The organism is Vibrio sp. Vb0598, assembly GCF_033338935.1.
Lineage (GTDB): Bacteria > Pseudomonadota > Gammaproteobacteria > Enterobacterales > Vibrionaceae > Vibrio > Vibrio alginolyticus.
Map to the genome: position 1 here is coordinate 230685 of NZ_JAWOTP010000005.1, position 41923 is coordinate 272607.

Annotated in this window: 35 protein-coding genes and 1 riboswitch (1 of these 36 running past the window's edge); of the genes, 20 read left to right on the forward strand and 15 right to left on the reverse strand. The window is 42.8% G+C overall.

Translation table 11 applies throughout. From position 1 onward, the window contains the following. The 4 genes from R7Q38_RS08010 to metA form a co-directional block, all read right to left on the reverse strand. On the reverse strand, positions 1-1609 hold the 5' portion of the coding sequence (locus R7Q38_RS08010; protein WP_239938555.1) for an EAL domain-containing protein. The gene continues 548 nt to the left of window position 1, outside the view; only the first 1609 of its 2157 coding nucleotides appear in the window; the start codon lies at positions 1607-1609; its stop codon lies beyond the left edge, outside the window. Beyond that, complete coding sequence (locus R7Q38_RS08015) at positions 1609-2538, reverse strand: phosphate/phosphite/phosphonate ABC transporter substrate-binding protein (RefSeq protein ID WP_213886336.1); 930 nt, start codon at positions 2536-2538, stop codon at positions 1609-1611. Before R7Q38_RS08015 ends, R7Q38_RS08010 begins: the two co-directional genes overlap by 1 nt. Positions 2539-2805: 267 nt before the next feature. Continuing rightward, complete coding sequence (gene pilW / locus R7Q38_RS08020; RefSeq protein ID WP_017820928.1) at positions 2806-3531, reverse strand: type IV pilus biogenesis/stability protein PilW; 726 nt, start codon at positions 3529-3531, stop codon at positions 2806-2808. A gap of 179 nt (positions 3532-3710) precedes the next feature. Then, on the reverse strand, positions 3711-4652 hold the full coding sequence (gene metA / locus R7Q38_RS08025) for a homoserine O-acetyltransferase MetA (RefSeq protein WP_005377792.1): 942 nt from the start codon (positions 4650-4652) through the stop codon (positions 3711-3713). A 340-nt stretch (positions 4653-4992) separates the two neighbouring features. Between metA and R7Q38_RS08030 the strand changes: the two genes are divergently transcribed. The 3 genes from R7Q38_RS08030 (at position 4993) to R7Q38_RS08040 (ending at position 7209) form a co-directional block, all read left to right on the forward strand. After that, positions 4993-5379 carry a DUF6559 family protein gene (locus tag R7Q38_RS08030; protein ID WP_005377791.1) on the forward strand — a complete coding sequence of 129 codons (387 nt, stop codon included), beginning with the start codon at positions 4993-4995 and terminating at the stop codon, positions 5377-5379. 123 nt (positions 5380-5502) lie between these two features. Continuing rightward, the gene (locus R7Q38_RS08035; RefSeq protein WP_169644527.1) at positions 5503-5838 is read left to right on the forward strand and encodes a DMT family transporter; all 336 of its coding nucleotides are present in this window, start codon (positions 5503-5505) and stop codon (positions 5836-5838) included. Between the two features lie 420 nt (positions 5839-6258). Then, on the forward strand, positions 6259-7209 hold the full coding sequence (locus R7Q38_RS08040) for an LpxL/LpxP family Kdo(2)-lipid IV(A) lauroyl/palmitoleoyl acyltransferase (RefSeq protein WP_085569628.1): 951 nt from the start codon (positions 6259-6261) through the stop codon (positions 7207-7209). Between the two features lie 70 nt (positions 7210-7279). Here the strand turns inward: R7Q38_RS08040 and R7Q38_RS08045 are convergent, their stop codons facing one another. After that, on the reverse strand, positions 7280-8752 hold the full coding sequence (locus R7Q38_RS08045) for a carboxypeptidase M32 (RefSeq protein ID WP_005377788.1): 1473 nt from the start codon (positions 8750-8752) through the stop codon (positions 7280-7282). Between the two features lie 223 nt (positions 8753-8975). Here R7Q38_RS08045 and R7Q38_RS08050 point away from each other — a divergent pair, with 223 nt between their 5' ends. Next, positions 8976-9611, forward strand: a complete 636-nt coding sequence (locus R7Q38_RS08050; protein ID WP_017820932.1) for a LysE family translocator — start codon at positions 8976-8978, stop codon at positions 9609-9611. Further along, positions 9611-10177: a hypothetical protein gene (locus R7Q38_RS08055; protein WP_005385713.1), complete on the forward strand. Its 567-nt coding sequence runs from the start codon at positions 9611-9613 to the stop codon at positions 10175-10177. Before R7Q38_RS08050 ends, R7Q38_RS08055 begins: the two co-directional genes overlap by 1 nt. 118 nt (positions 10178-10295) lie before the next feature. Here the strand turns inward: R7Q38_RS08055 and R7Q38_RS08060 are convergent, their stop codons facing one another. Next, positions 10296-11672: an alanine/glycine:cation symporter family protein gene (locus tag R7Q38_RS08060; protein ID WP_005377785.1), complete on the reverse strand. Its 1377-nt coding sequence runs from the start codon at positions 11670-11672 to the stop codon at positions 10296-10298. A gap of 122 nt (positions 11673-11794) precedes the next feature. Further along, positions 11795-11894: riboswitch (glycine riboswitch) on the reverse strand. Positions 11895-12421: 527 nt separating this feature from the next. Here R7Q38_RS08060 and R7Q38_RS08065 point away from each other — a divergent pair. Beyond that, on the forward strand, positions 12422-12580 hold the full coding sequence (locus tag R7Q38_RS08065) for a hypothetical protein (RefSeq protein WP_005377784.1): 159 nt from the start codon (positions 12422-12424) through the stop codon (positions 12578-12580). A 31-nt stretch (positions 12581-12611) separates the two neighbouring features. Continuing rightward, on the forward strand, positions 12612-13346 hold the full coding sequence (locus tag R7Q38_RS08070; protein ID WP_017820934.1) for a chromosome segregation ATPase: 735 nt from the start codon (positions 12612-12614) through the stop codon (positions 13344-13346). Between the two features lie 89 nt (positions 13347-13435). On the opposite strand, the gene R7Q38_RS08075 is transcribed toward R7Q38_RS08070, so the two are convergent. From R7Q38_RS08075 to proV, 6 genes are all read right to left on the reverse strand, one after another. Next, positions 13436-13819 (reverse strand): hypothetical protein, encoded by a 384-nt coding sequence (locus R7Q38_RS08075; protein WP_005377782.1) that lies wholly within the window; start codon positions 13817-13819, stop codon positions 13436-13438. Positions 13820-13918: 99 nt separating this feature from the next. After that, positions 13919-14284 (reverse strand): VOC family protein, encoded by a 366-nt coding sequence (locus R7Q38_RS08080; protein WP_017820936.1) that lies wholly within the window; start codon positions 14282-14284, stop codon positions 13919-13921. Positions 14285-14429: 145 nt separating this feature from the next. After that, positions 14430-16379, reverse strand: a complete 1950-nt coding sequence (locus tag R7Q38_RS08085; RefSeq protein WP_206959193.1) for an LTA synthase family protein — start codon at positions 16377-16379, stop codon at positions 14430-14432. A gap of 194 nt (positions 16380-16573) precedes the next feature. Next, positions 16574-17581, reverse strand: coding sequence for a glycine betaine/L-proline ABC transporter substrate-binding protein ProX (gene proX / locus R7Q38_RS08090; protein ID WP_005385703.1), 1008 nt, complete (start codon positions 17579-17581; stop codon positions 16574-16576). Further along, the gene (gene proW, locus R7Q38_RS08095) at positions 17574-18659 is read right to left on the reverse strand and encodes a glycine betaine/L-proline ABC transporter permease ProW (RefSeq protein ID WP_005377778.1); all 1086 of its coding nucleotides are present in this window, start codon (positions 18657-18659) and stop codon (positions 17574-17576) included. Before proW ends, proX begins: the two co-directional genes overlap by 8 nt. Before the next feature lie 4 nt (positions 18660-18663). Further along, positions 18664-19851 carry a glycine betaine/L-proline ABC transporter ATP-binding protein ProV gene (gene proV, locus R7Q38_RS08100; protein ID WP_005377777.1) on the reverse strand — a complete coding sequence of 396 codons (1188 nt, stop codon included), beginning with the start codon at positions 19849-19851 and terminating at the stop codon, positions 18664-18666. Positions 19852-20289: 438 nt separating this feature from the next. Here proV and R7Q38_RS08105 point away from each other — a divergent pair, with 438 nt between their 5' ends. The 7 genes from R7Q38_RS08105 (at position 20290) to R7Q38_RS08135 (ending at position 28825) form a co-directional block, all read left to right on the forward strand. Continuing rightward, positions 20290-22170 carry a DUF294 nucleotidyltransferase-like domain-containing protein gene (locus R7Q38_RS08105; protein WP_005377775.1) on the forward strand — a complete coding sequence of 627 codons (1881 nt, stop codon included), beginning with the start codon at positions 20290-20292 and terminating at the stop codon, positions 22168-22170. Next, positions 22170-22916 (forward strand): 3'-5' exonuclease, encoded by a 747-nt coding sequence (locus tag R7Q38_RS08110; RefSeq protein ID WP_139832011.1) that lies wholly within the window; start codon positions 22170-22172, stop codon positions 22914-22916. The genes R7Q38_RS08105 and R7Q38_RS08110 overlap by 1 nt, the downstream gene beginning before the upstream one ends. Positions 22917-23108: 192 nt before the next feature. Beyond that, positions 23109-24767: a BCCT family transporter gene (locus tag R7Q38_RS08115; RefSeq protein WP_005377772.1), complete on the forward strand. Its 1659-nt coding sequence runs from the start codon at positions 23109-23111 to the stop codon at positions 24765-24767. A 315-nt stretch (positions 24768-25082) separates the two neighbouring features. Next, positions 25083-25616 (forward strand): diaminobutyrate acetyltransferase, encoded by a 534-nt coding sequence (gene ectA / locus R7Q38_RS08120; protein ID WP_005393379.1) that lies wholly within the window; start codon positions 25083-25085, stop codon positions 25614-25616. A 34-nt stretch (positions 25617-25650) separates the two neighbouring features. Next, on the forward strand, positions 25651-26916 hold the full coding sequence (gene ectB / locus R7Q38_RS08125) for a diaminobutyrate--2-oxoglutarate transaminase (RefSeq protein WP_025766718.1): 1266 nt from the start codon (positions 25651-25653) through the stop codon (positions 26914-26916). A gap of 14 nt (positions 26917-26930) precedes the next feature. Continuing rightward, positions 26931-27317, forward strand: a complete 387-nt coding sequence (locus R7Q38_RS08130; protein WP_005377769.1) for an ectoine synthase — start codon at positions 26931-26933, stop codon at positions 27315-27317. A gap of 86 nt (positions 27318-27403) precedes the next feature. After that, positions 27404-28825 carry an aspartate kinase gene (locus R7Q38_RS08135; protein ID WP_005377768.1) on the forward strand — a complete coding sequence of 474 codons (1422 nt, stop codon included), beginning with the start codon at positions 27404-27406 and terminating at the stop codon, positions 28823-28825. A gap of 188 nt (positions 28826-29013) precedes the next feature. Here R7Q38_RS08135 and R7Q38_RS08140 read toward each other — a convergent pair whose 3' ends face one another. Continuing rightward, on the reverse strand, positions 29014-30579 hold the full coding sequence (locus R7Q38_RS08140; RefSeq protein WP_102970295.1) for an arylsulfatase: 1566 nt from the start codon (positions 30577-30579) through the stop codon (positions 29014-29016). Between the two features lie 389 nt (positions 30580-30968). Between R7Q38_RS08140 and R7Q38_RS08145 the strand changes: the two genes are divergently transcribed. After that, complete coding sequence (locus R7Q38_RS08145) at positions 30969-33299, forward strand: tetratricopeptide repeat protein (protein ID WP_318114180.1); 2331 nt, start codon at positions 30969-30971, stop codon at positions 33297-33299. A gap of 46 nt (positions 33300-33345) precedes the next feature. Here R7Q38_RS08145 and R7Q38_RS08150 read toward each other — a convergent pair whose 3' ends face one another. After that, positions 33346-34074 (reverse strand): formylglycine-generating enzyme family protein, encoded by a 729-nt coding sequence (locus R7Q38_RS08150; protein ID WP_372434443.1) that lies wholly within the window; start codon positions 34072-34074, stop codon positions 33346-33348. Between the two features lie 238 nt (positions 34075-34312). On the opposite strand from R7Q38_RS08150, the gene R7Q38_RS08155 reads away from it, so the two are divergent. The 3 genes from R7Q38_RS08155 to R7Q38_RS08165 all read left to right on the forward strand — a co-directional run bounded on the left by R7Q38_RS08155 (position 34313) and on the right by R7Q38_RS08165 (position 37950). After that, positions 34313-35638, forward strand: coding sequence for an anaerobic sulfatase maturase (locus tag R7Q38_RS08155; protein WP_017821945.1), 1326 nt, complete (start codon positions 34313-34315; stop codon positions 35636-35638). A gap of 53 nt (positions 35639-35691) precedes the next feature. Then, positions 35692-36789 carry a hypothetical protein gene (locus tag R7Q38_RS08160; protein ID WP_017821946.1) on the forward strand — a complete coding sequence of 366 codons (1098 nt, stop codon included), beginning with the start codon at positions 35692-35694 and terminating at the stop codon, positions 36787-36789. A gap of 162 nt (positions 36790-36951) precedes the next feature. Continuing rightward, complete coding sequence (locus R7Q38_RS08165; RefSeq protein ID WP_017821947.1) at positions 36952-37950, forward strand: HAD family hydrolase; 999 nt, start codon at positions 36952-36954, stop codon at positions 37948-37950. Between the two features lie 107 nt (positions 37951-38057). Here R7Q38_RS08165 and R7Q38_RS08170 read toward each other — a convergent pair whose 3' ends face one another. Then, positions 38058-39575 (reverse strand): arylsulfatase, encoded by a 1518-nt coding sequence (locus R7Q38_RS08170; protein WP_005377761.1) that lies wholly within the window; start codon positions 39573-39575, stop codon positions 38058-38060. A 247-nt stretch (positions 39576-39822) separates the two neighbouring features. Here R7Q38_RS08170 and R7Q38_RS08175 point away from each other — a divergent pair, with 247 nt between their 5' ends. Further along, the gene (locus R7Q38_RS08175) at positions 39823-41259 is read left to right on the forward strand and encodes an arylsulfatase (RefSeq protein ID WP_318114181.1); all 1437 of its coding nucleotides are present in this window, start codon (positions 39823-39825) and stop codon (positions 41257-41259) included. 152 nt (positions 41260-41411) lie between these two features. Then, on the forward strand, positions 41412-41923 hold a 512-nt coding region (locus R7Q38_RS08180), incomplete at its 3' end, for a hypothetical protein (protein WP_318114182.1).

Below are 41923 nucleotides of genomic sequence, written 5' to 3' on the forward strand. Positions count from 1 at the left end.
CTGCCCACATTGCCCGCTGAGCAACTGCCGTCTCAATGATATGTTCTCCAAGCTCCAATATTAAATCACTTTGTTCTGCGATCGGGATAAACGATTCTGGACTGATATAACCTTTCTCGGGATGATTCCACCTAACCAATGCTTCGACCCCAATTAGGCGATAGGTTTTTAGATCAAATTGTGGTTGATACCACAGCTCGAATTGAGACAAGTCACGTACTGAACGACGCAGTTCTCGTTCTATGTATAAACGTTGTTTAATCGTTTCATCAAACGTGGAATCGTATATCGTCATAATGTCTTTACCGCGTCTTTTGGATTCCTGCGCCGCAAGAGAAGAAAGCTGTAAAAGAGACTCAGCGTTTGAACCAAATTCTGGATACACAGCAACTCCGAGGCTTGCCGTAATTTGAATATCGTTCTCTTCCAAACTAAAGGGAGAGAGTAGTTGGCGATGAATAGCGTGCGCTTTTTCTCTAGCTTCATGATTGTCCGAGCACGGAAAGGCCAGTACAAATTCGTCCGCACCTACTCGACTTACGATGGTAGAAAGGCGGTAAAGCGGCTTAAAATAACTCGGCAAACGGCCTTGAAGCTCTGAAGCAAGATGGCCTAGCAATTTATCCCCAATGTTATGTCCGTAGTTATCGTTAATGTGCTTAAAGTCATCCAAGTCAATAAACACAACCGCAAGTGAGGGGGATTTGTGGTCAGTTATTTGCGTTTGAATATCAATGAGTAACTTTTCTCGGTTTGGCAGGGAAGTCAGAATATCGTGGTACGCCATGAACTCAACTCGGCTGGTGTATCGGTTCACTTTGTTTGACATTTTGTTGTACGCCGAAATAAGTTCTCCCACTTCATCTTTGCTTTGTATGTCGGTGACTGGCAGCGCTTGGGTATTTGACTCTGAAAATTGATCTTTTAGTTGCTTGAGTGGCTTAGTTAACGACCGCCCCAAAGCATAAGCGATGATGCTACCGAATAGAACGGATATCCCACTGATCGTTAGCAGCAAGTTAAACATCTTCTGTTTATCGTTTGAGGTAATCGCTTGGACTTGTTCAATGTTCTGTTCTTTCTCTTCCAGTAGATGTATCAAGTTAAGCTCAAGATATACCGCCCCAAGAGTAATGTTTGATTGCTGAATCGGCGCTGCGATCTCCAACTGATGCTTGGAAAAGGAAACGAGAGTTCTAGATTCTTCTATTGCTTTCAAAATAAAAGGAGAGCGGTCATGAGGTTGGGCAAACATCCTTAGCTGAGTAGTGCCGTCGTGAAAGATTAGCCCTTCATTGTCAACAACATGTATTTTCGAGACATCTGGCTGGCTCAATGTTGCCTTAATTTGCTCATACGCTTGACTGATATTGTCTGTATAGAGTGGATCAAAAAGCTGTTTTGATAATAGCTCTGCATAAACCAACCCTTTTTGCTTAACGTAAGATTCTGTTTTTTCTTGAGAGTTGTTCGTGATTTGTTGAGTTAAGCTATTTGAATACGCATCGTAACCGTGCATGTATAACGCAAGATTTATCACCACAACAAACAAGACAACGAACATTGTCGAGCAAATGTATTTGGTTTCGAGTGAGAGCTTTTGAAACATCAATCCACCTTCGGTAACAAGTGAACTGACTTGCGCACTGTACTTAAGGAGGCTCGCATTTCTGGAGTAAGCGCGCTGAATTTTTTGGTGTTCTGAAACTTTTTAAGTGCGAGAGAGCCTTCGTGAGTTGTATCCATATCAAGCAGTATTGACGTGATTTTACGCTGTTGCTCTAGGCTCATGCTTGGAGAAGCGAGAATTAAGTCCCTGGGTATTTCAACAGAACGAGAAAAAATCGCTAGTTTGTCTTTCATGTTCTCTGGCAAATCTTTGGGATTGTTCCAGTTGAAGTTACTGAATGCTCCTGCTGCAACTCTCTGTTTATATACCCATACAGATAGGTTGATTTCATTTGACTGAGCGAGTTGCTCATCAAGGAATAAATAACCAATACTGTCTTTGGCCGGTTTGTCATCAGGAGAGGGAAGGTATTGGAGTTTTTCTCCGTGATTCAGCAATGTAATCGCAGGTAGGTAATAGCTGCTGGTAGACGTGCGCTTTTCGAAAACAAGCGTTTTTCCTCGCAGGTCAGAAAATGACTCAATGCCACTCTCTTTATTAGTAAAGAACACCGTATGATATTTTTGCAGGCCTTTTTTCCATCGTATAGCAAGGACTTGGCTATTAGACTGCTTTTCTAAGGTCATCGCATTAAAGGGGGTCGCCGTTGCAATTTGAACGGTGCCATTTTCAAGCGCAACCGCGAGCTGACGATAATTTTTAAATACCTTTACCGCCCCTTTTGCGTAACCATATTCAGCCATATTTTCAGTTACATACTGAGTAAGGGGCGTCGCTTTTTTGATTTTGCTTTGGGCTTTATTGGACACAATGCCAAATGTGAATGTTTTCTCAATATTTTCTTGTGCACTGACGACAAAAGGTGAACTCAGCAAAGTGAGTAATAACAGAGTGCAGGCAGGTTTCATCCGGCTTCAACTTCCTTCTGGTGCATGTCAGTAATATTTAGTATTTATCAATGTGCCGAAATCAATCTTAAAAACAGTATGATGTACAAATTTCGTTGTGTGCGCACTTTTTATAATGTGACTTGGTCACTTATTCCGTTCAAATAGTACCGAATTTGACGTTTATGTACAGGATGAATGTATCACCGTGAGTCTGAATTCACTGGATTCTTGGTCAAGCGCTGTATTGGCTGTGAGCTAATGCGCCTTATGTATCGCTATTTTGTACTAAGAAAATTTTTCCAATTGTTTTTGATACTTTTTCTCGAGAGCTTCATTGCCTGCTGCACGTTCAAGTTGAATCATGAGTTGCAAAGAGGGCTTCTTCACGCCATACATTTGATTGAATCTCATTAATCGAATTCTAGCTTCAGTATAATCACCGCTATCAATTTCTATTTTAGCGAGTTGCAAAATCGATTTTGGTCTATGGGGATCATGATCGATGGCTCTAGTAAAGTAGTATCTCGCTTTGTCTTTATCTTGTGATTTTAGAGCACAAAAAGCTGCATTCTCATAGCTCGCTGGAATAAGGTAGTAATAAGGCTGCTCAATGGCTCGATTAAACATCTGATCGGCTTTTTCGAAGTCACCTCGCTTGCAAAGAAAAGTACCGTAGTTATTGAGCACATTTCCGTTTTTAGTGTGTTGGCGTAGAGAGCGTTTATACATCTGTTCGGCTTTAATATCTTCACCAACCGTTTCGTAGTAGTGAGCCATAGATAATTGCGCGCGATAGTATTGAGGTGCGTGGTTTAAGGCTTGTTGTAAGTTATCATGCGCGCGAATCATGTTACCGCCGTCTAAATAACCTAGGCCAAGTGCGATACGTGATTCTGCCATTGCCACAGGATCGGCTTTAACGACAGGGCTTCCATCTTCTTTCACCGTCACGCAACCCACGAGTGCAAACTGAGACAATAATATTAGTGCACCGAGCTTTGCTGTTTTCATTCTTTATCCCTACATCCCTGAATCTTTCTGCATGATATGAATTACTTAGCAAAAGCCTATTGAGGAAAAAACACTATGCGATCAGGTTTGCAAACTGTTATGAAAAAGCCGCCATATGGCGGCTTGGTTCACATATTACATTTCGGTAATGATGAGTGCTTTGTTTGCTTATTTTGAAGCTAATCGTCTTTAGTGAAAGCATCTTCACTGAAGTGATCGAGGTCGTACGGTGTTTGCTGATAAACACAGTAGTTCAGCCAGTTTAAAAAGAGGAGGTGTCCATGGCTTCTCCAGCTTGCAATTGGTGGGTTATCTGGGTTGTTGTTTGGGTAATAGTTGACAGGAATAGCGGGCTCCATACCTTCGCTTAAATCTCGGATGTATTCATTATGTAAAGTGTGAGAATCATACTCAGGGTGTCCTGTGACAAAGACATTTCGTTTGTCTTTTGTGGTGGCCAAGTACACACCTGCGACATCCGATGTCGCTAAAATGTCTAAGTCAGTATGCTCTTCTAGAAAGTGAGGCGAAAAATCTGCGTAACGCGAGTGAGGAGCCAAAAACGTGTCATCAAATCCGCGTAAGATAGGGTGAAACTGATGATGGATTTGATGATGATACACGCCTGAAAGTTTTTCTTTACGCGTTTTTTTAGGTAGATCGTAGAGTAGCTTTAACCCTGCTTGCGCAGCCCAGCAAACATAAAGAGTGGATGTCACATGATCTTTTGCCCACTCCATGATGGTTTTGAGATGATCCCAATAAATGACATCTTCAAATTGCACCAAACCTAATGGAGCCCCAGTAATGATCATGCCATCGAAGTTTTTATCTCGCACCATTTCAAATTGGCGATAAAACGTGTCTAAATGTTCAGTTGGCGTATTTTTACTCGGGCGGTTATCAATGCGCAGTAATTCGACGTTAACCTGTAGTGGGCTGTTTGAGAGTAGACGCAGAAACTGAGTTTCAGTCTCTATTTTTTTTGGCATCAGATTAAGGATCAGCACTCTTAAAGGACGTATTTCCTGACTCGCTGCACGCGTTTCACTCATCACGAAGATGTTTTCTGTCCTTAATACATCGGTAGCTGGTAATTGATCTGGAATTCTAATTGGCACGACTTTCTCTCCCTAAGCATAGTCAATCTAGACGTCTATACTTCTAAAGCTAACTTAATTAAGTTTAGATGTCGATACGAAATCCGACTTTTCAATCTACTCTTTACATTATGGTAAACCGTACTCGGGGTTGTCACACAATTGTGACTAAAGCAGAGTTTCTGATGAGATAGGTTTGAAACGCAGTGTGTACTATTTGCTGGTAATTATGCGATCACGTTAATATGTGAAGGTGACTTCGTAGTAAGGAAGTCTCAAATTAATGAGCCATACTAAAAACAATCAGCTCACCATTTTGCATTAATGTGCATGTTTGGAAACATCGTCAGTGGAGGACATTATGTTCGGTATTTTCAAGAGAAAGACAAAGATTCAGAGCATCGCTCAAGAAGTTCCTTGCGTGCTACTGCATTCGTTTGGTGATAAAGACATTTATACGCCGGAAGAGATTGATCAAGCTCTTCAAAAGCTGGGTTATGATAAGAGCAAGGATATCAGTCATTATCAGTATGCGTATGGAATGTTTGCCGATGAAGCCTCTTACGAGCTCCTAGAACTAACGGATGAGCTAGGTAATTATGGTCATTTCCAACGTGAAGTAGGTAAGATGCTACTCAATACACCTGAGCCGATTGATATGCATATCTACTTTGAAATTTCTCGTCAGCACCAAAACGTCAGCCTTTCACCTGGTCATCAAAAAGTAAGCGAAAGTGATGGTGTGTAAACATCGTTAGTGGTATTCCATCGTGAGATGAGTTGGGTATAATGCGCGGCCTAATTATCCGGACATGTTGTCGGTTACATTTCTGTTGAGCGTTAATGCCTTATGTTCAAAATGCTTGTCTCTATGCCACCAATGTTGGCGCTGTCGATAGCGATTGTATGTGAAGTGATTGCCACTTCTTATATTCCCAAAACAGAGCAATTTACGAAAGTAATGCCGAGCACAGTCGTTTTGATTGGTTACGGCATCGCTTTCTTCTTGCTTTCCGTCACAGTGCAAACAATGCCTGTCGGGGTTGTTTATGCCATATGGAGTGGTGCTGGGATCGTTTTGGTTGCGACGGTTGGTTACTTTGTTTACGGACAGCGTCTAGACTTACCAGCCCTAGTTGGTATTGGGTTTATCATCGCTGGTGTGTTGATCGTAAATTTATTATCCAAAACAGTAGGGTACGAATAACGCCACTCTACTTGTTAAGTGAATAAGAAGCCGCAGCGAGAAATTGCTGCGGCTTTTTAGTGCAAATTCAATCGCTAATGGCGAGTATTGATATGATGTCTTATTGTTGCATTCATCACGGTCGCATTATGTGATTGAAAAACAGGCATTATTTAGCGCATTGAAAATACAAAGTTATGTTTCTTCAAACTTTAGGAAAGGGCAGTAGATAAATCACTCCGATAGATGTTAACGTGGCGACTCATCTTCACTGCTTTTTCATTCCCTACATATTTCTGCAAAGTTCTTATTGTGTAGTGTGTCGAAGAACCATAGAATCCGCGCGCTTTAATTTATGTTATTAGCGTTATCAATGATAAAAGTGCAGTCCATTATCATTGTTTTTATCACTTATAGATGGGCACATCTGACAATACTTACATGAACAAATACAAAAAGCCTGCATTCAAGGCCGAATTTCTTTTGCCTCGTTACTGGGGAACGTTAATTATCATTAGCGTGATGTACTTACTTAGCCTCCTTCCTTTTAAAGTTCAACTAGCTTTGGGACGCAACATTGGTCGTTTAGCTATGCGACTCATGAGAAAACGTCAAGTTACGATCAGACGCAATCTTGAGCTTTGCTTCCCTCATATGGAAAAATGCCAACGCGAAGCAATTCTAAAAGACAACATCGACAATACTGGCATCGCACTTTTTGAGACCGCAATGGCATGGTTTTGGTCAGATAAACGGGTAAACAAACACGTCACGATAAAAGGCATGGAGCATCTAGAGGCTTTAGAGAAGTCAGGCAAAGGTGCATTAATGTTGGCCGTACACTCAATGAATCTAGAGTTAGGTGCTCGAGCTTTTGGCATTAAAAAGTCTGGAACCGGTGTTTATCGCCCAAACAATAATCCGTGCTTTGATTATTTTCAGTATAAGGGACGCTCTCGCTCTAATCGTACACTGATTGATCGTAAAAACGTCAAAGCCATGCTTGAAGCACTTAAAACGGGTGAGCGGGTTTGGTATGCACCGGACCACGATTATGGTAACCGACGCTCGACATTTGCACCGTTATTTGCCGTTAAAAATGCTTGTACTACGACAGGTACAAGTTTGTTGGTTGATTCTACAGATTGCGCCATTGTGCCTTTTACGATGGTAAGAGGAAAAGACGGACACTATACCCTAACCATTAGTGCGCCCGTCGAAGGTTTCCCGAAAGAGGATCATCAACGCGCCGCCGCATTCGTGAATCAAATAGTTGAAACATCAATCATGGCAAGTCCGAGTCAGTATATGTGGCTTCATCGTCGGTTTAAAACTAGACCAGAGGGTGAGGACTGTTTGTACAAGCCTAGGCTCATCCCTAGCTTGGCATAACACATAGAGAGCCTACAAAAAGCCCAAGGAACGTACGAACCTTGGGCTTTTACTTTCTATTCTTTTCGCTTTATAAGTAGCGATCTTTTAGGTGAGCTTGAAAGTGTTTAGCATTCAGTGTTTCACCCGTGGCTTGTTTTACCAACTCATCAGTGGTGAATAAGCTACCTTTACTCCAGATGTTTTCCGAGAGCCAATTGAATATCGGAGCTAAGTCGCCAGAACGAATAACCGCATCTACATCGACGGTTTGTTTCATTGCTGCCATAAATTGTGCAGCGTACATCGCACCGAGCGTGTAGGACGGGAAATAGCCAAAACTTCCATCTGTCCAATGGATATCTTGCATACAGCCATTTTTGAAGTTTCCTTCGGTTGATAGCCCCAAGTACGCTTTCATCTTTTCGTTCCAGAGTTCTGGTACATCTGTATGTTTGATTACGCCGTTCATGAGATCTCGCTCAATTTCATATCGAAGAATAACGTGAGCAGGATATGTGAGTTCGTCAGCATCTACGCGAATAAAGCCTTTTTCTACGCGAGTGTAAATTTTGGCTAAATTGTCTTTTTCGAATTCACTACCAGAAAAATGGTTAGAAGCCAGTCGAGCGAGGTGATCGATAAACGCGCTGCTTCGTCCTATTTGCATTTCAAAGAAGAGTGATTGTGATTCATGAATACCCATAGAGCGAGCTTCTCCCGCGGGTGTTCCTGATAAATCTTTTGGTAGCCCTTGCTCGTATCGAGCATGGCCAGTTTCGTGGACAATCCCCATCAATGATTGGACAAACTCGTTTTCATTATAACGTGTCGTAATACGCACATCTGTCGGTACACCGCCACAAAATGGGTGGGTACTCTCATCAAGTCGACCGTGTTCAAAATCGAATTGAAGCAGTTTCATGACTTCCAAACCGAGCGCTTTTTGCTTTTCCGCAGGGTAGTGTGCAGTTGGCAATAAGATGTTGTCTGATTGTTGTTTTTCAAGCGCTTCATCGATCAAAGTAGGAAGCCAGGTTTTCACGTCAGCAAAAAGAATGTCTAACGACGCAGACGTTGTGCCAGGTTCATAAACATCGAGCATGGCATCATAAGGAGTCGTGCCATTTGCTTCGGCTCTAATTTGCGCTTCTTCCTGCGATAGCTTTACGACTTCAGCCCAGTTCTTTTCAAAACCAGCCCAGTCATTTTCTCCACGTTGCGTACGCCATGCATGTTCACATTTGGAGCCAGCAAGAGATTGAGCTTGAACTAATGATTCTGGTAGTAAGTTAGCTTGCTGCCACCCACGCTTCATTTCTCTTAGGATAGATTTTTCTTTTGTAGACAGCGTCTCTTCTTCTGCCTGAGCGAAAAGCTCTCCCAAGTGCGGTTGAGTCATTAAAGAATGGATATGTACATCGAGCTCTGCCGTGGCATTCGATCGTGCTTCAGCGCCACCAGGTGGCATGACCGCTGCTTGATCCCAATCTATGATGGCAGATAGATGCTCAAAATTTGCCACTTTTTTGGAATGTTCAACGAGTTTTGTAAATGCGTTCATGTGACTACTCTTATTCTTTTGTTCTTTCCCTAAACACCCGATAACGGGTCCTTCATATGGTGTTGCACTAAGCAACCTGCGTTAATTTACTAATAATTAACAATTAACTCCAACCCATTGTCCATAAACTCACCCAGTTGTATAGCTCTCTTAAAAAAGAAGCTTGCGAATCTTGTGGATTGGCGGTATTGATGAAGGATTGACAATTAATTATCACGATAATATGGATATTTTGAATTTCGAGGCATTTATTATTGCCATTACGATTTTAACGTTAACGCCAGGTTTAGATACTGCACTTGTTATCCGTAACACTAGCCGATCGGGCCTAAAAGATGGATGTACAACCAGTCTAGGGATTTGCTTTGGCTTATTCGTACATGCTTTTTTTTCTGCGGTTGGTATCTCGGCGATTCTTGCGCAATCTGCAGAGTTGTTCCAAATCGTAAAAATGATTGGCGCAGCTTATCTTATCTGGCTTGGTTTGAGCAGTTTAAAAGCGCTAATGTCGTCGAAAGATGGATTGACCGTGACCGAGCAGATTCACGAAGTGTTTAATGGTAAGCGCTCTTTTAGAGAGGGCTTTCTTTCTAACGTCTTGAACCCGAAAACGGCGGTCTTCTATTTGGCTTTCTTGCCACAGTTTGTGAATCCAGAAGGTTCACCCTTGCTTCAATCAATGATGATGGCATCTGTACACTTTGCTATTGCGATGGTTTGGCAGTGTGGTTTAGCTGGCGCGCTTAACTCGGCTAAAAATCTACTAAAGAATGCAAGCTTTATGAAGTGGATGGAAGGCGCGACGGGCGCAGTATTAGTCGCACTTGGTGTGAAGTTATTAATTGAAAAACCCGTTTAATGCGTAATATTTATCGATTGTTGATACTACTCGCTGTATTTATTGTGGGGATAGGTGCCGCTGTCGCTTGGCATACGTGGCCACAAGTACAGTTTGCGCAACGCGGCATGATCTGGTCTTGGCACTGGGGCTACTTCGAGCCTTTTGCTAATGGAATACAACAAACGCGAACTCAAGACACTAAACAGTTATTGCTCAGGCGTGTGTATTTGCATGACGCTATTGTCGTTTTTGTTTCGACAACTATGGACAATAAATTTGAGGTCGACGTTGTAAAAGAGCAAACCTGTGAACCTAAAACGACGACTTGGGCTTCGGTCTCTGTCAATCATCAACGTGTCAGGCATGTACCTATGGTGTGCGATGCGTTTGGGCAAGGCTACTTTTATCGCTACATCGGGAAACATCTGGAATCGATTGAGGTTGGTGTCGGCGACTCGTTTGTAACAGAAGCATTTTTAGACTGGCCGCTATCAGAGTTGAAAGCGGATCAATTCAAGCAAAAAAATGCGAAGTTTTTTGAAGAACGTGGAGAAAACGTTGAGCATCAATGGTTGAGAGATTAACCATTTAACCGAAGATAAATAAAGCCCGCTAAATAATAGCGGGCTTTATGTTTTTACCATTTCTAATGTGCTTTGCTCTCTGTGACTGACAGTTTGTGACCGCAAACCTGCCGTTTCACTAAGCTTTCACTGCTTCAACTTCACCTGATTGCGATGTTGAGCTAAAGAACAGTTTGGTTTCTGCCAGTACGACGTGACGCAGTGCGATCAAACCAATTAAGTTAGGAATTGCCATCAGACCGTTTACGATATCAGCCAGTAGCCAAATCATATCGAGGTGAAGGAATGCACCAGATGCCACCAAGCCGACGAAAATCAGTTTGTATGGAAGCACAGCTTTAGTTCCGAACAGGAACACAACGCAACGCTCACCGTAGTAGTTCCAACCAAGAATGGTGGTAAAAGCGAAGAACATCAAACCGATTGAGACGAGCATAGGGCCAAATGTATCTGCATTTAAACCCACCGCAAAAGCATGAGTCGTCATCGCGGCACCTGCAAGGTCACTTTGCCATGCACCGGTCAGGATTAGAGCAAGGCCTGTCATGGTACAAATAATGATGGTATCGAAAAAGGTACCCGTCATTGAAATTAGGCCTTGTTTAACACAAGAGTCTGTCTTCGCTGCTGCTGCTGCCATAGGCGCGCTACCCAAACCTGATTCATTTGAGAACACACCGCGAGCGATACCTGATTGGATTGCCAACATGATGCTTGCACCTAGAAAACCACCAGTCGCTGCTGTTGATGTAAAGGCTGAAACCAGCACTAATTCAACGGCATTGAACAATTGGTCTGCATTCATGATGATCACGCTTAAACACGCCAACACATAAAATACAGCCATGGTAGGAACCACTTTTCCTGCAACGTTAGCAATGGATTTGATGCCACCCAAAGTTACGAAAGCAACCAAAAGAGTTAGTACAAAGGCAGATAGCTCACGGTTAACACCAAGAGATATCTCACTTGCATCCAGAATCGCGTTTACTTGTGGAAACGTACCGATACCAAAACAAGCAACACCCAAAGCAAACACTGCAAACATGATCGCGAGAGCTTTTGAGCCAACACCGTATTGCAAGTAATACATTGGGCCACCAATCATTTGGCCTTTATCATCGACTCTTCGATACTTAACCGCCAACAAACATTCGGCGTATTTAGTCGCCATTCCGAAAAGGGCAGCGAGCCACATCCAGAATAGAGCGCCTGGTCCACCGAGTTTGATTGCTGTGGCAACACCAACAATATTACCAGTACCAATTGTTGCTGAGAGTGCAGTACAAAGAGCTGCAAAGCTAGAAACGTCACCTTGAGTATTAGATGACTTATCTTTACTGAATACCATCGCTAGCGCTGTTGGGAGGTGTTTAAACTGGATCAAGCCAAGGCTAAAAGTGAAGTAAACACCTGTACCCACTAGCAAAATAAGCAGCGGTGGACCCCAGACAAAATTATCGATGGTTTGTAGTAAAGATTGTAGGTTGTTCATGATTTCCCCTTAATAAAACAACTAATAAGGAGAAGAGGGAAAGGACGAGATCAACGATCTCTAAAAGAACTAAGCTATTGGTTGTAGGCGGGAAGGCCAAGCAAAATAGTTAGGTTGTAACTTTCCACTCCTCTGTCCTTTTGCCTGAGAGTTTCACCTTGCGTGAGTGCAAGACTTGCTCCTTCGGCGACCGATTTAACGGTTCTCTCCAGAGGTTCCTCCAACTACAGTCCCCGCTACCTAGGTAGCACCTGAAATAGTTAATTCTTCGGCGAGTTATGCTAATCAAATGTTAAAATTTGATTAATAACCACTCTCCTGCAGTCTTCATCGGAACAATTACTCAATTAAATGAGTAAAGGTTAGTTAATGATGCTGGTCATCATTAACGTGTGAACTTTATCATGTTTTTGGTCCATTTCAACACCCTATGTCAATTTATTCTTAATGAAATAACCTCATCTATTTTCATGAAGGTATGTTTGTCAATCTTTTTGTGCGAGTCACGGCATAAATAAAATTTATTGGGTTAGGGAATGGAACCCAAAAACACTTCAGAACGATAAATGTGTTTCGATTGTTACGACATAAGTTATTCAATTAAGGACACAAAATTGATTAAAATCGGAGCACTTATTTTAAAATCTACGCTAAGTTGACCTTATGGTACGTATAAATGGGTTACAATGAACCTTTGTGAAACAGTCTACGGACCTAGGCAGTTTTTCATGAGTGGACAAGGAGGCGGTATGACCAGATTATTAGCCATTGCGGTGTTGATTGCAGTAGCATTTGTGTTGTTTCGTTATCGAACCAATGAAAAAGTCCAAAAAGCGACCGTTATAACATTAATTGGCGCATTTCTGATTTATACAGCATCAATTATGTTTGCGGAATTGATCCGCTAGCAAAGTAAAAGAGTCCTTGGAGTAGTATACGGTGAGTTCTCAGAACAAAATGGAAGAGCAAGACGACGTAGTTGTCATTGAAGAGCGTGACAAACGTACGCATATCTATATCGCAATCGCTGCGGTGTTAGGCTTGGCATTTGGTGGCCTTGTTGGATCGGTTGTCACTGCGAACAAGTGGGAATCGACTTACCACGTATTAGAAGAAAAGTATCAAGCACTAACGCAAGATAAAACCCAGTTGGCATCTCAAGTAAAAGTGCGTGAAGAGGCGCTTGACCAAGAAATACAAAACCAAGTTAGTGAGTTACTCGCCGCGAAAGATGAAGCTCATCAGAAAGCACTTAAGAAGTTGCAAAAGCAGTTGACTGAGGTCGAGAAGGTCAACTTGTCACTAGAGTCTCAATTGAAGCAGCAGGCAGATAAGATCAACACGACGAAGTCAGAAAATGAGAAGTTGAGTCGTCAAGCGGATATGCAAGCGACTATGTTTGAGCGGTCCCGCGAAGTATTCCAGAAAGAGCTAAAAATTTCGCAAGAATTAGAGTCTCTCGAGAAAGAACGGTCGAAATTATTACCTAAGATTGAGAAACTCAAGAAAGAGTGTGACGTATTTTTAGAAGGCAAATCTTGGGACGTGAAGTCGGACGCGTGTGATAAACATGATGAAGCTAATTCACGACTAAGTCAGGTCGATCAAATGATTGAAGTCTATAAAATGGACCTCAAACAAATCAAAGCAATAACGGAAGATATCGGCCTTTAAGTCTTTTGTATCCGGTTTTGAAAAGCAAAAGGAGCTCTTTAAGAGCTCCTTTTTCGTTGTTAGCTATGACTTTTAGCCTGTCGCGTATATTAGATTCGTGAGGCGTCATAGCCTGAGGCGAGCAGGAGCTCTCGTTCGTGTTTAATCAGCTGAGCTCGATCTTCAATTAGTTCATTGAGTGCTTGAGATGGCTTACCTGCTAATGCTTTGAACGAAGCAAAAGATTCCGCGGTGTCGATTTTATCAATCATCTGACTGATGACATTACGAGCCTCACACGGGTTACTCGTCGTTGTAAAGTATTCTACTTGCTTTGCTGCCGATTTCATCTCAGTTAATAGCTCAAGCGGGCTACTTTCTTTGGCTACTGCCATGTAGTTATCCAGCACGCGCTTTGCATAAAGCAGTTCTTTGAGGGGGATATCTCTTCCGCTCTCGATTAGGGATTCGCTAAGGATCATACTTGAGCTCATGGGCATTCCTTCTTATTACTACGCCGCTTTTGATGTTTCCTTGAGTCTAATTTATTGAAGTCACATTGGGAATGGGTAAAAAGCATTTTTAACGCATTTTTATTCATTTATGAAAACACGAATGCGATGCTTATCTGGATCGATAGCCATAAAATTTAACCCATACACTGATGTCGCTGGTGGTTGAACAAACTCAACACCTAGGTCTTTCCAGCGCTTGTAAATGCGCTCTAACGTATGCCTGTTGGGCACTGATAAAGACAGCTCGGTGCCACCACCTCTAATTCCGCTGTGGGGTGAAAGATTATCTCTTTGCTTGAGTGTCAACGTTAAGCCTTCGGTCATTGGAATAGCGGCAAAGGTTGGAGACAACTGCGTGACTTTGCGTTCGAACAGTTTCGAATAAAAAACTTGGCTTATGTGGATGTCCTCAACGTAGAGAACGAATGAATTGATAGTCAGCATGGTTTGTTCCTTAATCAATTAGAAATAGTAGGGGCAATCTAACGTAAAGGAACGACAGGAGTTGTCAGTAGAACATTCCCGAGGTGAGTGACAGAATAAGAAAAAGGAGCCGTTTAGCTCCTTTTTATCAGCGGAATCATTGGTATTAATGAGTGTGTTTGGAAGAATACCAGTTGTTTTGATACGCTTTAGATGCAAATAATGCGTTTGCTTTTGCACGCTCGATAATAGACTCGTCCACCTCTAGCGGCTTCATGGTTTGGTCTTTAAAGTCGTACGCCAGGGTCGATATCTTTTCACCAGGGGAAAGCACAACTAGATTGTCGCGCGTTAAATAACCAAAGTTTTTATCGTATTGCATCATTGCGCGTTCATCTTCGCGAGCCAGTGGCTTCGTTAAATCACGACCAATCATCGGTGTTTTAGCATCTACCCCAATTAGAGATAATAGTGTAGGCGGCATGTCTATGTTGTTTGCTATGCGGTCATCTTTACGTGGTTGAATGCCTTTACCAAGGATCAATGCTGGAATGTGAAAGTGCTTAACCGGAACAAGGTTAGCGCCAGAAACACGTGCATCATGATCTGCAATTACAATGAAAATGGTATCATCCCAATAAGATGACTTTTTCGCCTTTTCAAAGAAAGTGCCCAAAGCGTAATCGGAATATTTAACGGCGTTGTTACGCGTCATATGTTCTGAATCGTATGGCTCAATTTTGCCTTTCGGATACTCATAAGGGCTATGATTACTTGACGTAAAAACTAAGCTAAAGAAAGGTTTGTCGCTTTTTGAAAGGCGTTCAAACTCTTCGTTTGCTTTGTTATATAGATCTTCATCACTAACACCCCAAGAGCCAACAAAGCTTGGGTTGTTATAATCATCTTCTTCTACTATTTGATCAAAACCGTTACCAAAGAAGAAAGTTTTCATGTTGTCAAAGTTGGCTTCACCGCCGTAAATAAATTGCGTGTGATAACCTTGAGCTTTCAGTAAGTCCGCGATGGTAAAGAAACCCGTTTGGCTTTTACTCAGCTTCACTACCGCGCGAGACGGAGATGGAGGAAAGCCCGTGGTTACGGCTTCAATTCCACGAACAGAACGAGTACCAGTGGCGTACATTTGTGTGAACTGCCAACCTTCCTTCATGAGTTCATCAAGGTTTGGTGTTAGAGGCAAACCACCCAAAGCACCGACAAATTGGGCGCCTAAGCTTTCTTGTAGCAAAATTACTAAGTTTTTATGTTTACCTTGGTAAGTCGCGGGGTTACTGTTCATGGTTGGGAGTAATGAAGGGGTGAAGTCGGACTTTGTTGATGAAGTGCGAACTAATTCCAACATCTTTTGAGTGTCCATTTTTCCGTAGAACTGCTCCGCGCTCTTTTCTGACTTCATGCTATTAACCGCAAACAACAATGAGTAAGATGAGTTCAGTGCTAAGTCGTTAAGCAGTGGATCGTTAGAAAAGGCGACCATAGCAGGATTTAGCGGGCGGTGACCTAAAGATGAGCGAGCACCTGCAACCCCAAAAAGAACAACGAAAAGTGCCAATAGTGGTCGCCATTTCCAGTTGACCTGCTGCGCCTTATCGGTCAGTTTCTTACTCCACTTCCAACCTAAAGTGATGGTTAAAACTGTACCTAACGCACCAATAAACAGTTCTAATTTGTAGCCAGTCCAGAGCATACTCAAGACTTCTTTTGGGTAGATTAAATATTCCACAAACAGACGGTTTGGACGTAGGTCGTATTCCTGAATGAATGGCGCTGTTGCTAGCTCCATGTATACAAGCACCCAAAGCCCTAAAACCATCCATATGCGTAATATTCGCTTCCAACACTCTCCCATCTTACCGGTTAATGGCATGAAGGTTGAAAACAGTGCTGGAAGAATAAATAACCAGCAAAGCGTTGCAATATCTACGCGCAAACCTTGGCCTAGGATGTAAATTAAGTCGTTTAGAGAGTCAATACGGTCAATCTGCCAAAAGGCTAGCAAAACTCTTGAAATAGACAGAAATAGAAGCGAAAACAAAGAAAAGGCAGCAATTGGCTGCAAAGGCCCCCACACAGAGCTCTTTGATAAGTTTTTCATATTTATTCGAATAGTTTAATTGTTATGTTGTGTTGTTTTTAGCAAAGCAAGCGTGAAATAAACGTGAATTATAATGTGGGTTTATGGTCGAGTAGTGTAAGTGTTGGTATGTCTATGTAAGGGGGAGGGGCGTTTGTGTAAAAAAAGAGCCAGTTGATAACACCAACTGGCTCTAGAGATTGATAAAGGCATGATTACATTGCGGCTTTCTTCGCTTCTTCGACCCATGCGTCGAACTTTTTCTGGTTCGCTTTGATCCAGCCATTTACATGAGACTCGATGTCCGCTGAGCTGTTCTTACCTTGGCTCATCATCATATTCTGAGCACTAACATCATTGATATTTAGTTTGATGATTTCAAACAGCTTTGCAGCAGCAGGGTTGTTTTCTGTAAACTCTTTATTGGCAACGATGCGCATAGAGTTCATCTCGAAGCCGTAGTTCTTACCGTTCTCTAGTGTCGTATCAATGTCCTTACGCTCACCAGGAAGTGAAGAGAATGGCACTTCTAACCACACAACATCTTTCCCTGGAACTAAAACGCCACTTACCCAGTACGGTGTCCAAGTGTAGTAAAGAATCGGATCGCCTTTTTTGTAACGTGAGATCGTATCAGCGATAATCGCTGCGTAGTTACCTTGGTTGTGTGTTACTGTGTCACGGAGTTTGAAAGCATCCAACTGATGTTCAACAACCATTTCACAACCCCAACCTGGGTTACAACCAGTTAAGTCCGCTTTGCCATCGCCGTTTGCATCGAATAGCTTCGCCAATTTTGGATCTTTTAACTGACCAATGTTCGTGATGTTATATTTTTCCGCGGTTTTCTTATCGATCAAATAACCTTGCGCAGCACCACTTACGTATTGGCCTTTACGGAAGAACTTATCATCACCGCCAGACATCGTGTACTTATCGGCGTGAAGAGGGAACCAACCAACCGCTAAGAAAGTAGCATCACCTTTAGCAATAGAGGTGTAGCCTACGTTGTAGTCCACTTCTTTGGTCGGTTTAACATCGTAACCAAGCTCTTCAAGTGCGCGGTTTACGATCAACGTTTGAAATGTTTCTTCTGCAACGGTTGATTGAACAGGCTGAACAGTGACACCTTCACCCGGTAATTCACTTGCCACACCATAAGTTGAAAATGCGATAGTACTTAGAGCTCCAACAGAGAGCGCTTTCTTCCATGAATTATTCATTGATGTTTCTCCTAAGTTTTAGATCGTCTTGGTTCGTCTTTGTTTTCAGTTTTAATAGGTATGAAACAGGACCTGTGTGATACCAGCGAAGTTTAGTGTTGCCCGCATTAACCCCTAACACCTGGGTGATACGGTCTAACAAAATCGCAAGAATAACGATGCCTAAGCCACCAACGGCAGCAAGACCCATATCAAGTCGGCCAATACCACGAAGTACCATTTGGCCTAAGCCGCCAACAGCAATCATTGAAGCAATCACTACCATAGAAAGTGACAGCATTAAGGTTTGGTTTACACCTGCCATGATGGTTGGTAACGCCAACGGTAACTGGATGCGATAAAGCATCTGTTTTTTGTTTGCCCCGAAAGAGTGGCCAGCTTCGATAAGCTCTTCAGGTACTTGCTGAATACCCAAAATAGTCAGGCGCACAACGGGAGGCAGGGCGAAAATGATCGTTACTACTACGCCAGGAACGTTACCAATACCAAACAACATAACAATTGGTACAAGGTAAACGAACGCGGGAGTCGTTTGCATTGCATCTAATATTGGCCTAACAAATTTGGCAGCGGTTTGGCTCCTTGCCAACCATATCCCCATTGGTAGCCCTATAAGCAAACAGAAGAAAACGGCGGTTAACACCAGTGCTAGCGTTGTCATCGCTTGTGACCACGCACCAATTAGGCCAATGAAAACAAGGGATACAAGAGTAGAAAAACCAAGTTTTACATTGGAAAACTGCCACGCTAGCAAAAATAAAATGAGTACCATTATAGGCGCAGGTGTAGACACCAAAGCAGTTTCAAACGACGTTAGAATAAAGTCGATTGGAACTCGTATTGCTTGGAAAACAGGTCGACCATGTTCCACCAGCCAGTTCAAACCGGACTCTACCCAGCTATCGAGGGGTAAAACCGCATCTTGGAATGGGTTCATAATATCGAATGGCGCTTGCTCTACAGTTTCTGAGTTGAGCCAATCATTACTTGGTGCGGCCTCTGTACCTTGCGACCAAGGATCATCTTGCGCAGGAGCAGTATTTGACCAGGGATCATTGTTAGTTTGCTCTGAAGACATCGTGTTAATCCTTATCTAGTGTTTGTAGAAGACGTGATTTAGTCACGACACCAAAGTAAGTTCCTTTCTCATCTACGACAGGCACGGCATAAGGAACACCAGCAACCAGACCCAAAATGTCATTAATTGACTGATCAGGCTGAAGAGTAACTTCATCCGGTAATTGAGCACTGGCTAACGAACGGTTTTCTTTATGAGCCAAACGTAGTGAATCAAGAGATACGATGCCGGAATATCGGCTAGATTTATCGACGACAATGCCGTAATCACGGTCGTGATCCATCAGAATCTGCATCGCAGAGCCTGGACCGTCATTTTCCGATTTCTTAAAAACAGCCGCTGGCTTCTTGCGCGCGATATCTTTTGCTGTCAAGACACTTGCGATGTTTACGCCGCGGAAAAAGGCTTCGACATAATCATTTGCTGGACTGTGTAATATTTCATCAGGTGTACCAACCTGAACAACCTCACCGTTTTGCATGATGGCGATACGGTCGCCAATGCGCATTGCTTCATCCAAATCATGAGAAATGAAGACAATTGTGCGTTTGTCATCGTTCTGTAGACGAATAAGCTCATCTTGCATCTCAGAACGGATCAATGGGTCTAAAGCGGAAAACGCCTCGTCCATTAATAGGATGTCAGGATCACAGGCTAACGCTCTCGCTAAACCAACGCGCTGTTTCATACCACCGGATAATTCGTCAGGGAAAGATTCTGCATAAGGGTCTAAACCCACTCTTTCTAAGGCGGAAAGGGCACTTTTCTGACGCTCATTAACATCGATGCCGGCAAGTTCTAAACCAAAGGCGGCATTTTCAATCACCGTCATGTGTGGCATGAGTGCGAAACTTTGAAACACCATTGAGATATTATTACGACGAACTTCTCGAAGTTCATTCTCGGAGATGTGGGCGATATCTCTTCCTTTGAGATAAACACTACCTTTAGTCGGCTCAATGAGCCGGTTAAGAAGTCGAACAAGGGTGGATTTCCCGGAGCCAGAAAGGCCCATGATTACGAAAATTTCCCCTTCATTTATGGTGAGAGATACATCGTTTACGCCGACTGTTAAACCTGTCTGTTCAAAAATACCGTCTTTATCGACGCCTTTGTCGATAAGCGAGAAGGCTCTCTCTGGGTCTTCTCCAAACACTTTATACAGTCCCTTAACTTCCAGTATGGGATCCATGTTATCTGTCCTTTTTCGTGTGTTTATAACTGTTTAACGATTTGTACTCTAATTAATTTTAGTTCAACTTTCAACGAAAGGGGGTTGGTTAACTAGTTCTGCCGTGCATAGAGAATTCGTTGAGCAAGGTATGTTCAATTCTTATTTTTTATATTTAAAACAATTGCTTGTGATGTGTATTTATCCGCCATAACGTTGCCCTGACGTAGGGTTGAATTTATTTTGAATTTTTTTGTACATTTCAACTCAACTCGCTTGCATAGATATAAGCTGTGATAGCTTAGAACTCTACATATAAAAAGGTTAGAGCTCTAATTTTTGGTTAAGGCTTGGTCCTGTGAAATCGGTTAGGTACTGTTATCCTTAGATTTATTTATTGCTTGATTTCACTCAGGGTGATATTTATCGCTGTAGTTTAGGCAACGTATGGAATAAAAAATGGAAGCCGAACAGTTAGAAGTGCTCAATTTCATTAGCCAGTACCCACCTTTTGATGACCTACCTGAAGAGCAGCTTAGAAAAATTGCTCTCAATGCCGAGGTTGCATACTTTCGGCAAGGAACAAAAATTCTTAACTTCGGAGATACGATCCGCGACTTGTATATGGTGAGAAGTGGGGCGGTAGAGATTTATCGACGTAAAGGTGAACTTTACAACAGGATTGATGCTGGTGGACTGTTTGGTCAGATGGGGTTGTTGATGAACAACCGCGTACGTATGCCAGCCAAAGCGATAGAAGACACTCTCGTTTACTGTATTCCGGAAAACATCTTCAATGAACTTTGTGATGAGTTTGAAAACTTTGCGGACTACATGGAACTGGAAGATAGCGCGCGTTTGCGAAGCGCAATATCTAGCCGCTCCGAAAGCAATGACTTTACCACCGCTAAGGCACGTAAAATCTTAGCAAGAGATCCAGTAACTCTGGAGGCAACGGCTTCAATTCAGGAAGCTGCGATACTAATGGCAGAGGAAAATGTCACCTCTCTGCTCATTATTCGCCCGACAGAGGAGCTCACAGAAGAAGATGATGAACAGCTGCTTGGAATATTGACTGATCGCGATCTTTGCATTCGCGTACTAGCTCAAGGTATTGATACCAATATTCCAGTGAGTGAGGTCATGAGTTATGACGTGGTTTCATTGGATTATAACGCCTATGTGTTTGAGGCCATGTTAACCATGTTGCGTTACAACGTGCATCATTTACCAATTTTAAAAGATAAAAAGCCGATAGGAATTATTGGCATGACGGACATCGTTCGTTACGAATCTCAGAACAGCCTATTGCTAGTGAGCTCTATTTTTCAGCAAACCAGTGTCGAGGATCTCAAGCAGGTTTCTGAACAAGTAAAAGACTGTTTCGTAAGAATGGTCAATGAAGATGCCAACGCGCACATGATTGGTCGAGCCATGTCGGTTATAGGCAGTAGTTTCAAACAACGCCTCGCTGAATTAGCTGAGCAAGAGTTCGGCCCAGCGCCCATTCCTTATTGTTTAGTCGCAATGGGTTCAATGGCGAGGGATGAGCAGCTAATTGTAACGGATCAAGATAACGCCCTTATTCTCGATAACAGTTATGACGTTGAGATTCACGGAGAGTACTTTGAAAAGTTTGCTAAATTTGTTTGTGATGGTTTAGCGGCATGCGGCTATGCTTATTGTACTGGAGACATTATGGCTACCAACCCAGAATGGCGAAAAACTCGTGCAGAATGGGAAGAATGCTTTGGAAACTGGATAGACAATCCAACCCCTGAGAGATTGTTAAATAGTAATATCTTTTTTGATCTCCTCGGTGTGCATGGGCGAGTGAAATGGGCGGAGCAATTAAGCAGCTTTATTGTGAGACGAGCGAAAAGAAATAACCGCTTTCTTGCTTGTATGGCGTATAACGCAATACGTAGGACGCCTCCACTGGGCTTTTTCAAAGACTTTGTGATGGAGAAAGATGGTCGTCATCGCAACTCGATTAACTTGAAGCGAAGGGGGACGGCTCCGTTGGCCGATTTAATACGGGTGCATTCTCTGGCAATCGGTTCGCGATCGCAAAACTCTTTCGACCGTTTAGATGACATTAATGATGCTGGCATTTTACCGAAAGGTCGAGGTTTGGATTTAAGGGATGCGATGGAGCTAATCTACATGGTTCGAATTCGTCACCAAGCCCTTGATATAGAAAATGGAGAAGAGCCAGACAACAATATTGAGCCGGAGAACATGTCTGAATTTGAACGTCGAAACTTAAAAGCAGCATTTCAAATTCTAAGTAACGCTCAGAACTTCATTAAGTTTCGATACCAGAGAAGTAGCAAATAATGTGGTTCTCAAAAAAAGTAGAAAAAGAACAGCCGTTGTTGGATACATCCCAGACGCCAGAGTGGTCAATGTCGTTCAAACAACTCGCTAAAGAAGCGAAAGACGAGAGGCTCAAACGCTACTATTCGACACCGATGGTTAATGGGAAAACACCAATTGAACAAGTGCCATTTGTCTCGGTAGACTTTGAGACAACAGGATTGAACTCGGAAGAGGATGTCATTCTCACGATCGGACTTGTGCCGTTCACTATTGATCGTGTTCAATGTAATGGTTCTGCTCATTGGGTCGTTAACCCAAACAGAGAGTTAAACCACGAGTCTGTCATTATTCACGGTATCACTGACTCTGAGGTTAAAAACGCGCCGCAGCTGTCTCAGATCTTGGGTGAAATATTGGATGCGTTGTCAGGCAAAGTGGTACTTGTTCACTACAAGAACATTGAAAGGCAGTTCTTTAATAACGCCTTGCTAAATAGCATCGGAGAGGGGATACAGTTTCCTGTTGTTGATACGTTAGATATTGAGTATGCGATACAACGCCGTGAATGCAGAGGTTTTATCAATAAGTTGAAAGGCAAGAAACCCGGTTCTGTACGATTAGGGCACGCTCGTGAAAGATATGGCCTCCCTGCTTATCAACCTCACCATGCCCTGACGGATGCGTTAGCAACTGCGGAGCTGTTTCAAGCACAACTGCAGTATCACTTTAATCGAAACATGCCAATATCTTCGGTTTGGCAATAGGCGTTATTTATGGTGAAAACAATAAAATGCAATGAGAGATAGGGGGCTTTAAGATTATGATGGCGGATTGAGTAACCGCTTATAAGAACAATGTTTTATGAACATGTGCTTGGTAGTGATGAAGACGTTTCATTACTCGAACTCCGACGAAAGTAATTTAAACTTGGTCACGTATTTTTAAGGAGATTATCCGTGAGCACCGATAATAACGGTGGCATTCAACGCCCCGATGGAAAAGTAAACGCAATAGATACTGACTATCAAATTGGTCAGGATAACGTTGCGCTAAAGGTAGGCCCATTTGGCCTTGATATTCACAACCGTGTTTTTGCAATTTCTGGCTTAGCAATCGTCATGTTTGTTGTGATAACACTATTATTCCGAGAACAGGTAGAGCCGTTTTTTGCAGACCTACGAGCGGGTTTGTTACACAATTTAGACTGGTTTTTTCTCGCTTCAGGTAATATTTTTGTCATTGTCTGTGTCGGATTGATCTTCACACCATTGGGCCGTGTGCGAATCGGTGGTACTGAAGCAACACCGGATTACTCCTATGCCGGATGGTTGGCAATGCTATTTGCTGCAGGTATGGGCATTGGTCTCGTATTCTTCGGTGTATCAGAACCGATGTCCCATTTTAGTTCTGCGATTGGTGGCGTGAGCGTTGAGAATGGTGTACGTACTGACTGGGCACCGCTAGGTGGTGCAGAGGGTGATGCAACTGCAGCTTCGGCATTAGGGATGGCTGCGACGATTTACCACTGGGCACTTCATCCGTGGTCAATATACGCGCTCTTGGCTCTTGGACTGGCTATCTTTTCATTTAACAAAGGTTTGCCACTCACTATGCGCTCAATTTTTTACCCTTTGTTTGGTGAGCGTGTATGGGGTTGGACTGGTCATATTATCGATATTCTTGCAGTGGTAGCGACGGTTTTTGGTTTAGCAACATCGCTAGGCTACGGTGCATCTCAAGCCGCAACGGGTTTGAACTTCCTGTTTGATGTCCCAATGACCAATACCACGCAGGTCATATTGATTATTGGTATTACTGCGCTCGCTTTAATCTCTGTTGTGGCTGGACTCGATAAGGGCGTGAAAATCTTATCTGAAATCAATATGGGTCTTGCAGCACTGCTATTGCTATTTGTTATTGTTGTTGGCCCGACGATTGCGATTTTAACTGGTTTCTTCGAGAACATCGTTTCCTATGTGGCTAATATCCCTGCCTTATCTATGCCATTTGGACGAGAGGATGTGAATTACTCTCAAGGCTGGACGGCGTTTTACTGGGCGTGGTGGATTTCTTGGTCACCATTTGTGGGTATGTTCATCGCACGTGTGTCTCGCGGTCGTTCGGTTCGTGAGTTTATTATTTGCGTTATTCTTATCCCATCTTCAGTTTGTGTGTTATGGATGACGGCTTTTGGCGGTAACGCAATTAGCCAATACGTTAATGATGGCTATGAGGCGGTGTTTAACGCAGAACTCCCTTTAAAACTTTTTGCCATGTTAGATGTTATGCCATTGGCTGAGATAACATCTTTTGTCGGCATTATCTTAGTCGTGGTGTTCTTCATTACCTCTTCTGACTCAGGATCACTGGTTATTGATACTATTGCTGCGGGCGGTAAGGTCGATGCACCAACGCCACAACGCGTGTTCTGGTGTACGTTTGAAGGTTTGGTTGCGATTGCATTGATGTTGGGTGGTGGTCTAGCTGCTGCTCAAGCAATGGCGGTGACGACTGGTTTACCATTTACTATTGTTTTGCTTGTTGCAACGGTATCTTTGATAAAAGGTTTGATGGATGAACCTCGTCCAAAGGCGGTTTCTAAGAAATCAAAATAACTAGTATCAGCAGTTAAATTATTGATAAAAGCGGTATGCGAAAGCATGCCGCTTTTTTTTTGGATTTCTATTTTTTTCTGAGAAATGAACAGCATGGAAAATGGTCTTATTCTGGTTGTTTTTTGTACTGCGCATTTAGGTGACTATTTAATAAATTAGACCTCAAACTATTTTAACTTTTGGTTAATAGGTTTATTTTTGTGATGCAAATCACAAAAATGCCGATAAAAAGGCGGATTATTTGATTTTTAGTCGCGAGGGATGCCCATAATAAAAAGGAAATTTAATTAGACCTCAAAGGATATGTATTTTCACATGATCACATCAGCACCTTGGGTCCTTTATCCAGAGATTGGAGAAGACTCAAGTAAAAAATGGATTTTTCGTGAGCCTAAAATCTCTGATGGTGACGACATTTACAGCTTGATTGCAGACTGTCCTCCATTGGACATGAACTCATCTTATTGCAATTTCCTACAGTCTACGCATTTCAGCAAAACCAGTATTTTGGTTGAGCAAAAAGGCGAAATCGCAGGTTTCATTTCCGGTTATCAGAAACCAGACGAGCAAGACGTTTTATTTGTCTGGCAAGTTGCAGTCTCACCTCGCTTTAGAGGTCATGGTTTAGCATTCCGCATGTTGAAAGAACTTCTCACCCGAGAGGAATTAGGCGGTGTTAAATCGGTAGAAACTACCATCACGGAAGATAATAAAGCCTCTTGGGCACTGTTCAAAAAGTTAGATGCGATGAACGGCAATTCTGGCCAAGTAAGCACATTTTTGGATGAAGAAGCCCACTTTAAAGGCAAACACGATACAGAATATTTGTATCGCATTCCTCTCAAATAATCCTCAAACAATAGGAATTAAAAACGGTCTCATCATGGATATTTTCAAAAAGCAGGAATCCAACGTACGCTCATATTCAAACAATTTCCCGGTCGTTTTTCGTAAAGCGAAAGGCTGCTGGCTAGAAACAGAACAAGGTGAACGATACTTAGACTTCCTTGCTGGAGCGGGATCTCTAAATTACGGCCATAACAATCCAGTACTAAAACAAGCGTTGCTTGAGTACATTGAAATGGACGGTATTACTCACGGTTTGGATATGCACTCAGAAGCGAAAGCATCGTTTCTGGAAGCGTTGGATACTTACATCCTTAAACCAAGAAACTTGGATTACAAGGTTCAGTTTACGGGCCCAACAGGCACTAACGCTGTTGAGGCGGCATTGAAGCTGGCTAAAAAAGTAAAAGGCCGCGACAGCGTCGTTGCGTTTACTAACGGTTTCCATGGTTGTACTGCTGGCGCACTGGCTGCAACGGGTAACCAGCATCACAGACAAGGTAACGGTTCTAGTCTAAGTAACGTCACTCGTATTCCATTTGAAGGTTACGCTGGCGTAGATGGTCTCGCGCTGTTCGAAACCATGCTAAATGATAACTCTGCAGGTATGGATAAACCAGCCGCTGTACTTCTTGAAACTGTGCAGGGTGAAGGTGGTTTAAATGCTGCTTCAAACGAGTGGTTACAACGTTTGAGCAAAATCTGTAAAGCCAATGACATTCTTGTGATTGTCGATGACATTCAAGCAGGTTGTGGACGTACCGGTACTTTCTTTAGTTTCGAGCCGTCTGGTATCCAACCGGATATCGTGACGCTATCGAAGTCGATCGGTGGTTACGGTTTGCCGATGGCTGTCGTATTACTTAAGCCTGAGCTTGACCAGTGGAAGCCAGGCGAGCATAACGGTACGTTCCGTGGCAATAATCACGCCTTTATTACTGCTGCAAAAGCACTAGAAATTTACTGGGCAAACGATGATTTTGAAACACACATCAAGCAGTGTTCAGACAAGGTAAGTGCAGTGATTGACCGTTGTGTTCGTCGCTTTCCTCAAATGTTTGTGCAGAAAAAAGGCCGCGGCATGATGGTTGGTATTGAATGTATCAATGGTGACATGGCATCTGAAATTGCGAAAAACTGTTTCGAGAATGGAATGGTGATAGAGACAGCGGGTCCAGAAGATGAAGTTGTGAAGTTCTTCTGTCCACTAACCATCAGCGAATCAGAGCTAGATCAAGGACTAAGCATCTTTGAAAATGCAGTAGAGACTATCGCTGCGAAACATTTCAAACAAGCATCTTAATAAGGATTTTAATTATGATCGTCAGAACTCTAGATGAATGCCGCAACAGCGAACGACGTGTTGTTTCAGATAACTGGGAAAGTGTCCGCATGTTGTTGAAAGACGACAACATGGGTTTCTCTTTCCACATCACAACAATTTATGAAGATACAGAAACTCATATTCACTATCAAAACCACCTTGAATCGGTGTTTTGTATGAGTGGTGAAGGTGAGATTGAAGTTGTAGGTGGAGAAACGTACCCCATCAAACCAGGTACATTATACATCCTTGATAAACACGATGAGCACTACTTGAGAGCTTATAAGAATAAAGAAATGGTAATGGCGTGTGTGTTTAACCCACCGATTACTGGCGCTGAAGTGCACGATGAAAACGGTGTTTATCCTCTCGTTGACTAAAAGATGATGGTGGGGTGCTTTGCCACCCCACACTTTACTATCTCTTCTTTTTTCTTTTTAAAGTTACCAATCAAAAAAGGCTTATCATGACATTTACCGTAGAAAAAATCGGCGGTACATCAATGACAGCATTTGATGCTGTTCTCGACAATATTATTCTTCGTCCCAAAACACCATACAATCGTATTTTTGTCGTATCTGCATACGGTGGTATGACCGATGCGCTGCTCGAGTGTAAAAAAACCAGTAAACCAGGCGTTTATCAGCTTATCGCGAAACGCGACGACAAATGGGAAGAAGCGTTAGCGTACGTTGAAAGCCGTATGTTGCTGACCAATGAAAATATTTTTGCGGACCCAATGAATCGTATCCGTGCGGATAAATTCATTCGCTCCCGCATTGCTGAAGCGAAAAACTGTATCGCGAATATTTTAGAAACCTGTCAGTACGGTCAATTTTCGTTGCGCCAGTACTTGCCTCAAATTCGAGAGTTTCTCTCGTCTATCGGTGAGGCACATAGTGCTTACAACACAGCACTAAAACTAAAAAATATGGGTATTAACGCTAAGTTCGTTGACCTGTCTGGTTGGGATAATCAAGCGCCAAGAAGCCTTGATGAGTCGATCAGTGACGCGTTTGCTGATATCGATGTATCAAAAGAACTGCCAATCGTGACAGGTTATGCTTACTGTAAAGAGGGCCTAATGCACACTTATGACCGAGGTTATAGTGAGATGACATTTAGCCGAATTGCAGCAATAACAAAAGCGGATTTAGCAGTAATTCACAAAGAGTACCACTTGAGCTCAGCAGACCCACGCGTTGTTGGCCCTGAAAAAGTATTACCAATTGGTAGTACAAACTATGACGTAGCAGACCAACTTGCTAACCTTGGCATGGAAGCGATTCACCCAAATGCCGCTGCGGGTTTACGTGAAAGTGGTATTGAGCTACAGATTAAAAATACATTCGAACCTGAACACGAAGGCACTTTGATCTCTTCAAGCTACCGCCCAGAAGAAGACAAAGTCGAGATCATCGCAGGTAAAGAGAAAGTATTTGCACTGCATTTATTTGACCAAGCAATGGTAGGAAAAGCCGATAACGTTAGTTACGAATTGATGGAAATCATCTCCGATGCTCGTGTAAGTTTGGTTGGTAAAGAGATGAACGCTAACTCTATTACTTACTATCTAGGTGGCAGTACTGATAGCTTAAACAAAGTATTGTATAAAGCCGAGAAACGTTATCCGAATGCCTCGATTAAAGGTCGTATGGTCGCGCTTATCTCAGCCATCGGTTCTCAAATTGATACCAACAAGACGTTGGCGAAAGGTGTGCTTGCATTGATGAATAATGGCGTTACGCCAGTTGCACTGCACTCATCATTGAGAAATGTAAATGTTCAATTTGTTGTCGGTGATAAGGAATACCAGCACGCGATTTGCGCATTGCATGATGAGTTTTTCCAAAGTAGCAGTTTAGCTAAATCGGTTAATGTGGCTTAGTTTATCCACGGTTAAAATACAAAGGAGAGCAGGTTAGCTCTCCTTTTTTGTTTTTCAGTTTGTACTCACAATGCCCACTTTGTATAGGCTAAACAGGCGATTTAAGTAAGTTCCTATGTAGCGATACACATAAGCCAGCAGAATGGTCTGCTGGATTAATGTTACTGATTAACTAACGTTAACTTAGTTTACTTAAACTTGCTGATTTCTTGTTTAACTTTGTCTAGTTGTTGCAGCTTCTCTTGCATTTTTAGAGAGTCGTAGTTTAGTGAAGCAGGGTTCATCGCTGTGCCACGTTGCATTGGGTATTCTGGAAGTGTTTTAAAGAACTCTCCCACAACGTCTTGTACAGGTACAAATAGCCACATGTTGTCAGCCATCCAACGCAAGTACATTTGTGATTCGCTTGGGCCTTTTTCGAATGGGTCAGCGCGTAGGTGGATGATTTTAGGCCAGTTCGGAGCAAAACGAACTGCGTTACTTAGGTTCCCTTCAAGCGTTGCAAAGTGAAGTTTCCAGTCATTCCAGCGGACAGCGTTTAATTCACCATTAGACGTAAAGTAAAGCAGCGACTCACGAGGGCCTTTTTCTTCCTTACCTTCAAAGTATGGCATGAAGTTATAACCATCTAAATGCACACGCCATTCTTTGCCATTTGCTTTGTAGCCTTCTGCCAGTTTTTCTTTTACATCAGGTACGCCAGCAGCTGCCAATAATGTAGGCAACCAGTCTTGGTGTGCCATCATTTCATTGATCTTGGTTCCTGGCTTAATGACGCCTGGCCAACGAACCAGTTGAGGAACACGCATACCGCCTTCCCAAGTTGTACCTTTTTCACCATGGAATGGTGTTGCGCCACCATCTGGCCAAGTCATGGTTTCTGCGCCGTTGTCCGTTGAGTAGATAACGATAGTGTTGTCTGCAACACCTAGCTCATCCAGCTTGTCGAGTAAAACACCTACATGATCATCATGTTCCAGCATACCATCGGCATAAATGCTTACACCTGATTTACCTTGGTATTTTTCCTGCAAGCGAGTCCAAACGTGCATACGAGTGGCGTTATGCCAAATAAAGAAGGGTTTATCCGCCTTAACTGCTTTTTCCATAAATGCCAAAGAGCTCTCTAGGAACTCTTCATCTGCGTGCTCCATACGTTTTCGTGTCATCGGGCCAGTGTCTTCAATCTTACCGTCGGCATAAGACTTAATGACACCACGAGGGCCATAGTTTTTACGAAACTCTGGGTCTTTAGGGTAGTAATAAGTTTCAGGTTCTTCTTCTGCGTTTAGGTGATATAAGTTACCGAAGAATTCGTCAAAGCCGTGTTTTGTCGGTAAGTGCTTATCTTGGTCACCTAAGTGGTTTTTACCAAATTGACCCGTCATGTAACCTTGTTCTTTTAACAGGTCTGCAATGGTTGGCGCCCAATCAGGTATGCCGTGGTCAGAGCCTGGCATACCAATTGTTAACAAACCCGTACGAAATGGCTCTTCACCCGTAATAAAGGCCGCGCGACCAGCAGTACAAGACTGTTGTCCGTAGTGATCTGTGAACAACGCACCTTCATTCGCGATACGGTCGATGTTTGGCGTTTTGTAACTCATCATACCTTGGTTGTATGCGCTGATATTCCAGTAGCCGATATCGTCACCAAAAATTGCCAGAATATTCGGTTTGTCGGCTGCCATAGCAGCACTGGACGCCGCTAACAGTCCTGCGCCTACAGCGATTTTGCTCAATTGATTTGCCATAAAAACTCCAGATTGTTGAGAGTAAAGATAAGCACAAGTGAGCCTTATGCTTAGTTGCTGCATAAGTTAATGATGTATATAGAAAAATCCTCTTATACTCGATATAACCATAAGTTATTGCTAGGTTGTAACCATTTGTTAATTAAGAAGAAATAGGATTGTTCTGTTAGTTTGTAGAGATTCGTAAAGTAGATTTAGATCACTGAAGAGCCTTATTTTTATTGCGTAGTAGAAGAGGGGGATGGAAATGAAAAACAATAGGATGCTCGCTTGTTTTACGGTCCTAAAGCAATACTAAAGTCGTTATGTATTGCTTGTAATTATTTGTATAACCAGTGATTTAGTGTCTATATTGATTTAGGTTGTACATTATAAATATAAGGATATCTATGAGTCAGTGGGCAGGCCGGTTTCGCATTTTATTGCTGGTCAACGTTGTTGTCAGTTTTATGGCTTTTTCTCAAGAGTTATTAACAGAGAAACCAAATATTCCTTCAGGCTTAAATCCAGAATATGCTGGCACACAAGCTTGTATAGATTGCCACCAAAACGAAGTGGAGGCCTGGAAAGGGTCACATCACGATATGGCCATGAAGCATGCAAGTACAACCTCTGTACGTGGTGATTTTGATAACCATGTTGTAACGCACAAAGGAATGCCTAACCGTTTTTTTAAAAAAGGCGACGAATTTTGGGTCAATATTCAAGGTGCTGACGGGCAATGGCATGACTATAAGATCAGCTATACATTTGGCTGGGAGCCATTACAACAGTACATGGTCGAGTTTGAAGATGGCCGCGTGCAGCTTATTCCTTTTGCTTGGGACACAAGAGCTAAAGTTGAAGGGGGACAGCGTTGGTTTCATCTTTATCCAGAAACGACAACAACGGATGAATTCTATTGGACCAATACCGGGCAAAATTGGAACTTCATGTGTGCTGATTGCCATTCAACGAACCTAAAGAAGAATTACGACGCTGACAAAAACACTTACAACAGCTCATGGTCAGAGATTAATGTGGGATGCGAAGCATGCCATGGTCCCGCTAGTCAGCACATAGAACTGGCCAAGAAATACAAAAATGCTGGCACTTCTTTTGAGCATGACAGCCATTATGGCTTTGATCGAAATTTGTCTAAAGCAGTGTCGGATTGGGTGTTTGAGGAAGGCCATAGTACGTTACAGCCGAAATCAATTGAAGCAACCAATCAAGTGCAAACATGCGCTCAATGCCATAGTCGCCGAACCCAGTTAAATGAAACAGGTGATCATGTTAAAGGTTCCTTTTTTGATAAATATCGCTTAAGTCTTATAACACCTGAACTCTACTATCATGATGGACAGATTTACGACGAAGATTATGTTTATGGTTCGTTTCTTCAATCTGAAATGGCGGAGAAGGGGGTCACGTGCACTAATTGCCATGATCCACACACGGCAGAATTAACGATCCCAGAAGAGGCAGTATGTTCGCAATGCCATATTGCATCGGAATATACACCTGAAAAGCATACCTTTCATAAGGTTGGATCTGAAGCATCGCAATGTACGACTTGTCACATGCCAGAAACAACTTACATGCAAGTCGATCCTCGTAGAGACCACAGTTGGCATATTCCACGACCGGATTTGAGCAAACATATTGGAACGCCCAATGTTTGCATGTCATGCCATGAAGATAAAAGCAATCAATGGGCCGATGAACAGATAGCAGAATGGTACCCGAATTCGAAGTATCGTAATCAGCAACATTTTGCTGTCGCATTTTATGCGGATTCAATTGGTCATCAAGGAGCAGCAAATGCGTTAGCATACTCTGCTCAGGATTCGTCTTTAAAAGACATTATTCGCGCCTCAGCCCTGGAGAGGATGGGAGGCAATACAGACCAAAATACAACAGTATCTTTGGCTAGGGCCGTTAAGAATGAGAATGAAATGGTTCGATTAGGGGCAATTTCAGGCTCGTCTGGTTATGAATTTCATGATCGGTGGCGGATTCTAGAGCCATTGCTTGATGACCCGGTGCTTTCAGTGAGAACGGAAGCTGCCTCGGTGCTGGTAGCGAACTACGCACAAATGACCCCTTTACAAAAAGATATCATTAAATCGCCTTTAGAAGAGTACATGGAAATTCAAGAGTTTAATGCCGATCGTGGTTTCGGAAGAACCAATTTGGCGAATGTGTACCGCAGCTTAGGTGAAATCGACAAAGCGGCCGAGCTGTATAAACAAGCGATCAGCATCGAACCCTATTTCGAAAATAGCTACGTTAACCTAGCAGATTTGTATCGTCACCTAGGTAAAGAAGAAGCTGCGCTCACGGTGCTACAACAAGGGATGAAAGCTCAACCTAAATCCAGCACGTTACCATACAGCGCAGGTCTTTCTTTGTTGCGTCAAGGCAAAGCTGATGATGCGAAAAAGCTACTTAGACGCGCCGCAGAAATTGGTGAAACTAATGCTCATTATTGGTACGTGTACGGTCTAGCTCTAGAAAAAAGCGATGTTCTAGAAGCCAGTAAAGCGTTGCAAACAGCATTTGAAGTCGGTGGCAATCCACAGCACTTGTATGCTCAATGCGAGGTTCTAGCGAGAAATCATAAAAAAGGTGCTGTCGCTTTTGCTTTCGATAGGTGCATACAAGAGCTTAGTCACTATGCACCTAAACAAGCTATTGATCAGCTTAAAGCCTCTATTTTCGGGGTCAATAGGAGCTAATTACCAAAAGTGGAGCTTTTATCGCTCCACTTTTTTCTTACTTAGTTTAATCAGCGTCTTTCGCTAATCTCAGCCCCATGTCGGACATGATGACTGACTGGCTAGCAAAATCGCGACGATAGTTTTCGGATTCGTCAGCATCATAGGCAAAGCTACCACCTCGTACAGACTTGTGTGCAAGGCTTTCTTTTTCATCTTTTGCGTTTACCGGATTATCACTTGGTGCTGATTTGTAATAACCTTCATCAAACGCATCAATAACAAACTCACCAACATTACCCGTCATATCGTATAAGCCAAGCTCATTCGGTTTTTTCTGACCTACCTTGTGTGCCTTATTGTTTGAGTTACTGGCATACCAGGCAACGTCGTTAATATCATCAGCTCCCGCGTAAGTGAATCCTTGACTTAGATTCCCCCCTTTCGCTGCAAACTCCCATTCTGCTTCTGTGGGTAAACGATAGTGCTCTCCCGTTTTTTCATTCAATTTCTTTATAAAATAATTGGCTTGTTGCCAGCTAATGTTATTTACGGGCGTATTTGGGTTTCTAAAATAACTCAGAGAAGAGCCTGTAACCGATTCGAATAACTCTTGGGTTACCTCAAATTTTGCCAAATAGAAATCTTCCACGCGAACGGTGCGAGCCGGGCGCTCGGATTTATTTGCTGACGGATTATCCGAGCCCATCGTAAATTGTCCACCTTCAATAAGAACCATATCTTGATCGATTTTTTGGGCAAGAGGGCTAGGTTGTGTTGTTGCACATCCAGTCATAATTAGCGAAATCGAAATAGCGGCACCAAGGTAAAGAGTATTACTTTTGGAATGCTTCATAGGGGAGCTCCATCAACATTTATGATCAAAGAATTTTATCAGGCAAGTCTATGAAAAACAGTTATACACACTATAACAAGCGCCACGAATAATTGAACATTATCATCACACTAGGCGATTAACTTAATGATTAGTCTTAGCGCCGTTGGGCACAGGCTAGCAACTAAGAAGGTGATGAATGCACATAACTCAAGGTCCGCAGTTCAATGGAAAAGCATCCAAGCGATTACATGTCATGGCGAAACCTATCGGTGCAGTGTGCAATATCGATTGCACCTATTGTTACTACCTAAGCAAACAAGATTTACTTGAGTACAAGCCAGGCTGCTCACCAGTCATGGATGAGGAAACGCTCGAGACCTATATCCGTCAATATATAGCGGGACAAAATACACCTGAAATTATTTTCTCTTGGCAGGGTGGTGAGCCGACAATGCTAGGTTTGGATTATTTCAAGACAATTGTTGAGCTACAGAATAAATACCGTCCCGATGGCATTACGATCTCCAATGACCTCCAGACTAATGGCACACTGCTTAACGATGAATGGTGTGAGTTTTTAAAGGCGAACAACTTTCTCGTCGGTTTAAGCATTGATGGCCCAGAAATGATGCACAACGCTTACCGAACAAACCGAGCTGGTAGAGGCACATTCCGGCAAGTTATGAATGCGGTTGAATTATTACATAAGCACGAAGTAAAGTTTGCTACGCTCACTTGTGTTAACAACTTGACCGGCCGTAACCCACTTGAAGTGTACCGATTCTTGCGAGATGAAGTACGCTCCCCTCAAATGCAGTTTATTCCAATAGTTGAGCAGAAAACATTCAGAACAACCGCCCCTCAAACTTGGGAGCCAAACGAGCAACTAAAGCAAGGAGATAAACGGTTGATCCCAGGTCATAAAGATGCCGTTGTTGAGCCTTTTTGCGTTGCGGATGAAGCATGGGGAAATTTTCTGATCGCGATTTTCAATGAATGGGTTTTACACGATATCGGCAACGTGTTTGTGCAGTACTTTGAAGCCAGTATCGAAACCTGGATGGGCAGAAAAAACCCACTGTGTACGTTAGGTGAAATCTGCGGGAAGGGCTTAGCAATGGAGCCTAATGGTGATGTGTTTGCGTGTGATCATTACGTGTACCCAGAATATAAGGTTGGAAACATTCATCACGAAAAGCTCGATACGCTCGCTTATAGCTCTGAGCAGCAGAAATTTGGGTTTGCTAAAAGTCGTACGCTGCCCCAACAGTGCCTTCAATGTGATTATCAATTTGCATGTTTTGGAGAATGTCCCAAAAACCGTTTTATCCGTACTAGGCAAGGTGAGCCTGGTCTTAATTATCTCTGCGCGGGTTGGAAGAAGTTTTTTACCCATGTTGATCAGTCGATGGCGTACATCTTACGAGCGACAGGTAACCCAGTGGTTCACGGTAAATACAGTGACCAGATTCTACACCAGCAAGCTACTCAAACACAGACTGTGTTTGAAACGAAGTTTTAAGATAGTCACTACGCCTGCTACAGGCCCGGAAATGAAAGAATATAGGTTATTGAATGCAAAAAATTAAGCTGCTCTCTAAATCATTACTCGTGATCTCGATCGGCATTGCTGCGAGTCAAACAGCAGTGGCACAAGAAACAACATTGCTAGACCCAGATCAAGTATCGCCGACAACGGTTGTCACTCCACAAGAAGCTCAAATGACACCGGCGCAACGAGTCGAAAAGCTGTCTTATGATGCGCAAAATAAAAAGTTGTCTTCAGAAAAACGTATTGATGCTTTACGTGAGTTAGCCAACTATCCAAGCCAAAATGCATTGGTTGCAGTTGCGCGTGGGTTGCAGGATGAAGATGCAGGTATTCGCGAAGCTGCGATCGTGGGAGCACAGCCATATATGATTGAGCACCGTTGGCGTTTGATTTCACCGTTATTGAGTGATGACGCCGCCATGGTGCGAATTACAGCAGCGATTAACCTCGTTCGAGATTACGCCAATTTGAGTTCGGAGCAACAGCAGTCACTTGAGGGGCCTGTTTCAGAGCTGACAGCACACTTGTCCAGTAAGAACGATAATGTTTCCAAGTTATTACTTGCAGACGTTTACCGTTGGCATCGTGATTGGGATAAAGCGGCGCTGATATACCCAGAGTTAACTAAGCTTGAGCCAAACAACCCTCAAGTTTGGTTAAGCTATGCAGACAACTTCCGAGCGCAACAGCTAGACCAAAAAGCTATCAACGTGCTTGACGAGGGTATCAAGCTAAATTCAGAAGATGCCTCGCTGCATTATTCTAAATCTCTCGCTTTGGTTAGATTAGACAAAAAGAAAGAAGCGGCGTTTGAAATAGACAAAGCTGCGACGATGGCAACGACGAACAGTTACTTTTGGTATTTAAATGGTGTTCTGCAAGAAGAGTTAGACTTGAAGAAGTCTGTCAACGCTTTTGAGCAAGCGTATTTGATATCCGGTGCTCCAGAACAATTGTATGCCGTGTGTGACATCTATGTCAGATACGGCAACCCTAAAACGGATGACTGTTTAACAGAGCTAACGAAGGTCGCTCCCGACTATGTTATTGAAGAGCTCAATCAGAAAAAGGGACGTAAAAGTGCCTCTACATCAGTTGAAGCCAATGAATTTAAACTCTAATCGGTAAATTCCATGTTCCTATTTCAATAAAATAGTGAACCAATTTAGTGACGGCGTCACTCTTTGGTGGCCGTTGGATATGTCAGTTCAATATGCGCCTGTTTCAATTGAACTATACTTTTGATTGGATTCGCACCTAGCACCTCAATATAAGGAATTAAGATGGCTATAAAGTTAAAGGCGATTGTCTTAGCAACAGGTTTAGCTCTGTCTAGTTACGCTGTTGCTGCTGATATGCAAGATCCACTTCCGTCATGGAACAACACTGACGCTAAGCAAGCTATTATGGCGTTTGTTACGAAAACAACGACCCAAGGTTCGGATTCCTATGTGCCTGAAAGCCAACGAATCGCGACGTTTGATAATGATGGAACACTTTGGGCAGAAAAGCCTGTTTATCTACAGTTGTTTTTTGCGATCGATAGAGTAAAAGAAATGGCCTCTGAGCATCCTGATTGGAAGACAACCGAACCCTTTGCTTCCGCATTAAAAGGTGACATGGAGGGGATTGGTAAACAAGGACTCGAAGGTGTAATGAAGCTTGTTATGGCAACCCATTCTGGAATGTCTACTGAACAGTTTCATCAAGAAGTTAAGGAATGGTTGAAAACGGCTGTCCATCCAACAACGGGTAGACCATACACTGAAATGGTCTATCAACCTATGCTCGAACTGCTCGACTATTTAAGAGCGAACGACTATCAGACCTACATCGTTTCTGGAGGCGGTATTGAATTTATGCGCGTTTGGGCGCCGGAAGTATACGGCATTCCAACGCAAAACATCGTGGGGACGACGTTAAAGGCGGAATATCAAAGTGTTGATGGAAAACCTACCATCCTACGCATGCCGGAAATAGACTTCGTCAATGACAAAGCAGTAAAGCCTGTGACGATTCAAAACTTCATTGGCAAACGTCCGGTCATGGCGTTTGGTAATTCTGATGGTGATTTACAGATGTTAGAGTGGACGAAAGCAGGTTCAGGTCCAAGATTTTCTGCGATTATCCATCACACGGATGACAAGCGCGAATGGGCGTATGATAAAGATTCTCATGTTGGTAAGTTAGATGAATCGTTTAAAGTAGGTGAAGAGCAAGGTTGGCTATTTGTCGATATGAAACAAGATTGGAATCAAGTGTTTAAAGAGAGCACTAAATGATAATCTTTGTTTGACCATAACTTGCTGCAACCAAACAATTGCAACGAAATAAAAGGCCTCACAATTGAGGCCTTAGTTAATTCCACAGTAGCTTCGATACCTAGGGTCTAGTTTCTAGGTTGCTGTGTCATTGTTTCTACCACTTTTTCAATACTTAACGAGCTACCTTTCGTGGCAGGGAACTCCTTGAATGTCTCTAGGAACTTACGCACGATAGCTTGAGCAGGAACGAACATCCACATTTGATCAGCGTAAAAATGTCTGACGTAAAGTGCTGCATCTGGACCGACCTCAAATGGATCCATACGAAGGTTTACAATCAAAGGCCAACTAGGTGTTTTGCGGTATGCCTCATTAATGGCACCTTCCATAATACTGAAGTGGATCTTCCAGTCTTTATAACGAACGGCGTTTAAATTACCACCAGCATCGAAGTAAAAGATTTCTTTGCGTGCGCCTTCGTCAGCTTTACCAGTCAGCAGATCAAGTTGGTTGTAGCCATCTAAATGTGCTTTAAAGGTTTTGCCCGCTGCTTTATGACCCTTCAATAGTTTTTCTTTCACATCTGGTTCGCCCACAGCTGCGAGTAGAGTTGGCATCCAGTCTTCTTGTGAAAAGATATCGTTGATAACCGTTCCTGGTTTAATGTTTCCAGGCCAGCGTACCATCATCGGAACGCGGAATCCGCCTTCCCAAGTCGTACCTTTTTCGCCCTTGAACGGTGTAGTACCACCATCTGGCCAGGTAAATTTCTCAGCGCCATTATCAGTACTAAAAACAACAATGGTGTTATCTGCTACGCCTAGCTCTTCAAGTTTATCAAGCATGACACCTACTTGATCATCTAGGTCCATCATGCCATCGGCGTATAAGCCGTAACCTGACTTCCCTTGATATTCTTCACTCAAATGTGTCCAGACGTGCATACGGGTTGAGTTATGCCAAATAAAGAATGGTTTGTCTTCTTTTACTGCTTTTTCCATAAATGCCAAGCTAGCATCCATGAACTCTCGGTCTACGTTTTCCATACGCTTACGAGTAAGGGGACCAGTGTCCTCGATTTTGCCATCCGCAGTCGCCTTCAACACGCCTCGAGGTCCGAATTTTTTACGAAACTCTGGATCTTTTGGATAAAACTCAGACTCAGGCTCTTCTTCCGCGTTTAAATGGTATAGGTTACCAAAGAACTCATCAAACCCATGGTTAGTTGGTAGGTGCTCATCTTGATCACCAAGGTGGTTTTTACCAAACTGACCAGACACATAGCCGTGATTTTTAAGTAACTCTGCGATAGTAGGATCTTTCGATTGAATACCCTCTTTTGCGCCGGGCATACCAATAGTCAATAGACCGGTACGAAACGGATGTTGACCCAGAATAAATGAGGCTCGTCCGGCAGTACAACTCTGTTGTGCGTAAGCGTCTGTGAAAATGGCACCTTCATTGGCGATTTTATCAATGTTAGGAGTCTTCCCTCCCATCATACCATTGTGATACGCACTAATATTGTATACACCTACATCGTCACCCCAGAACACAAGGATGTTGGGCTTATCGGCAGCAAAGGCTGTGGACGCAGCTAATGTACCGACCAATGCCATTACCTTTTTAATCGAGTTTCGCATGAAAATCCTCCGCGATAAATGAATCCATTATCGTTATATAACGTTACTAATTGTGTTCATCATGGCGAAGTCGAGTGAGATGACACCAAATGAGACAATGTAGTCAGTTGAATATAGTAGAGGTTTTTTGTTGCTTCCAAGTAACCCCTGTTTTTAAAAAATGTTAACTAACATGGACTAGACTTTAGTGTGTTTTAAGTGTGATAAGACGCACTTACAGGATTGAATTTCAATGAAAGGCGACACTATGAAAAATAAACTAGCAACTATCCTGTTTCTATGTATCCCGTTAGAAGTGGTTGCGGAAGAGACACCAAATGTCGTGGTAATGTTGGTTGATAACCTTGGGTGGGGGGAACTAAGTTCCTATGGGAGTACCAGAGGTGTTGAAACTAAAAACTTAGATCAACTTGCTAGAGAAGGTGTACGCCTTACTAATTTTAATGTGGAACCGCAATGCACGCCAACTCGCTCCTCATTCATGACGGGGAGGCGAGCGCTTAGATCTGGGACAGATAAGGTTGTTTGGGGAGTGCCTTACGGTATGGTGAACTGGGAGATAACCATTGCAGAGAAGTTTAAGGAACAAGGATATAACACGAGCCTTTACGGGAAATGGCATTTGGGAGACCAAAAAGGGCGCTTTCCAACGGATCAAGGCTTTGATGAATGGTATGGCATTGCAAATACGACGGATGAGTCAGAATATAGCTCTCAACCCGGTTATAAAGCTATATTACCTAAACCTCAAATCCTTTCAGCTAGAGCAGGGCAGGACCCTAAAGGGGTCAAAGAATATAATTTGGACTCACGTAGAACGATTGACAGTGAGCTAGTTGAACATGCCACAGATTTTATAAATCGAAATGTGAAAGAGAATAAGCCATTTTTCTCTGTAATTACTTTTACTCAACCGCATTTACCGACGCTACCTCATCCTGATTTTATTGGTAAAACAGGCAAAGGAAATTACTCAGATGTGTTAGCTGAGATAGATTTTCGAGCTGGGCAAGTTATTGGTGCAATAGAAAAAGCAGGAATTAAAGACAATACACTAGTGATTTGGTTTTCTGACAACGGTCCAGAGTGGCATATGCCATACCAAGGCTCTAGCGGACCATGGCGTGGTGCGTACTTTACGGCTCTTGAAGGTTCTCTCCGAACACCATTTATTGCCTCTTGGCCTAACCACATCAAACCGGGCAGAGTGAGTGATGAAATTATCCATGTTGTGGATCTATTTGCCTCACTTTCTCATGTCGGTGGATACAAATTACCAAGCGATAGAACAATAGATAGTATTGATCAGTGGGCCTTTTTAAAGGGAGATCGTGAAAAGTCTAATCGAGATGGTTTTATCGTTAACAATGGCTCTGAAACCTACGCTTATAAGTGGGAAAATTACAAGATGCACTTTATTGATCAAGATATCATGCCGGAGAAAGGGCGCCCATTACAGATCCCTGAAATATACAATTTGATTGATGACCCTAAAGAGGAGTTTGATTTAAGAAATAATGCCACATGGTTATTTCCTATCATGATAGGAAAGAGAGTAAAGTTTGAATCTTCCGTTGCAACAAGCTGCGATACGATTCCTTTCCCTGCTCCATTTGGATATAAGCCCGATTGTAGCAAGGGGAATTTCAATCAATTTCCAGTGGATGGGTTACGCCAGAAGTAGTTTACCCCAATGGCTCTTTCTCGCATGCATGAGGTATGTTTTTGGTTCAATATCTCATTAGAGCCATTTAGGGCCATGTTTTTTCTAGTTTCATTTGAACAGTCACATTCGTCGACCATACTTAAAGTTCGTTGTTTCATATGGGGCGAATTATGCAGCCAATACTCTACATTCAAGTCGGTAATGTTCTTTGGGCGGTTTTAAGTGACGGTTCTTGGATCCAAATGTTGCCTAACGAACAATTAGTTCCAGAAGTAGAGGTGGTTGTTCTTAATACTGACATTCTCGATATCGCATTTGATGAAGATACAACAAGTGAGGATGAATCGAGTTCAAATGAACTTTTAATTGCATCTCAAAACGGTATTGAATCCACTTTTAATCAGAGCGTTAGAGATTTTAGTGAGTCTTCTGATGGGTTAAGTTTTGTTGCCTATATTCGCGCTGTTTTACCTGAGCAACTCGTTTCTAATGGCTATGTTACTAGGCCAGCAGTGCAAGAAAGAGAGAGCCGTATTTCTGAGAGTCAAGCTCCTGAGCGGTTGAACCCCGATGCTACATTAACGGTGAATATTCTTGATGGCGGTGATGGATACGAAAACCAGTTTGAAGTTCCTAGTGTCACGATTCAAGGTGACGCACTCAAGATAAGCGATGAGTGGCT

Coding starts and splice junctions, on each gene's coding strand:
- R7Q38_RS08145 (WP_318114180.1), top strand. CDS start 30,969: ATGAGTCAGTGGGCAGGCCGGTTTCGCATTTTATTGCTGGTCAACGTT.
- R7Q38_RS08165 (WP_017821947.1), top strand. CDS start 36,952: ATGGCTATAAAGTTAAAGGCGATTGTCTTAGCAACAGGTTTAGCTCTG.
- R7Q38_RS08130 (WP_005377769.1), top strand. CDS start 26,931: ATGATCGTCAGAACTCTAGATGAATGCCGCAACAGCGAACGACGTGTT.
- R7Q38_RS08170 (WP_005377761.1), bottom strand. CDS start 39,575: ATGCGAAACTCGATTAAAAAGGTAATGGCATTGGTCGGTACATTAGCT.
- R7Q38_RS08075 (WP_005377782.1), bottom strand. CDS start 13,819: ATGAGCTCAAGTATGATCCTTAGCGAATCCCTAATCGAGAGCGGAAGA.
- proV (WP_005377777.1), bottom strand. CDS start 19,851: ATGGATCCCATACTGGAAGTTAAGGGACTGTATAAAGTGTTTGGAGAA.
- R7Q38_RS08045 (WP_005377788.1), bottom strand. CDS start 8,752: ATGAACGCATTTACAAAACTCGTTGAACATTCCAAAAAAGTGGCAAAT.
- ectA (WP_005393379.1), top strand. CDS start 25,083: ATGATCACATCAGCACCTTGGGTCCTTTATCCAGAGATTGGAGAAGAC.
- ectB (WP_025766718.1), top strand. CDS start 25,651: ATGGATATTTTCAAAAAGCAGGAATCCAACGTACGCTCATATTCAAAC.
- R7Q38_RS08055 (WP_005385713.1), top strand. CDS start 9,611: ATGCGTAATATTTATCGATTGTTGATACTACTCGCTGTATTTATTGTG.
- R7Q38_RS08085 (WP_206959193.1), bottom strand. CDS start 16,379: ATGAAAAACTTATCAAAGAGCTCTGTGTGGGGGCCTTTGCAGCCAATT.
- R7Q38_RS08175 (WP_318114181.1), top strand. CDS start 39,823: ATGAAAAATAAACTAGCAACTATCCTGTTTCTATGTATCCCGTTAGAA.
- R7Q38_RS08030 (WP_005377791.1), top strand. CDS start 4,993: ATGTTCGGTATTTTCAAGAGAAAGACAAAGATTCAGAGCATCGCTCAA.
- R7Q38_RS08150 (WP_372434443.1), bottom strand. CDS start 34,074: ATGACTGGATGTGCAACAACACAACCTAGCCCTCTTGCCCAAAAAATC.
- R7Q38_RS08155 (WP_017821945.1), top strand. CDS start 34,313: ATGCACATAACTCAAGGTCCGCAGTTCAATGGAAAAGCATCCAAGCGA.
- R7Q38_RS08050 (WP_017820932.1), top strand. CDS start 8,976: ATGGATATTTTGAATTTCGAGGCATTTATTATTGCCATTACGATTTTA.
- R7Q38_RS08160 (WP_017821946.1), top strand. CDS start 35,692: ATGCAAAAAATTAAGCTGCTCTCTAAATCATTACTCGTGATCTCGATC.
- R7Q38_RS08065 (WP_005377784.1), top strand. CDS start 12,422: ATGACCAGATTATTAGCCATTGCGGTGTTGATTGCAGTAGCATTTGTG.
- R7Q38_RS08105 (WP_005377775.1), top strand. CDS start 20,290: ATGGAAGCCGAACAGTTAGAAGTGCTCAATTTCATTAGCCAGTACCCA.
- R7Q38_RS08035 (WP_169644527.1), top strand. CDS start 5,503: ATGCCACCAATGTTGGCGCTGTCGATAGCGATTGTATGTGAAGTGATT.
- R7Q38_RS08015 (WP_213886336.1), bottom strand. CDS start 2,538: ATGAAACCTGCCTGCACTCTGTTATTACTCACTTTGCTGAGTTCACCT.
- R7Q38_RS08080 (WP_017820936.1), bottom strand. CDS start 14,284: ATGCTGACTATCAATTCATTCGTTCTCTACGTTGAGGACATCCACATA.
- proW (WP_005377778.1), bottom strand. CDS start 18,659: ATGTCTTCAGAGCAAACTAACAATGATCCCTGGTCAAATACTGCTCCT.
- R7Q38_RS08135 (WP_005377768.1), top strand. CDS start 27,404: ATGACATTTACCGTAGAAAAAATCGGCGGTACATCAATGACAGCATTT.
- R7Q38_RS08060 (WP_005377785.1), bottom strand. CDS start 11,672: ATGAACAACCTACAATCTTTACTACAAACCATCGATAATTTTGTCTGG.
- proX (WP_005385703.1), bottom strand. CDS start 17,581: ATGAATAATTCATGGAAGAAAGCGCTCTCTGTTGGAGCTCTAAGTACT.
- R7Q38_RS08040 (WP_085569628.1), top strand. CDS start 6,259: ATGAACAAATACAAAAAGCCTGCATTCAAGGCCGAATTTCTTTTGCCT.
- R7Q38_RS08110 (WP_139832011.1), top strand. CDS start 22,170: ATGTGGTTCTCAAAAAAAGTAGAAAAAGAACAGCCGTTGTTGGATACA.
- R7Q38_RS08140 (WP_102970295.1), bottom strand. CDS start 30,579: ATGGCAAATCAATTGAGCAAAATCGCTGTAGGCGCAGGACTGTTAGCG.
- pilW (WP_017820928.1), bottom strand. CDS start 3,531: ATGAAAACAGCAAAGCTCGGTGCACTAATATTATTGTCTCAGTTTGCA.